Genomic DNA, 56,751 nt, shown 5'->3' with positions numbered 1-56,751 from the left:
GGCGACCTTGGACAGGTCGGCGTCCAGCGCCTGCACGAGGAAGTTGCGGCCTTCGGTGAGACGGCCGACCTGCGTCTGGACCAGGCCGTCGATCTCGGTGCGGGTTTCGGCCAGCTTGTCGAGGTCGGCCTCGAGGGCAAGTTTCAGCGCGTCGCGGCCCTGCGCGAGCTTGTCGAAATGCGAGGAGACGAGTTGGTCGATCTCGCCGCGCGCATCCTGAACCTTGGCCAGATCGTCTTCCAGCGCCTTGGACAGCGAGTTGCGGCCCTCGGTGAACTTCGACACCTGGTCGATGACCAGGCCGTCGATGGTGGCACGGCTCTCGTCGAGCGCGGCGAGGTCGGCCTCCAACGCCCGCCGCAGCAGGTCGCGGCCCTCGGCAAGCTTCTCGACATGGCCGGCGGCGATGCTGTCGATCTCGGAGCGGCTTTCCAGCATCCGGGCGAGGTCGTCCTCCAGCGCGCGCTTGAGCGTCTCGCGGCCCTCGGCCAGCCTCTCGACATGGCTGGCGGCGATGCCTTCGATTTCAGCCCGGCTTTCGGACAGTTTTTCGAGGTCGGCTTCCAGCGCACGTTTCAGCACTTCGCGACCTTCGGCCAGCCGGTCGACATGGGCGGCGGCAATGCCGTCGATCTCGGCGCGGCTCGCTTCGAGCGCCGTGAGGTCGGCAGCCAGCGCGTCGCGCAGTAGCGACCGGCCTTCGCCAAGCTTTGCGACGTGGGCGGCGGCCAGGCCGTCGATCTCCGAGCGGCTCTGCGACAGTTTTACCAGGTCGGCTTCGAGCGCGCGTTTGAGGATGTCCCGTCCTTCGGCCAGCTTCTCGACCTGTGCCGTAACCAGGCCGTCGATGCTGGAGCGGCTTTCGGTGAGCTTGGCGAGATCGGCTTCAAGCGCCTGCTTCAGCACTTCGCGGCCGGCGGCCAGATGCTCGACATGGACCTTCGCCATGTCGTCCAGCTCGATGCGGCGCTGCGACAGCTTCTCCATGTCGGCCTCGTACACACGCGCCAGCGCGTCGCGGCCTTCCGAGAGCCGCTCGACATGCATGGCGGCGATGCCGTCGATCTCGGCACGGCTGTCGGAGAGTTTTGCAAGGTCGGCTTCCAGCGCCCGCTTGAGCAGGTCGCGGCCTTCCGACAGTTTCTCGATCTGGCCCGTCACCAGACTGTCTATGCCGGAACGGCTTTCGGCCAGGCGTGCGAGGTCTGCTTCCAGCGCCTGTTTCAGCACGTCGCGGCCGGCGGCGAGATGCTCGACATGCGCGGCAGCGATGCCGTCGATCTCGGTGCGGCTCTGCGACAGCCGCGCAAGATCGGCCTCCAGGGCACGGGCCAATATTTCGCGGCCTTCCGCGAGCTTGTCGACATGGGTCGCGGCGATGCCGTCGATCTCGGCACGGCTTTCGGATAGTTTCGCCAGGTCGGCTTCGAGCGCGCGTTTCAGAATGTCGCGGCCTTCGGCCAGTTTCTCCACCTGCGCGGAGACGAGCCCGTCTATGCCGGCGCGGCTCTCGGTCAGCTTGGCGAGATCGGCCTCCAGCGACAGGTTCAGGGCCTCGCGGCCCTGCGCAAGCCTTTCGATATGCGCGGCGTTGATGTCCTCGATTTTTGCAAGATCCTGTTCGAGGGAACGCGACAGGACGTTGCGGCCTTCGGCCAGGGTCTCCACGTGTTTCGCGGCGATGCCGTCGATCTCGGTACGGCTCTGCGACAACCGTGCAAGGTCGTCTTCAAGGGCGCGGGCCAGCAAGTCGCGGCCCTCGGCAAGCTTGTCGACATGGGTAGCGGCAATGCCGTCGATCTCGGCGCGGCTCTGCGACAGCCGTGCGAGATCGGCCTCCAGGGCGCGGGCCAGGATTTCGCGGCCCTCGGCGAGTTTGTCGACATGGGTTGCGGCAATGCCGTCGATCTCGGCGCGGCTTTCGGAGAGTTTCGCCAGGTCGGTTTCGAGCGCGCGCTTGAGGAGGTCCCGGCCTTCGGCCAGCTTCTCCACCTGAGCGGCGACGAGGCCGTCTATGCCGGCGCGGCTCTCGGCCAGCTTGGCGAGATCGGCCTCCAGCGACAGGTTGAGCGCCTCTCGGCCCTGCGCGAGCTTTTCGATATGCGCGGCGTTGATATGCTCGATCTTGGCCAGGTCTTCCTGCAGCGACCGCGACAGGACGCTGCGGCCCTCGGCCAGCGTTTCGACATGTTTGACCGCGATGCCATCGATCTCGGCGCGGCTCTCGGAGAGTTTTGCAAGATCGGCTTCGAGCGCGCGCTTGAGGATGTCGCGCCCCTCGGCCAGCTTCTCCACCTGCGCGGAGACGAGGCTGTCTATGCCAGCGCGGTTTTCGGCCAGCCTGGCAAGGTCCGCTTCCAGAGCCTGATTGAGCAGGCCGCGGCCTTCCGCGAGTCTTTCGACATGGGCGGCACTCAGGCTCTCGATCCTGGCAAGGTCTTCCTGCAGCGACCGCGACAGCACGTTGCGGCCCTCCGCGAGCGCCTCGACATGTCTCGCGGCGATGTCGTCCATCTCGGCGCGGCTTTCCGCGATTTTCGCGAGATCGGCCTCCAAGGCCTGGTTGAGGATGTCGCGGCCCTCCGTCAGCTTCGCGACATGCGTGGCGCTGACGCCTTCGATCTTGGCGATGTCTTCCTCAAGCGTGCGGGCCAGAAGGTTGCGTCCCTCGGCGAGCTTTTCGACATGCGTTGCCGCGATGCCGTCGATCTCGGCGCGGCTCTGCGACAGTTTCGCGAGGTCGGCTTCGAGCGCGCGCGCCAGCAGGCTGCGGCCTTCGGCGAGCCTCTCGCCGTGCGTGGCGGCAATGCCGTCGAGCTTGGCGAGGTCGGTCTCCAACTGTCCGGCCAGGAGATTGCGGCCCTCGGCCAGCCTTTCGCCATGGGTCGCGGCGATGCCGTCGAGTTTCGCCAGATCGGCTTCGAGTTGCCCGGCAAGCAGATTGCGGCCTTCGGCAAGCCTTTCGCCATGCGTGGCGGCAATGCTGTCCAGCTTGGCGAGGTCGGTTTCGAGCTGTCCGGCGAGCAGGTTGCGGCCCTCGGCCAGTTTTTCGCCGTGAGCGGCAACGATGCCGTCGAGCCTTGCCAGATCGTTTTCGAGCTGCCCGGCAAGCAGATCCCGGCCTTCGGCCAGTTTCTCGATATGGCCGGCGGCGATGTTGTCGATCTCGGCGCGGCTTTGCGCCAGTTTGGCGAGGTCGGTTTCCAGCGCGCGCGCCAGCAGGCTGCGGCCCTCGGCGAGGCGTTCGCCATGGGTCGTCGCGATACCGTCGAGCTTGGCGAGATCGTCTTCGAGCGCCCGCGCGAGCAGGTTGCGGCCCTCCGCCAGCTTCTCGATATGGCCGGCGGCGATGCCCTCGATCTCGGCGCGGCTTTCGGAAACTTTCGCCAGATCGGCTTCGAGCGCGCGCTTCAGGATATCGCGGCCTTCGGCGAGCTTCTCCACCTGCGCGGCGACCAGTCCGTCGATCGAGGCGCGGCCTTCGGCCAGCGTTGCAAGGTCCGCTTCCAGCGCCTGCTTGAGGATGTCGCGGCCCTCGGCGAGCTTTCCGACATGGGTGGCGGCAAGGCCATCGATTTCCGCGCGGCTTTCCGAGAGGTGCGCAAGGTCGGCTTCCAGCGCGCGCTTGAGGATGTCGCGGCCTTCCGCCAGTTTTTCCACCTGCGCGGCGACCAGTCCGTCGATGCCGTTGCGGCTTTCGTCCAGCCTGGCGAGATCGTCGGCGAGGCGCTTCGACAGAAGGTCACGGCCCTCGGCGAATTTTTGGGCCTGGGTGTCGCCGGCTGCGTGCAACTCGGCGATGTCGGCTTCGAGCGCGACGGTCAGCACGCCGCGTCCCTCGACCAGCTTGTTCACATGGTTGGCGATCATGTCGTCGATGGCCGTCATGTCGGAAGCGAAGGCCTTGCTCAGCGCCTCGCGGCCGTCAGCCAGCCGGCCCGACTGGCCGGCGAGCATGCCCTCGATGTCGGCCATCTCGGTTTCCAGCGCGCGAGACAGGATGCGCCGCCCCTCGGCCAGCCGGTCGAGATGGCCGGAGACCATGGAATCGATGCCGGCCATGTCGGCTTCCAGCGCCTTCGACAGCACGCTGCGGCCGAGCTCGATCTTTTCCACCTGGCTTGAGACCAGCCCGTCGATTGTGCCCACGTCAGCCTGCAACGCGCTGGTCAGCGCCGACCGGCTCTCCGCGATGCGCCCGACCTGGCCGTCGACCAGCGCCTCGACCCCTTCGAACTCGCCGCGCAGCGACTGCGACAGGGCGCGGCTGCTGGCGGCGATCTTGTCGATCTGGCCGGCGACGACGGCCTCGATGCCGCCAAGGTCGGTCTGCAGCGAATCCATCAGCGCGCGGCGGCCGTTTTCGATCTTCTCGACCTGGGTCGCGACGATCGTGTCGAGGCTGCCCATATCGTCGTCGAGCGCCCGGCTCAGCGCGCCGCGGGTCTCGGCGATGCGCGCCGTCTGGCCCGTGACGATGGATTCGAGACGCTCGATGTCCTTTTCGAAGGCCTGGGAGAGGGAGGTCAGGCCCTCGGTGAACTTTTCGGCCTGCGTCGCCACCATGCCGTCAATGACCGATGCGTCGGCTTCCAGCGCGCGCGACAGGATGTTGCGGCCCTCGCTCAGCTTGGCGACGTGCGAGGTGACCATGTCGTCGATGCTGATGCGGCTCTGGGCGAGTTTCACCGCATCTTCCTGCAGCGCCCGGTCGAGATTTTCGCGGCCCTCTGCGATCTTGCGGAGCTGTTCGCCGAGCGACAGGTCGATCAGCGTGCGCGACTCGTCGATGCGGCGCAGATCGTCCTCGACCGCCTTGGCGAGCGTCTCGCGGCCCTCGGCCAGCTTGCGGACCTGCGCATCCACGGTCTGCTCGAGTTCACCGCGGTTGACGGTGAAACGCTCCAGATCGGCGCGCAGCACATTGGTCATGCGCTCGCCACTCTCGGTGATATGGCGGGCATGCAGGTCGATGACTTCGTCGAGGCCCTTGCGCTGGTCGGCAAGCTTGATGAGATCGGTATCGAACGCCTTCGACGCGGCATGACGGGCTTCTTCCAGCCGGCCGGCGAAATCAGAGACGCGCGCCTCCAGCACGGAAGCCGTCGATGTGACCATGTCGGTCATATCGGCGTTGAGCTTCAGCTTGCTCTCGTCGAAGAGTGTCGCGAGCTGGTCGCGGCCGCCGGTGAAGGTCGCGGCGATCTCGCTGGCGCGTTCGACGAGGTTGTCGTTGATCTGGCGGGCGCGTGCTTCGAGCGCGGCGTTCAGCTTCTCCGTGCCGGTATCCAGCGCCTCGGCGCGGGTCTGGAACTCGCCGATCAGGCTTTGGCCGCGTTCGGCCAGGGTGCGCTCGATTGCCTTGAGACTGGTGTCGAATTCATCGTTGAGCGAACGCGCGGCGCCGCCGAGCAGCGAGACCATCCCCGAGGTGCGCTCGTCCAGCATGTCGGTCAGCGAGCGGGTGACGTCGTCGGACGTCTGCTTGAGGGTGGCGATGCGGGTGTCGAGCAGGCTGGCGAAGGCCTCGCCCGAGGTGGTGATGCGGTCGCTGAGGCTGTCCAGGCGGCTGCCGATGGAATCGAAGATCGAGTTGCCGCTGTCGTTGATCCGGTCGATCAGCGCGTCGCCGGAATTGGTGATGGTCATCGTCAGCTTGGTCGACGCGCCGAGGATGCTGTCGCGGATGACGTCGCTGGCCGAACTCAATTGATCCTTCAGCGTCTCGTTGGCGCCCGTGATCGAGGCGCGGACGCGCTCGGCGTGGGTGACGACGGCTTCGCGCTCGCTGCCAAGGCCGTCGACCAGCGCGCGGATGCGCGCCTGGTTCTCGGTGTAGGAGCGTTCGAGCTGGTTGACTTCGGTATGGACCAGCGTCTCCAGTTCGACGGCGCGCGCCAGCGTGCGCTCGATGCCTTCGCCCATGGCGGCGACTTCGCGGCGCACGGCCTGGCCGACGGTGAGGATACGGTTCTGCGCCATGCTTTCGGGTTCGGCGAGCCGCGCGGCGACTTCGGCGATGCCTTGCGCCGCCAGCCGCATGTCCTGCGCGCGGCGGATCATCACCGCGAAAGCCCAGAACAGGATGAGGGGCGTGAGCGTGATGATGGCGACCAGCAGCACCAGCGGCTGGTCGAGGACGGTGCTCGCGGTGAATTCTTCCAGGATTTCCGGGCCGACCAGAAGGTAGCCCAGCATCAGCCCGCCGGCGATCCACAGCAGGGAAAGCGCGGCAACCGCCCAGTAGATGCCCGAAGAGGAGCGGCGGTTCAGGCTTTGCAGGGCAAGACGGGAATCCCGGACGGTATCGTCGTTTGCCGGCGCGAACGACGCGGCCGGCGGATCAGCAGGGCGCAAGCCGAGCGAGGATGCCGGCTTGATGTCCGTGTCGACGAGGAAATCGTCGTCTTCCTCGATCTGGGCGGCGGGCGTTTCCTGAACAGCCTGGGTGCTGCGCGTCTCTCGCGAAAGCTCTTCGGCGGCGCGTGAAATCTGCGCCTCCAGATCTTCCATGGATGCCGCTATGTCGAGATCGTCGCCTTGGCTGACGAGGTCGCGATCCAGCGCTTTCTCCAGCTCCTTCGCGACATCGCTGTCCAGGTTTTTCGATGTCGTCGGTGCTTTCGCCATGCCGCTACTACCCTGCACGAATGCTGCAATGCCGGTCGAATGTCGCGAGGGAAACCTCGCACGAAAGGCCTATTCTAAACCCGCCGTATCGTATCCAGCAGGGTCCGTAAAGAAAACCGCAATCCCGCCAAATGCGTAAAACTTTAAACATAGGGTTAACGTCACAACATGTTGAGACGGCAAATTGAGCCAATTTTTGGCCTTTTTTGCGTTTAACGGGTTGTCCACATGATATGCGATACGATGCGCGACTGCGCCGAAGTTTGCCGGGGTCCTACCAAGCATGTTTGATAACAAGGAAAATGCCGTGGCATTCTCGATGCCCGGCGGCGAGGCGTCGGTCCCGGCGCGTGGGAGGCCGATCGATCTGGTGCATCTGGCGCGGCAGACCATGGGCGACCGGGCGTTGGAACAGGAAGTGCTCGGCCTGTTCGTGCACCAGACCCAACAGGTGCGCGAACGCATAGCCCACGCCGAGCCGGAGGAATGCCGGCAGCTCGCCCATGGCCTGCGCGGCGCGGCGAGCGGTGTCGGCGCTTTCGCGATTGCAGAATGTGCAGCGGCAATCGAGGCGGAGCCCAACGATCCGCAGGCCAAGCGCAAGCTGACCAAGCTCATCGACGAGGCGCGCGACTTCGTGGCGGCGATCTGCCGCTAGGCCGCTCCCGGATCGTTCCAGACTGCGCGAAAACGCCGCTCTGTTGACTCGGGCGCAACAGTGATTATGTCGGCTGTTCAGGCAGCCGGAACAGATCATGACAAAGCTGACATATTTAGCCTTCGACGGCACCCGCTTCGAGGTCGATGCCGAAAACGGCTCGACGGTGATGGAAAACGCCATCCGCAACGCCGTGCCGGGCATCGAGGCGGAATGCGGCGGCGCCTGCGCCTGCGCGACCTGCCATGTCTATGTGGACGAGGCCTGGACCGATATCGTCGGCGAGCCGGAATCCATGGAAGAGGACATGCTGGACTTCGCCTATGACGTCCGCCCGAATTCGCGGCTTTCCTGCCAGATCAAGGTGCGCAGCGAACTGGACGGGCTTGTGGTGAGCGTTCCCGAGAGGCAAGGTTAGGCTCCGTTAGCCGCGGCCTGTCACCAGGCCGCGACGACGGGTTCGACAGGGCCGCAAGCCGGGAGCCAGCCAATGCCAGAGCCGACGCGCACCGACATTCTGATCATCGGGGCAGGGCCGGTCGGGCTGTTCGCCGTCTTCGAACTCGGCCTCTTCGACATGAAGTGCCACCTGATCGACATCCTCGACCGGCCGGGCGGCCAATGTGCCGAGCTTTATCCGGAAAAACCGATCTACGACATTCCCGGCTATCCGATCGTCTCCGCGCAGGGGCTGGTCGACAGGTTGATGGAGCAGATCGCGCCGTTCAAGCCCGGCTTCAGCTTCAACCGCATGGTGACGGGGCTGGAAAAGCTCGACGGCGGCGGTTTTCGCGTCACCACCGATGAGAACGAGGTGTTCGAGGCCAAGGTCGTGGTGATAGCCGCCGGCGGCGGCTCGTTCCAACCGAAGCGCCCGCCGATCCCCGGCATCGAGGCCTACGAACAGGAAAGCGTGTTCTATTCGGTACGCCGGATGGAGGAGTTCCGCGGCCATGACGTGATGATCGTCGGAGGCGGGGATTCCGCGCTGGATTGGACGCTGAACCTGCAGCCGCTGGCAAGAAGCGTGACGCTGGTGCATCGCCGGCCCGAATTCCGGGCCGCACCGGACAACGTCAACAAGATGTATGCGCTTCAGGAGATGAAGCAGCTCGAATTCCTCGTCGGCCAGGTGACCGGATTGAAGGGCGCGGACGGCAAACTCTCATCGGCGACCGTCAAGGGACTGGACGGCGACGTCGAGGTGCCGTGCACACGCCTGCTGCCGTTCTTCGGCCTGACGATGAAACTCGGGCCGATCGCCGAATGGGGCCTCAATCTCCATGAGAACCTGATCCCGGTCGATACGGAGAAATTCGAGACGTCGGTGCCCGGCATATTCGCCATCGGCGACATCAACACCTATCCGGGCAAGTTGAAGCTCATCCTCTCCGGTTTCCACGAGGCAGCGCTGATGACGCAAGCGGCCAAGCGCATCGTCAGCCCGGGCGAGCGCGTCGTCTTCCAGTACACGACGTCTTCGACCAGCCTGCAGAAGAAGCTGGGCGTGGCCTGATCGCGCCTCCCGCTCAGTTTCCTTTCGCCTTCTGATACGCCTCGATGCGCTGCAGGCGATAGATCAGCAGGCGCAGCAGGCGGCGTTCGAAGTTGGCGGCCTCAACCTTGTCGAAATAGTTCTGCGCCTTCTCGAGTTTGACGAGCACCTTTGCCATCATCGCCTTGGCTTCGGCGGCGGCTTCCGCGCAGTTCGGGGCAACGATGGAGGGCAGTCCGTCTTCCAGTTCCCGGGCGTGGTTCTTCGCGATGATGACGTGGCTTTCCTCGTGGCGCTTGATGTCGGCGCTCAGTGTGTCCCATATCAGCCGCACGTCGCTGTCCACGCGCTTCGGTCGGCGCCACTTGGGCAGGATGACGTTGGCCTTGACGCTGACATTCGCCTTGACGATGCGGCACCGCTTTTCGTCCTCGGCATAGCTGACGCGCATCGAAAACTTCATCTGCGTCGCGCCGGGATGCCTCTGGCCGGAGCTTTCGACATGCGGTCCGTATTTCCCAAGCTCTGCCTCTATCTCGTCGAGCGTACCGCCGCCGATCGAGAAATAGCTGTAGGTCCTGGAAACGGTGGCCGCGTTTGCCGCGGAGACGCAGAGGGCCAGCGCTGTTATCGGTGCCAGGATTCGTTTCGGCATCTTGCCATTGATCCCGCCCCGAGTCGGGCGGCCGCGAAGAACGCCGAAGAGCGAGCATAGGATAAAGGCCAATATGTGCTCTTCCTTCCATGTGGTTAGATGCCGAAGCGTGCGATACGCCGCCTGACCTGTCGTAATCGAAGCATCTCGGCGCCGCCAGCAACGTTATGCCGACGCATCTTTTGACCACATAGAGGTGAGGCTTGTCAGCCACACAGAGCGATCATGTTTTCCTGAGCTTGGGCGGCAATCTTGGCGACCCGGCGGATGCCATGGGCGAAGCGTTGCGCCTGCTCGACGCGGATGCCGGCACCGAGGTCGTCGCCGTCTCGTCGCTTTACCGCACGCCCCCCTGGGGCAAGCTCGACCAACCCGATTTCCTCAATAGCGCCGCCGAGATCCGCACGGACAGGGCGCCGCGCGCCTTCCTCGACCTCTGCCTCGACGCGGAGCGCCGGCTCAAGCGGGAGCGCCGCGAGCGCTGGGGGCCGCGGCTGATCGACATCGACGTCCTGCTGTTCGGAAAGCTCAGCCTGCACGAACCCGGCCTCGACATCCCGCATCCGCGCATGACCGAGCGCGCCTTCGTGCTGGTGCCGCTGGCGGAGATCGCGCCCAACCTCGAGATCGGCGGCAAGCCGATCGCCTTCCATCTCGACGCGCTCGACCGTGCCGGGATCGAACGCCTGCCGTCCGGCCGGGACTGGTGGAAAGAAGTGCCGGAAGGCTGATCCCGCGTCAGCCGGCGAAGCCGCCTTGATCCAGAAACGCCTGCTCCTCCGGCGTCGTGTCGCGGCCGAGAATGGAATTGCGGTGCGGGAAACGGCCGAACTTTTCGATGATGTCGCGGTGACCCCGCGCATGTTTGGCGAACTCCTCGCCCATCAGCGTGTTTAGCCGGACTGCTTCTTGCTGGTCGGCGATATTCTCCGAGTGGGCGAAAGGCAGATAGAAGAAGACCCGGATCGGCCCTTCGAAAGTACGGTCGTAGCCGGCGGCCATCGCATCGCGGGCGATGCGTCGCGCATGTGGATCGGTCGCGTACATGCGCCGGGTCTTGCGGAAGCAATTGCGCGGAAACTGGTCGAGCAGGATCAGCAGCGCCAATGATCCTTCGGCGCTATCCGCCCAGCTATCCAGATCGCCCCGCGCCGCCGCCTCATGGGTATCGATGAAGCGCTCGCGGAAGGCGACGTCGAAGGCGTCGTTCTTTTCGAACCATTTTTCCGGCCCGGCCTCGCGCCAGAAATTCACGACTTCGCGCGCCGTCGCTATCATCGCTGGTTCCTCAAAGTTTCTGGCCGGCGGTCTGGGCAAGAATGTCGGCGGTCTCCGGGTTCATGGCCTGGCCCGGCCGCTTCGGCGGCGCCAGCGGAGCCGGCACCGGCGCGTTGCCCTTCATCAGGCCGCGCCCTGCCTGCAGCCCGCCGGCAAGTTGCAGTTCCAGCCGCTCGGCATCGCGGCGTCGCACGTCGGCCAGGACCTCCGCGACATCCTCGTCCTCGGCGCCCAGCGTTTGCAGCGCCTCGCCGCCGAGCAGCAGCGCCGACTCGAAAGTCTCGCGAAGCTGGAAATCCACGCCGGCCTTGATCAGCGAGATCGTCGTGCCGCGGTCGTAGGCGCGCGCCAGCACCGGCACCATCGGGAATTCCGACTTGAGCAGTTCGGCGATGCGGATCGCCGTGTCGCCCTTGTCGACGCAGACGAGCACGGCCCGCGCCTGATGCGCGCCGGCCGCATGCAATATGTCGAGCCGCGTGCCGTCGCCATAATAGACCTTGAAGCCGAAATCGGCCGCCGCCTGGATCATCTCGACGTCGTTGTCGATGATCGACACCTCCATGCCGCGTAGCAGCAGCGGCTGGCTGGCGATCTGGCCGAAGCGGCCGAAGCCGATGATCAACACGCTGCCGGTCAGCCCGTCGGCTATGTCGACGCCTTCCAGCGACTGGGTCTCGCGCGGCGTCAGCCGGCGCATCGCGATGATCACCAGCGGCGTCAGCACCATGGAGACTATGATGATCGCCGTCAGCACCGCGCTTTCATTGACGCTGATGATGCCTTCCGAAAAGGCCGCCGCATAAAGCACGAAGGCGAACTCGCCGCCCTGCGCCATCACCACGGCGCGTTCCAGACCTTCGCGGTGGCCGGCCCCGAGCAGCCGCGCCACGACGTAGATGCCGACCGCCTTCATAATCATGTAGGCGATGACGTAGAAGGCGACCAGGCGCCAGTCCGCCCACACGACGGCGAGGTTCAGCGACATGCCGACGGCCATGAAGAACAGGCCGAGCAGGATGCCGCGGAACGGCTCGATGTCGGCTTCGAGCTGGTGCTTGAAGGTCGATTCCGACAGCATGACGCCGGCGAGGAACGCGCCCATCGCCATCGACAGCCCGCCGAGCTGCAGCGCGAGCGCCGATCCCAGCACCACCAGCAGCGCGGCGGCCGTCATCACCTCGCGGGCGCGGGATTCGGCAAGGATGCGGAAGAACGGATTGAGCAGGTAGCGTCCGGCAACGATCAGGCCGACGATCGAGCCCATGCCGATGGCGATGCCGGCAAGCCGCTCCGTCCAGCCCATATGCTCGCCGCCCGGCGCCAGGAAGGCGACCAGCGCCAGCAGCGGCACGATCGCAAGATCCTCCAGCAGCAGCACAGAGATGATGCGCTGGCCCTTCGGCGTCGCGATGTCGCCGCGCTCTTCCAGAAGCTGCATGACGATTGCGGTGGACGTCAGCACGAAACCCGCGCCGGCGACGAAGGAGGCGGCGACCGGAAAACCCGTCACGATGCCGACCATTGTGAGCAGGGCGGCGCAGAGCCCGACCTGGAAGACGCCGAGGCCAAAAATCTCGCGCCGCAGGCTCCAGAGCCGCGACGGCTCCATCTCTAGTCCGATGATGAACAGGAACATCACCACGCCGAGTTCGGCGACGTGGAGGATCGCTTCCGATTCGTAGAAAATGCCGAGGCCGAACGGGCCTATGACCACGCCAGCCGCGAGATAACCGAGGATCGACCCCAGCCCGATGCGCTTGAAGATCGGCACGGCGACAACACCCGCCGCCAGCAGCGCCACAACTTGAATGAGGTCGCTGCCAGAGTTCTCAACCGCCATGTGCTTTCCCGTACGCGCTCGCACAGGACCGGCTGGCCCCGTCAGCCGCTACGATAGGGATTTGGGTTGCGCTGTGCCAGTGCCGGATGGACGCGGACGGCGATCCGCCGATCCATAAAATCAGTCGATCGAGCCGACGGCGGTGGTGTCCAGGCGCTTCAGGCTGACGCCGATAACCGGCACGAGCTGCTTCTCGACACGCACCGAAATGGTGACGTTCATGGTGTTGTCGCTGGCGAGCCGGGCCTGCATGATGCCGTTGAGCTGCTTGCGGTTGATCGCCAGCACGACCTTCTGGCCACTCTCGACGACGTTTCCGGAAATGATGTCGAGCCCCTTGCCCTCCGCCCCGTCGAGGAAGGTGCCCTGGTAGCGACCGGCCTTGTGCTCGATGGACGCCGTCATCTTCTGCGTGAAAACGCCGACGCGGCAACTGCCGTCCAGCACCATGCCGGGCTTGTTGCCGGGCGTCTTGCCGGCGAAGGTGCAGTTGAATTTTGTGCCCTTGTATTTGCCGGCGACGATCTCGCCCGGCCCAGCCCAGTTTCCCTCCACCGATTCGAAGAACTTCTTGTCGCGGTCGGCGGCGGAGGCGCCGGTTGCGGGCAGGGTGACGGCGGCCGCTGCGAGGATCATCGAAACGGCGGAAAAAGACACGAACTTCATCGAGGACTGTCCACGCACAAGAGGCTGCTTTGCTATGTGCGACCATGACCAAGATTGGTTAATGCTTTCCTTCACAGGCGGGTTTTCGACCGATCGGAGGGCCGACGAGGCGGCGTCGCCTCACTTGCCGGACATGTCTTTTCCGGCTGCCTTGCTGTTGGTGAAGGAAGCGAGCGCGGCAAGAAAATCCGTCAGCTTCGGACGTTTCAGAGCTGTGAAGGGCAGGGGCCGCACCGTCTCCATGGCGGCGATGCCGATTCGCGCCGTCATCGTGCCGTTGACCACGCCTTCGCCGAGTTTCGCGGAAAGCCGCGCGGCCAGCCCCTGGCCGACGATCTGGTGGACGAAATCGTCGCCGGCGGCGATGGCGCCAGTGACGGCCAGATGCGCGAGCACGCTGCGCGCCAGCCGGAAAAAGCCCAGCGTGCCCGGCCGTCCGCCATAAAGTTCCGAAAGGCGGCGAATCAGCCGGCCCGCTTCGAACACGACATAGGCGAGGTCGACCAGCGCGCGCGGGCTGACGGCGGTGACAATCGACACCCGCTTGGCGGCGTCGAGGATCATGGAGCGGGCTCGCGCATCGAGCGGGCCCAGGATCTCCGCTTCGGCGAGCCGGATCAGATTTGCGCCGTCGATGATCTCGCCTTTCAGGTCGGCCAGCGCCCTACGGCCGGCGGCGGTCTCGGCGTTGGCGGCGACCAGCGTGGTGAGTTCGGCGACGACTTTTCGGGCAGCCGTGGCATCGTCCTGCCGTATCGCTTCCGTCGCGGCATCGCGCAGATGCCCGATCGTCGAAAGCCGCGACAGTGCGAGCATTTCGCGGGCGAAGATGACGATCAGCGCGAGCAGAGCCACCGCCGCCGCCGCAGCCGCCACCCACCCCAGCCATTCGGCGCGCTCGAACAGGTCGCGGATCAACTGGTCCGTCCACAGGCCGATGGCGAGCGAGACCAGAATGCCGAAGGCGGTGCCGAAGATCGTCGCCGGCCATGAGCGTTTCTTTGGCGCCGTGGCAGGCGGCGGGTCGCCGGCGGCGGCTTCCGGTTCGGAGAAGAAATCGGTCTCGGCCGGCAGCACGAACGCCTCCTCGGCTTTCAGCGCGCGCGGCGGTCTCGGCCGGGCTGGTTGTTCGGTGGTGGCCGGTCTCACAGCGGAAGCCGGTTGCGGGGCGGCAGCCGGCGGATCGGACGGTTCGCTGGACAGGCGGAACGATGCGGGCTTTCGGGTCATGCGAGACGATCCCCCAGCAGGAATTGCATGGCGCGATCGAGCCGGATGTGCGGCAGCGACAAGGTCATTCCGTCAGCCGTCCGCTCCAGCTTCGGCGGGCGAAAGCGGACGAAGCGGATGGCATTCTCGTTGGGGTTTCCGGAAGCCGTCTCGAACGCCGAATCGATTCTGACCGGCAGGTCACCTGGAAAGACCGCCGTCTCGGTTTTGCCGTCGAAAACCTCGTCGCCGATGGTCTCGCCCTTCAGCGGCGTGCCGATGATCACCGGCAGTTCCTCGCGTCCCTGTTTCACCGTACCCTCGTGGGTCGCCCGGACCGCCGCCATGGCAAGCACGTCGACCTCCGCACCCGTCAGGTCGGCCCGCTTCACCGCGCGGTCGGCGATGCGCTTGACGATCGCCTGCAATCGGTCGTGGCTCTCGTGGTGCAGATGGTCGGCCTTGGTCGCGGCGACAAGGATGCGGTCGATGCGGTGCGAGAAGAAATCGGTCAGGAACCCGCCGCGCCCGATGCGGAAGCAGGCGAGGATTTCACCCAGCGCGCGCTCCAGGTCCGCCATCGCCCAGGGCCCGGCGTTGAGGGCCTGCAAGGCGTCGACCAGCACGATCTGCCGGTCCAGCCGCGCGACATGCTCGCGGAAGAACGGTTTCACCACATGCGTCTTGTAGGCTTCGTAGCGGCGTTCCATCATCGCCAGCAGCGACCCTGGCCGCGCGGCCCTTGCATCGCCGAGAACCAGCGGCGAAAAGGTAAGCGCCGGCGAGCCGTCGAGGTCGCCGGGCATCAGGAAGCGGCCGGGCGGCAGGGTCGACAAGGCACGTTCGTCGAGCTTGCAGGCTTTCAGATAGCCGGCAAAGGCTTTGGCCAGGCGACGCGCCGTCATTTCATCCGCCTCGGCATCCGGATCGGCGGCCGCTGCCAATTCCCGCCATTGGGCGGCGAGGTCGGCGCGCACGGGCAGGGCCGCGAGATCGACGGCTTCTTTCGAGAATTCGCGAAAATCCTTGCCCAGCAGCGGCAGGTCGAGCAGCCATTCGCCGGGATAATCGACGATGTCGATGGCGAGCCGCCCGCTGGAAAACATGCGATTCCAGCCGGATGCGGACTCGTATTCCACCGTCAGGCGAAGCTCCGAAATGGCCCGTGTCGAGTCCGGCCAGATGCGGGCATTCACCAGCGCCTCGACGTGGTCTTCATACTGGAAGCGCGGCACCGCGTCGTCGGGCTGCTCTTCGAGCCTGGCGCGGGAAATGCGGCCGGATTTGCGCGCCTCGAACAGCGGCAGCCGCCCGCCATGGATCAGATTGTGGACCAGGGCGGTGATGAACACTGTCTTGCCGGCGCGCGACAGGCCGGTGACGCCGAGGCGCAGCGAAGGAGACGAGAACATGGCAGTCGCGCGGCCGGCGAATGTGTCCAGCGCAATCCGCGCCTCGTCGGTGAAACTGGTGAGTGACGCCAAGCCGGATGCCCCGCTGCGAACCGTTCCGGCGATATAGGCGAGCGAGGCGGCAATTGAAATGCCGGCACCCGATTCGCGGAACCGGCTAGCTGTCCGCCGGCGTCACGAACGCCTCGACATGGCCCTGGCCGGGACGCGCCTCCGAAAGCGGCGCCTGAAAACCGATCACCGCCAGACCGGACGTCGGAAAGCCGGAGCGCAGCAGGTGGAGCGCCGGTGCTTCGCCCGCGCCGGCGACGGCGATCGCGAGATCCTCCATCATCGGGTTGTGGCCGATGATCAGCAGCGATCCATGCCCGCCCTGCTTGTGGACGATCGAAAGATAGCCCGCCGCGTCCTCGGAGTAGAGCGCCTCGATAAACACCGCGCGTCCGATGTCGGCATGGCCGGCCACGCCCTCCAGCGTCTGGCGCGCGCGTAGCGCGGTCGAGCACAGCGTCAGGTCCGGCACGTAGGCCCGGCCCCGCATGATCGAGCCGATCTTCTCGGCGTCCCTGACGCCGGCAGCGTCGAGCGGGCGGTCGAAATCGCGCATTCCGGGCTGCGCCCAGCCGGCCTTGGCATGCCTGAGAAGATAGAGCGTGCTCATCCGGCGTTCCCTTGCGGAACTCGGCAATAGCCGTCAAGGCGGCGCGACGCAATGGCCGGCTTCGATCGTCATTACCTTATCAAATCAATGTCATGCAGGCCGTGGTAAGCCGACGCGAACCCGCTTGCGAGCGCACCTAACAATTGCGTGACGGCCAAGAGGATTGATCTTGTGCCCTATCGGGGCGGCGAATATATAGGCGCCAAAAAACTAGGGGTAATGGGATGAGTCGAATGAGCGTTCTCGTTAATGCCGACTACGTGCCCTCGGAAGATGAGCCCTTCATGAATGAACGGCAAAAAGCCTACTTCCGGGCAAAACTCATAACTTGGAAGAACGACATACTTAAGGAAGCCCGCGAAACACTCGAAATTCTTCAGCAGGAAAACGCCAACCACCCCGATCTCGCCGACCGAGCCTCATCCGAGACCGACCGCGCCATCGAACTCAGGGCACGCGACCGCCAGCGCAAACTCATCTCCAAGATCGATTCGGCGCTGATGCGCATCGACGAGGGGACCTACGGGTTCTGCGAGGAGACCGGCGAGCCGATCTCGCTGAAGCGCCTGGACGCCCGTCCCATCGCGACCCTGTCGATCGAAGCGCAGGAACGCCATGAGCGCCGCGAAAAGGTCTACCGCGACGACTGACATGGTCTGAAACCGGGACGTATAGAGCGAAAAAGCGGCGTGGAGCCGCTTTTTCTGTTTGTGAGGCGAGATCGAGGGTTACCGGCGCGGGTTCGAAAGCTCGCCGAGCAGTTTTGCCATCTCTTCATCCAGCGACGGTGTCGGCTGCGGCTTGCCGTTCTTCGGCTCGCTGCTGCGTGTTTCACTGTCGTCCAGCGACACTTCCAGTTCCTTGAGCAGGGCGTCGTCCAGGTCCTCGGCCGGCGCGGGAATGGGATTGCCCCGCAATGTCGGAGCCGGCGGCAGCGTCGGCGTGGCGCGGGCCTCGGGACGCGGCGGGATGGACGGCGGGGCAACCCTGGCCGGTTCCGGACGCTGGACGGGGCGCGGCGGCAACATTTCCGGCGGGCGGGGTGCTGCCTGTGGCGGAATGCGGTTCGGGCTCGGCGCCGGTGCAGGCGGCGGAGCGGCGCGCAACGGCTCTGGCGGCCGTCGTGCCGGAGCGGCGGGCGGCTGTGGCAGCACCGCCGGCTGCGGCGGTGCCGGCGATTCCCTGTTTGGCTCGGTCGGAGCGGCGGGCCGCCGCTGCTGACCGATGCGGATGTCCCGCTCGACCACGATGTCGGTCGTTCCACCGATCAGAAGCAGATGTTCGATGTCATCGCGGCGGACCAGGATCAGGCGCCTGTGGCTATCGACGGCGGTCGCGTCCATCACCGCCAGCCTCGTCTTGCGGTTGCGGCCACCGGCCACGAATGTGCCCGAAAAGGTGCTGCGCAGCAGCCTGATGACGAACAGCAGCAGGATAAGCCCGACCAGCGCGAGCAAGATCACCACGATCGCCTGCGAATATCCTGGACCTGCTACCTCGTCCAACCAGTCCAGCCCCATTTTCCATCCCCGTGTCACAGCCAGCCGCGGCGCGACACTAGAGCAACGGGCGTGCGGATGGAACCTTTCTGTGCGCATGGTTTCCGACTAGGCTTAAAGCCTGGCGATATGTCGCGGATGGCCACTTTTCAGGCCGAAATGAGGCTTTTCGGAGCTTTTTGCCGGGGGGCTTTTCAGGCTAAGGAATAAAATGGCCTTGGCCGATTCGAAAAAGGGCAAACAGCGGAAATGGCGGGGATCGCGCTCTGATGGCGAAGGACACGCGCGGCGATTTTTACCCCGCACCGATCGTCGACCAAGGCACGCGGCCCGGTGCGATTACCCGGCTCATCATCTTCATCGTGGTCTTGACCGGCGCTGCCATCGTCTTCGGCATCTTTCGAGAGAGGCTGGGCGATCCGTTCCTGCTCGGCATGCTCGGCGTGCTCGCCATGACCGGCGTCGGTTTCCTGTTTGCCGCCGCGATCGGCTTCGTGCAGATCGCTTCGAGGTCGACCACCGACGAACTGTCGAAATCCTTCATCGATTCGATGGCGCACGGACTGATCGTCACCGACAGCAAGGCGCGGGTCATCTACGCCAATCGCGCCTATGCCGACATGACCGGCGCGTCGAGCGCCACCGACCTGAAGAATGTCGAGTCGCTGCTTTCGGATGTTCCCGAGGCTGCCGACACCATCTATCGGCTGGCCTCCGGCCTGCGCGACGGCCAGCCGGGAACCGGCGAATTCCGGATGGCTCGGTCGATCAGGCCCGGCGTGGACAGCGGCCCGCGCTGGTATCGGGCGCAGGCGCGGACGTTCAAGGTCCCTGGCGAGCGCCAGCTGCTGTTTGCCTGGCAGCTTGCCGACATTTCGCGCGAGAGGGCCGAGCAGGAGCGCTTCTTCCTCGATCTGCAACAGGCCATAGACCATCTCGATCATGCGCCGGCCGGCTTCTTCGCCGCCGACGCGGAGAACCGAATCACCTATGTCAACGCCACGCTGGCCGAATGGCTGGGTGTCGACCTCACCAGCTTCACGCCAGGCGCGATCACGCTTGCCGGCATCGTCGCGGGCGACGGCATGGCGCTGATCCGCTCGGTCAAGGCCGACCCGGGCACCACCAAGAACGCCGTCATCGATCTCGACCTCGCAATGTCGACCGGACAGGCGCTGCCGGTGCGTTTCCTCCATAGGGTCACCGCCAACCGGGACGGTTCCAGCGGGCCGACCCGCACGATCGTGCTGAACCGGACGCAAGGCGAGGATTCCTCCGGCGATCTAAGGGCTTCCGAGAACCGCTTCACGCGTTTCTTCAACTCCACGCCTATGGCCATCGCCGGGGTTGACCAGCAGGGACGCATCGTGCGCACCAACGCGCCGTTCTTCTCGCTGTTCTCCAGCATCGTCGACCGCGACGCGATCGATCGCCATGTCCGCTTCGATTCGGTGATCCACGAGCGCGATCGCGCCGCCTTCGCGCTGGCGCTGGAGAAAGCGCGCCGCCGGCAGGCCGAGATCGATCCGATCGACACGGTGCTGCCCACCAATGAGGAACGCCACATCCGTCTCTATGTAAACGCCGTGGCGGACGGCCCCGGCATCGAGGAGGCCGAGGAGGCGGCGATCGTCTACGCGGTCGAGATGACCGAGCAGAAGGCGCTGGAAGGCCAGATGGCCCAGAGCCAGAAGATGCAGGCGGTCGGCCAGCTTGCCGGCGGCATCGCCCATGATTTCAACAACGTTCTGACAGCCATTATCATGGCCTCCGACCTGCTGCTCACCAACCACCGGCCGTCCGACCCGTCCTTCCCCGACATCATGAACATCAAGCAGAATGCCAACCGGGCGGCGTCGCTGGTCCGGCAGTTGCTTGCCTTCTCGCGAAAACAGACCTTGCGGCCGGAAGTCCTCAATCTCACCGACGTGCTCGCCGATCTGCGCATGCTCTTGGCCCGGCTGATCGGCAACAGCGTAAAACTCAAGGTCGACCACGGCCGCGACCTCTGGCCGGTCAAGGTCGATATCAGCCAGTTCGAGCAGGTCGTCGTCAATCTGGCCGTCAACGCGCGCGACGCCATGCCCTCCGGCGGCACGCTCACCGTCCGCACGCGCAATGTCACGGCGGAGGAATCGCGCAGGTTCGCTTCCTATCATCGGGAGCTGGAGAAAAGCGATTTCGTGCTGGTCGAGGTCGAGGACACCGGCACCGGCATCCCTCCGGACGTGCTGAAAAAGATCTTCGAGCCGTTTTTCACCACCAAGGAAGTGGGCAAGGGCACCGGGCTCGGCCTGTCGATGGTCTACGGCATCATCAAGCAGACCGGCGGTTTCATCTTCTGCGACTCCGAGGTCGGCAAGGGCTCGGTCTTCCGGATTTTCCTGCCGCGCCATGTTCCCGAAATCCGCGTCGTGCCGGAAGCGGCGAACCAACCTGGATCGCCCGATCAGGCGTCGCCTTCGGCCGCCAATGGAGCCGCTACGCCGGCCAAGCAGCCGGACGCTACGCGCGATCTCTCCGGTTCGGCGACGGTCCTGCTCGTCGAGGACGAGGACGCGGTGCGCATGGGCGGCATGCGGGCACTCACCTCTCGAGGCTACACCGTCCACGAGGCGTCCTCCGGCGTCGAGGCGCTCGACATCTACCGTGAGCTGGAAGGCAAGATCGACATCGTGGTCTCCGACGTGGTCATGCCGGAGATGGACGGGCCGACGCTGCTCGGCGAGTTGCGCAAGATCGACCCGGATATCAAATTCATCTTCGTTTCCGGCTATGCCGAGGACGCCTTCGCCCGCAATCTGCCGGCCGAGGCGAAATTCGGCTTCCTGCCGAAGCCTTTTTCTCTCAAGCAGCTTGCAACCGTCGTAAAGGAAGTGCTGGAAGGCGAGTAGGTTCGCTGGGACGCGCTTTCGCGAGGGAATGCGCAACCCTTTCGAGCCGTTGGTCCCGCGGGGCTATCTATGTGGACGCTGCTGAACCTGGTCGGAGACCCTCATGACGCCGCACAACGAGGCTTCGCCGGGTGACTATGCCGAAACCGTCCTGGTTCCCGGCGATCCCTTGCGCGCCAGATGGATGGCCGAGACGTTTCTCGACGATTGCCGCTGTGTGAACAATGTGCGCGGCGCTCTGGGTTTCACCGGGTTCTATGAGGGAAAGCGCGTCAGCGTGCAGACGACCGGAATGGGCCGGCCCTCCTTCACCATCTACATCCACGAACTCGTCGCATCCTATGGCGTGCGTAACATTATCCGCGTCGGTTCCTGCGGCGCGCTGACCGCGTCGACGCCGTTGCGCGACATATTCATCGCCCAGAGCGCGGTGATGGATTTGGACGTTGCAGCCGGCCAACCGACCGGTCATCCCGATGAGGAACTGGCAAGCCTTGCCGCGGAAGCAGCGCGCGCCGCGAAAATTCCCTTCCATGCCGGGCCGATGGTCTCGAGCGACGTCTTCTACCATCCCGAGCCGGAAACCCGCTTTGATTTGCCGCGGGCAAACGGGATCACCGCCGTGGACATGGAAACGGCGAATCTCTTCGCGCTTTCCGCCTCCCTCGGCTTTCGGGCGGTGTCGATCTGCACCGTGGTCGACAGTCTGTTGACGGGCGAGGAGACGGCGCTGTGCGAACGGCAGGAATTGTTCCGGACGGCGGCGCGGGTCGCATTCGACGTGGCCAAGGCGATCGGCTAAGGCCAGCCGCGAACTGTTCGCGGACGAAGCGACGCGCGCATCGCGCCCTATTGGTAGGCGTTGAAGTAGACGCTCAGGCAGCTTCGCTGTGCAGCGCGGCCTGCTCCATGTCGCTCGGCCGGTGGCCGCGCAGATAGAGCGCGCAGGTGGTGCGCAGCATGGACGCGAAGTTTGGGATCTGGCCGTTGATCTCGATCGCCTCGTCATAGAGCTTCGAGATGAATTTCGGCGTCGTCAGGCCCTGGCCGGCCGCGATCTCGTCGAGCAATTCCCAAAACGTAACTTCGAGCTGGATGCTGGTCGAATGTCCACCGATTCGGATGGAGCGGTTGATCTGCCTGTAACCCTCGGGATCCTGGCCCGCGAATACCCTGCACATGTCGGTCTCCTCCTCGTTCTTGGTCTTGGCCGCGACGGTTGAAGACGGGCGGCGGAGCTTCTCTTCCCGGAACCATATTCCGCGCAAACGATGTCCGCCGCAATCGGACTTTCGTCCGCCGGGCCGAAATCGGCTTCACAATCGTGGTAACCGGCTGCCACCACATGCGGGCCGGGCGGCTCATAATCGTTTCCGACAGCATGACGGAGATCGATTTGGCCAAGGCAGTACACAGCATGATCCGCGTCCTGGACGAGGCGCGTTCCGTATCTTTCTACAAGACCGCTTTCGCGCTCGACATAGCCGACCGTCTGGATTTTGAGACCTTTACGCTCATCTACCTGCGAAACGGGAAGGCCGATTTCGAGGTCGAGTTGACCGTCAACAAGGGGCGCGCCGAGCCCTATGCGCTCGGCGACGGCTACGGGCATATCGCCTTCGTCGTCGACGATCTCGACGCCGAGCATGCCCGCTTTGAGGCAGCCGGATTCAATCCGCGCAAGATCGTCGAGTTCAACAAGGATGGCGGGCTGCTGGCGCGCTTCTTCTTCGTCGAGGATCCGGACGGCTACAAGATCGAGGTTCTGCAGAAGCACGGACGCTTTCGATAGCAGCGCGCGGGAGGGACGCTCGCCAGCCAGCAAGGGCGCCGGACAGCGCCGACAGCAAGCAAGGGAGGTAGGAATGGTCACCATCTACGACAAGCGGCCCGGTATCTCGCGCCGCGAACTGCTCAGGCGGGGAGGGGCGGCCGGCGCCCTGCTCGTCATCAGCGGCACGGCAGTCATCAGCCCGCGGAACGCCTGGGGCCTGGAGACCACCACGCTGAAACCGGAAAGCATGGCGACGCTGATCCAGATGGCGCGCGACGTCTATCCGCACGATCAGGTGCCGGACAAATATTACGCCATCGCCGTCAAGAGCCATGACGAGGCGGCCGCCAAGGATTCTGCCCACAAGGACCTCATCGAGAAGGGCGTCGCCGATCTCGACCAGCGCTCCGGCGCTATCGGTTATCGCGGTCTCGGCTGGGAGGATCAGCGCGTCGCCGTGTTGCGCCAGATCGAGGGTACGCCGTTCTTCCAGGCGATCCGCGGCGGGCTGGTCGTCGGTCTCTACAATCAGCCGGAGATCTGGCCGATTTTCGGCTACGAGGGCGAATCCTATTCCAAGGGCGGTTACATCGCGCGCGGTTTCGACGACATCGAGTGGCTCTGACTGCCAGCCGATCCCGTCGAAACCTGTGAATTCAAAGCCTTTGGGAGGAAACCATGGCTGCAAAGTATGATCTCAACGACGACAGCGTTGTCGTCATCATTGGTTCGGGCGCCGGCGGCGGCACGCTCGGCAACGAACTCGCGCAGAAAGGCATCGACACCGTCATCCTCGAAGCCGGACCGCGGGTCGAGTATGACGAATTCGTCAACAACGAATGGGAGTCTTTCGGCCAATTGGCATGGAAGGACCTGCGCACCACCGGCGGCACCTGGCGGGTGGCGAAGGATTTTCCCAACCTGCCGGCCTGGATCGTCAAGGCGGTCGGCGGCTCGACAACGCACTGGGCGGGCGCCTCGCTGCGTTTCCAGGAGCATGAGTTCAAGACCCTGACCCACTACGGCAAGATCGAGGGCGCAAGCCTCCTCGACTGGCCGATCTCGCTCGCCGACCTGGAGCCTTACTACGCCAAGGCCGAGGACAAGATGGGCGTGACCCGCACCAACGGCATCGAGGGACTGCCAGGCAACAACAACTTCAAGATCCTGAAGGCCGGCGCCGACAAGCTTGGCTACAAGGAATGCCACACCGGCAACATGGCCATCAATTCGGCCGAACGCGACGACCGCAACTCCTGCCAGCAAACCGGATTCTGCTTCCAGGGCTGCAAATGGGGCGCCAAGTGGTCCACGCTTTACACCGAAATCCCGAAGGGCGAGGCGACCGGCAAACTTGAGGTCCGGCCCAATGCGCAGGCGGTCAAGATCGAACACGACGCCACCGGCAAGGTGACCGGCGTTACCTATGCCGACAAGGACGGCAAGCTGCACACGCAGAAGGCGCGCATCGTGTCGGTGGCCGGCAACTCGATCGAAAGCCCGCGCCTGCTGCTGAACTCGTCCTCGACCATGTTCCCGAACGGTTTGGCCAACTCATCCGGCCAGGTCGGCAAGAACTACATGCGCCACACTACCGGCTCGGTCTATGCGATCTTCGACAAGCCGGTGCATTTCTACCGCGGCACGACCATGGCAGGCATCATCCGCGACGAGGCGAAACACGACACGTCGCGCGGCTTCTCCGGAGGTTACGAGATGGAGACGCTGGCGCTCGGCGTGCCGTTCATGGCCGCCTTCCTCGACCCCGGCGCCTGGGGACGTTCGTTCACCACGGCGCTCGACCATTACGACCACATGGCCGGCATGTGGATCGTCGGCGAGGACATGCCGCGCGACATCAACGCGGTGACGCTCGATCCCGAAGCGAAGGATGCGTTCGGCATGCCGGTCGCGCATGTCGCCTTCACCGACCACGAGAACGATGAGGCAATGCGCGCCCATGCCTACCGCCAGGGCACCGCGCTCTACGATGCCGTCGGCGCGACCCGCACCTTCCCGACGCCGCCCTATCCCTCGACCCACAATCTTGGCACCAACCGGATGAGCGAGAAGCCGAGCGATGGCGTCGTCAACAAGTTCGGCCAGACCCACGACATCAAGAACCTGTTCGTCTCCGACGGCAGCCAGTTCACCACCGGCGGAGCGGAGAACCCGACGCTGACCATCGTCACGCTGGCGATCCGCCAAGCCGACTACATCGCGCAGGAGATGAGCGCGAAGAACATCTGACGCCCTCCCAAGGGGCCTTCTGGCCGGCGGGGTTTGCCGATGCGGCGCCCCGCCGGCTTTTTGTCTCCAAATTCAAGGCTTGTACGGTCCGGGCGTTTTTTCGGCTGCCCGGTGTCGGAACCGGTCGGGCGCCAACGTCCTCGTGGCATCGGCCGGCCGCCTTGACGAGCGCGCCGCCGCCATGAGGAGACGAAAATGCTGAAAACGGTCCTGATGACATTGCTTGCCACCGCCACGCTCACCGTTCCTGCCGCTGTGCGTGCGCAGGAAGCCGCGCAACCCAAGGCCGATGCCGCGACCGAAAAGAGCGGTTACGTCGAGGCCGGTGGGATCAACTATTACTACGAAATCCATGGCAGCGGCGATCCGCTGTTGCTGCTCCATGGCGGGCTGGGTTCGACCGGCATGTTCGCGCCGATCCTGCCGCAACTGGCCGCAAATCGCACGGTCATCGGCGTCGATCTGCAGGGTCATGGCCATACCGCGCTGGGTGATCGTCCGATCAGCCTGGAAGCCATCGGTGACGACATGGCGACCGTCGTCAAGGCGCTGGGTTACGACAAGGTGGACGTGCTCGGCTATTCCTTCGGCGGCGGTGTCGGCTTCCGCTTCGCCGTGCAGCATCCCGAGGCCGTTCGCCGCCTGGCGCTGGTTTCGGCCGGCTACGCGCGCGACGGATTTTATGCCGATATTCTCGCCCAGCAGGCTCAGGTCGGCGCGGCCATGGCCGACTTCATGAAAGACACGCCGATGTACAAATCCTACGTCGCGGAGGCGCCCAAGCCGGAGGATTTTCCAAGACTGCTCGATGCTATGGGTAAGCTTATGACCGTGGACTATGACTATTCGGCCGACGTGCAGACACTGAAGATGCCGGTCATGCTGGTGTTCGGCGACAGCGACATGTACCGGCCCGAGCACGTGATAAAATTCTATCAGCTCCTCGGCGGCGGGCTGAAGGATGCCGGCTGGATGCGCGAGAACCTTTCGCGGAACCGGCTGGCGATCATCCCCAACCGCACCCACTACGACATGTTTTTCGCGCCGGAGCTGACGACAACGGTACTGCCGTTCCTGAACGGTCAGACCGCGGTGAAGAACTGGGACGACGTGGTAAACGAATCGCAGTGAGTTTGCGGGTCATCCGAAATCCGGGTTCGGCGGTCGGGGCTTTCGGCGCTTCGTGGCGAACCACCACCTAGAAGACGCACCTTGGTCACCGAGGCTCTGTTGCCCCCCGGCGCTTGCGATTCGTGCATCGTGGCATCCGAAAGCAAGTTGTTGGCAGCGCAGAGCAAGCGCAGGATCATCGAGTGCAACTAGTAATGGCTGGCTTTGACTTCGCGTCAAGGCAAGCGAGCACTTGGGCTTGGGGCGAGTTCTGGGCTGGCGGCAATACTGCTTGGTGCAGCACCATGCTGCCCAACTCGTGGCGGGACGCTTGCGCTCCGGTTTCGCGCGGCGTCTCGCCGCCTTTCGATATTTTGCCCAACAAGCTCATGGCGGAGATTCTCCGCCGTTTGAGGCCGGCGGCGCGAGTAATGCATAACAGGCAACCCGCGCCGCCGCGCGCTCGCCGCGGCAGCCCGAAAAAAACCAACATGCAGGCTAGACGCCCAGAGAACGCCGATAGGCCAACGGGCTCTTGCCGAACCAACGCTGACAGGCATGGGTCATGCCGCTCGGGTGATGAAATCCGAGCAGCCACGCGATCTGCGAAATCTGTATTTCGGGTTCCTCAATGTACCGCACCGCCAGGTCGCGCCGCAACTGGTCGAGGATTTCCACAAAACTCAGTTCCTCGGCCTGCAAACGGCGGGCAAATGTCCGCTCGCTCAGCCCCAGGCGCTTGGCGACGATCTTGGATCTTGCTTCCGCGTGAGGCAGGAGGGGCGCAATGGCATTTTCCACGACAGTGCGAAACGGCTGGGGCTTCGAGGTGCGGGTCGTTTTTGCTTCCTCGCAACTCTTTACCATCAACTCGTTCAGAAACGGATCGTCGCCAACCAATGGCAGCTTGACCACGGCCGCGTCGAAACGCATCTCGTCCGAATACGCGCCGAACTGAACCCCGCAGCCCAGCCTGCGCTCGACTTCACGCAGGTCTCCAGACCGATGGTGAATAAAACTCGCGCCGGTCGGCATTATCCGTTGTCCGACAAACTGCCGGCACATCCGCAAGAGAACGAGGAAGAGAAACTCGAGATGGTGCCGGTCCCTGTGACGCGCTATCCCGGCAAACGAGAGGCTCACGCGGCATGCCGAATCAACCTGGATACGGGCTACCAGCGCCTCGTTGGTTACGCAGACATATCGTTCCACGCGGCGAAGAGCGTCGCCAAGCGTGTGGGAAGAGGCCGCGACATAATAAAACATCCCCATCTCGCGCAGATCGAAAGTCTCGGCAAGGGACAGTCCGAACCACGCGTCGCCGGCCGCTTCCGACGCCAGATCGAGAAAATCAATCTGGGCGGCCGCCGCAACACGCTTGCCCCCCGAAAGCGCGGCGGAAGTGAGGCCGGATTGCGCAAGCAACGGCCTGGGGTCGACCGCCCGCGCCCGCAACGCGGCCAATGCAAGGCGGGCCGCCAGTCCCGCTGTGGTCGGGACTGCGGCCACCTTTCGGAAGGGCGCTTTGGTCAGTTGGTCCAAGTGCGGCCGCCGCGTCAGTCTCTCGCGCTTGTTCATACCGGGTCTGGCAGCCGGGAGCAAATCGCCAGCCGCGGCCGGGCCGCGCCGGCGGGCAGAAGTCCCCGCGCTGTCGATGGAATGGCGATCGCCTGTCGGTGGGAATACATCTTCCGGCGGTGGCTTTCGATTCCTTTTGCCGCGCAGCGTAATGGCCTTGGTCTTCGCTGCGAGGCCTTGGCCTTCGCCGCGAGACCGCCTATCGATGGTGGCGAGGTGTTGCCATGCTGAGAGTCCAGAAAATCCCGATCGACTCGATCTATGTGCCGGCGGCCCGGCGCAAGACGCTGCATCCCGAGACGGTGCGGCTACTGGCAGAGGATATTCTCGAAAACGGCATGAAGCTACCGATACAGGTCCGCCTCGACGGCAACCGGCACGTGCTGGTGGAAGGTCTGCATCGGCTCGAAGCGGCGAAATGGCTCGGCGAGACCACCATCGACGCGTATCTGGTGCATGCGCGCCGGCATTGAGGATTTTGTTCATGACCAGATTTCTGGGCGGCTGCCTATGCGGCGCGGTGCGGTATTGCGCCGAAGCCGAACCGATCAACCAGCGCGTCTGCCATTGCCGACTTTGCCAGCGGGCCATTGGCGCGGCCTTCAATGCACGCATCCTGTTCAGCATCGACGACGTGATTTTCGACGGCATGGTGGCGACCGTGCATTCCTCGCCGGACCTGAAGCGCGGCTTCTGCCCCAACTGCGGCACCACGATCTTCTCGCGCCGCGACGCCGCCGGCATCATGGGCATCACCACCGGATCGCTCGACGACCCGTCAGTGTTTCAACCAGAGATGCACATTTTCACCGCCTCGAAGCAGCCATGGGTGACCATCGACGACGGCCTGCCGCAATACGAGGCCGGGCCTCCGCCGGCGTAAGCGGTCGCAGACACTGCTAGTCCGCCGCAACCCTTCCCCCGATCATCCCCGTAATCTCGGCCGCCGCCTCCCGTATCATCGGCCCCAGTTCGGCAACCCGCTCCGGCGTCACGCGCGCGGTCGGGCCGGACACGGAAATGCCGCCGATCGGCTCGCCGAACTCGTTGAAGATGGCGGATGCCACGCAGCGCATGCCGGGGTGGCGCTCCTCGTCGTCGAGCGACCAGCCGCGCCGCTTGATCGTGCCGAGGTCGCGGATGAGGGCAGGGGCGTCGGCCAGCGTCCTGCCGGTAAACGCTTCCAGCCCGGTGCGGCGGATGATTTGCGTGACCCGCTCCGCCGGCAGGTTCGCCAGCACCGCCTTGCCGATGCCGCTCGCATGAAATGGGCTGCGCGTGCCCGGCCGGAAGAAGGCGCGGATCGCCTGATGAGTCTCGACCTGGCTGATGAAAACCACGCAATCGTCCTCGGCCAGCCCGAGATTGGCGGTCTCGCCAGTCCTTTCCATCAGGTCCTGCATGACGCCGCGCGCCCGGTCCGCCAGTTTGCGCCGCCGCAGGAAGGCCGCGCCCATCCTGTAGGTGGCGACGCCGATCGACCATAGCTGCTCGGTCTTCTCGAACTCGACCATGCCATGCGTCTCCAGCGTGGTCAGCATTCGATAGGCGGTCGACGCCGCGATGCCCGAGCGCTCGGCCACCTCGCTCAGCGACAGTCCGTCGGCTTCCGCGACGATGGCCAGAATCTTCAGGCCGCGGTCGAGCGATTGCACCGCGTTGGCCTCGGGCGTGGCGTTGAAGGCGCGGGGCCGGCCGCGCTGGCGCTTCTCGGGATTTTGCATCGCACAAAAATAAAAAACTTTTCTGGAATTGGGAAGAGCGAATTTCTGGAAAACAGATTGTGCTTTGAAATCAGTGAATAATGTAAATTCATAAGGAATGAAAAAATATTCTGGAAAAATTGAAAAATGCCTGCCGCTCTGGCATTCTCCCCCCAATTCCAATCGCATTCGAAACTAGGAAAGGGCCGGCCATGCCGAAAATGCGCGCTGTCGATGCCGCTGTTCTCGTCCTCGAAAAGGAGGGCATTTCCTGTGCCTTCGGCGTGCCCGGCGCGGCGATCAATCCCTTCTATTCGGCGATGCGGGCGCGCGGCTCGATCCGCCACATCCTGGCGCGCCATGTCGAGGCCGCCTCGCACATGGCGGAGGGTTTTACCCGCGCCAAGGCTGGCAATATCGGCCTGTGCGTCGGCACCTCCGGCCCGGCCGGCACCGACATGATCACCGGCCTCTATTCGGCGTCGGCCGATTCCATTCCCATCCTCTGCATCACCGGCCAGGCGCCGCGCGCCCGACTCACCAAGGAGGATTTCCAGGCCGTCGACATCGCCGCGATTGCCGCGCCTGTCGCCAAATGGGCGGTCACCGTCATGGAGCCCTACCAGGTGCCGATGGCCTTGCAGAAGGCTTTTCATCTCATGCGCTCGGGCCGTCCGGGGCCGGTCCTCGTCGACCTGCCGATCGACGTGCAGCTCGCCGAGATCGAGTTCGACATCGACGCCTATGAGCCTTTCGCCGTCGCAAAACCGGCGATGACGCGAAAACAGGCCGAAAAGGTTCTGGCGATGCTCAACGAAGCTGAGCGCCCGCTGGTCGTCGCCGGCGGCGGCATCATCAACGCCGACGCCTCCGACCTTTTGATCGAGTTCGCCGAGATATCAGGCGTTCCGGTCATCCCGACCCTGATGGGCTGGGGCTCCATCCCCGACGACCACCGCCTGATGGCCGGCATGTGCGGCCTGCAAACTTCGCACCGTTACGGCAACGCCACCATGCTCGCCTCGGATTTTGTCCTTGGCGTCGGCAACCGCTGGGCCAACCGCCACACCGGTTCGGTCGACAAATACCGGGAGGGGCGCAAATTTGTTCACATCGACATCGAGCCGACGCAGATCGGCCGGGTCTTTGCGCCGGATCTCGGTATCGCGTCCGATGCAGGTGCTGCCCTGAAGGCGCTGCTCGACGTCGCCACCGAATGGAAGACGGCAGGCAAACTGCGCGACTGGTCGGGCTGGGCCAAGGAGTGTCAGCAGCGCAAGAAGACGCTGAAGCGCAAAACGCATTTCGACCAGGTGCCGCTGAAGCCGCAGCGCGTCTATGAGGAGATGAACAAGGCGTTCGGCCGCGACACCACCTATGTCACCACCATCGGCCTCAGCCAGATCGCCGGCGCGCAGTTTTTGCATGTCTACAAGCCGCGCAACTGGATCAATTGCGGCCAGGCCGGCCCGCTCGGCTGGACGCTGCCCGCCGCGCTCGGCGTGCGCGCCGCCAATCCCGACGCTGACATCGTCGCTTTGTCTGGCGACTATGATTTCCAGTTCATGATCGAGGAACTGGCGGTCGGCGCGCAGCACAGATTGCCCTACATCCACGTCGTCGTGAACAACGCCTATCTCGGCCTGATCCGCCAGGCGCAGCGCGGCTTCTCCATGGATTTCGAGGTCAGCCTCGCCTTCGAGAACATCAATCGCGGCGAGGGCGCCGAGCCCGGCTACGGCGTCGACCATATCGCGGTCGCCGAGGCGATGGGCTGCAAGGCGATTCGCGTGCGCCGGCCCGAGGATTGCGCGGCTGCCTTCGCGGAAGCCGAGAAACTGATGGCGGAGCATCAGGTTCCGGTGGTCGTCGAGTTCATCCTGGAGCGGGTCACCAACATTTCGATGGGCACCGAGATCGACGCGGTTGTCGAATTCGAGGAACTGGCCGAACGCAACGAGGACGCGCCGACGGCGATTGCGTTGCTGGATTGAGGGTATGACATCGGTGCGTCCTTCGAGGCTCGCCCATTCGAGTTGGCGCCCGGTTTTCGCTGGCGGGGAGGGCTCGCACCTCAGGATGAGGACCGGTGGGGCTGTATCGCTAATCGCCAGCGTTGTTGGTCTGGTGAGTTGTACGCGGAATTGGATCTACAACGAGAGTTGCACACAAGATCGAGAGATGGTGCACCATGTAAGCGGACGGAATTTTAGTGACGGACTTTGAAAATAGGCGAATCGCGCCGCCGGTCCTCATCCTGAGGTGCGAGCCCGCACGACGGACAAAGTCTTGGCACTAAACTCACAAGGGCGAGCCTAGAAGGACGCACCGGAAGCTTCTACATTCGAAGGAAACCCAAATGCCGCGTTTTTCCGCCAACCTGTCGATGCTTTTCACCGAGCATGATTTCCTCGATCGCTTCGACGCCGCCGCCCGCGCCGGCTTCACCGGGGTCGAATATGTCGGCCCGTATGATCATCCGCCCGAGACGGTCGCCGCACGGCTGAACAAGAACGGCCTGACGCAGGTATTGTTCAACCTTCCGCCCGGCAACTGGGCGGCTGGCGAGCGGGGCATCGGCTGCCTGCCCGACCGCATCGACGAGTTCCGCAAAAGCGTGGATACGGCGATCACCTACGCCAAGGCGACCGGCTGCGGCCAGGTCAACTGCCTCGCCGGCATCGCGCCCACCGGTGCCAACCGCGAAGCGCTTGAAAACGTCTTTGTCGAAAACCTGAAATACGCCGCCCCGCGTTTCGAGGCCGCCGGGATCAAACTGCTGGTCGAGGCGATCAACACCAGGGTCGACATCCCCGGCTTCTTCCTGACCAATTCGGCCCAGGCGCTGGCGATCATCGACCGCGTCGGTTCGGACAATCTCTATTTCCAGTACGACATCTACCACATGCAAATCATGGAGGGGGATCTCGCCCGCACCATCGAGGAAAACCTCGGCCGCATCGCGCATATCCAGCTTGCGGACAATCCCGGCCGCCACGAACCGGGGACGGGCGAGATCAATTTTCCCTACCTCTACGAACACCTGGAACGGATCGGCTATGCGGGTTGGATCGGCGCCGAATACAAGCCGCGCGCTGGCACCGAGGCGGGACTGGGGTGGTTCAAGGCGTTGAGCGGAAGGAAGAGCGCGGCGTAACGCCGGTTTCCCTCCCCCTTGAGGGGAGGGTGGCCGCGTAGCGGCCGGGTGGGGTCACCTCCACCGCACCAGCTTCAAGAGAACGTCGAGCACTGCCGCGGCGACCGCACCCGCCTCGCTTCGCTCGGCACCCTCCCTCAGGGGGGAGGGAAGAACCGGAGAACACCATGCAAACAATCGGCTTCATCGGTCTCGGCATCATGGGCGCGCCGATGGCGGGACATCTGCTCGACGCCGGCTATACGGTCCTCACGTCGGACCACAGGAAACCGGCGCCGGCTGATCTTGTGGCCAAAGGGCTGAAGACCGTCTCCGGCCATGCCGCTGTGGCAAAGGCCGCTGACATCGTCATCACCATGGTCCCCGACACGCCGCAAGTCGCGGACGTGCTGTTCGGTGAAAACGGTGTCGCCGAAGGGCTTTCCAAGGGAAAACTCGTCATCGACATGAGCTCGATCTCGCCGATCGAGACGAAAAAATTCGCGGAAAAAATCAACGCACTGGGCTGCGACTATCTCGACGCGCCGGTGTCGGGCGGCGAGGTCGGCGCCAAGGCGGCGTCACTGACCATCATGGTCGGCGGCCCGGAGGCGGCGTTCGAGCGGGCGAAGCCGGTGTTCGAGAAGATGGGAAAAAACATCACGCTGGTCGGCGGCAACGGCGTCGGCCAGACCACCAAGGTCGCCAACCAGATCGTCGTTGCGCTGACCATCGAGGCGGTCGCCGAGGCGCTGGTGTTCGCGTCGAAAGCCGGCGCCGATCCGGCAAAGGTCCGGCAGGCGCTGATGGGCGGGCTGGCCGCGTCGCGCATCCTAGAAGTGCATGGCGAGCGCATGGTCAAGCGCACTTTTGCGCCCGGCTTCCGCATCGAACTGCACCAGAAGGATTTGAATCTCGCGCTGGAAGGCGCCAAGGCTCTCGGCGTGGCGCTGCCGAACACCTCGACGACGCAGCAGCTATTCAATTCCTGCGCGGCCAATGGCGGCGCGAAGGAGGATCACTCGGCGCTGGTGCGGGCGCTGGAGCGCATGGCGGGACACGAGGTGGCATGAATCGTCGTCACCTATCCGCCAGCAACGGGGCGGGATGAGTCGCCGGCTATAAGCTTTCTTTGGCCCCCGGATGCGCTACCGGCCGCCACCGTCGCGCGAGCATGACGAACCAGGAACCGCGCAATTGGCCGGTTGCACACCGGGGACGCCCGCCAGATTCTGGCAGGCCGTCAGCGTCGAGAGCGTAGTGGCGGCCAGGAAAACGATTCCGAAAAATTTTCGCATGTCCGAAAGTCCTCGCGGCGGCCTATGCCCCTGACAACAACCCTTGCGGGCATCAACGGTCCGAAGTCAATTGTTGCAGACGCGGCCTGGGACTGAAAATTCAAATACAAGTGAAGTGGGCTGTCGTGTCTCCGCGGACCGCGAGAAAACGCTGCGCCGCGTAGCGCCCTAAGGCCGCCGCGCTCAAGATGTCGGGCGAGCGGACTGGACTGACATCAGGAACTGCTCCGGTCGAACGGCCGCGCCTGTTCAGCAAGGTTCTGCCCAAAACCTCAGTGTGCGGAGCAGGACGAGCCGACCGATCCGCAATTGGGCGGGACGGAACCGGGCTGGCCGGCGGTGTTCTGGCAGCCCGCCAGCGCGCTCATGACGAAGCCGGCGATGACCAACATTCCGAGAAACCGCCGCATGTCCGAACTCCTCGGTCCAACCCGCGCAATTGCGCGGGATGACATGCCCTCATCCGCCCCGGTCAATACTTATAGGTGAAATGCCTGCCGGCAAGTCCGCGGCAGCGGTCGGCCTGCATACTCCTGTCAACGTACCGCCAAAAACCTTCTCGCTGCGTAAAGCGCCACCGCCGCCGCGTTCGACACATTGAGCGAGCGGATGGCGCCCGGCATGTCGAGCCGGGCCAGCGCGGCGACGGTTTCGCGCGTCTTCTGGCGCAGCCCCTTGCCTTCGGCGCCGAGCACCAGCGCCAGCCGTTCACCGGCAAAGCTTGCCTCCAGTTCCGCGGGTCCCTCCGAATCGAGGCCGATGCTGCGGAAGCCGGCCCCGTGCAGTTCGTCGAGCGCGGCGGCCAGATTCTTCACCTCGATCAGGTCGATATGCTCCAGGGCGCCCGAGGCGGCCTTTCCCAGCACGCCGCTTTCGGTCGGGCTGTGGCGCGACGTGGTGATCAGCGCGCCGGCGCCGAAGGCCACCGCCGAGCGCAGCACCGCGCCGACATTGTGCGGATCGGTCACTTGGTCGAGCACCACGACGAGGTTGGTTTCGCCCAACGCCGACAGCGGTTTTGGCTTCAGCGGCAGCGCATCGATCATCACGCCCTGATGCACGGCCTCGCTGCCGGTCAGCCTGTCGATATCCTTCGGCTCGACCAGGTCCGTCTTGAAGGGCAGGGCGGTTATGTCCGAAATACCCAGCCGCTCCAGCGCGTTGCGGGTCACCAGCATGGTCTTGATCTTGCGGCGCGGATTGTCGAGCGCGGCGCGCACCGTGTGCAGGCCGTAGAGCCGCACCAGCCCGTCAGCCGGGCCGTCGCCGGCCGGGATCGGCGCGCGCGGACGCTGCACCGGGCCGCCGGCCTTCTGGTCGCGATGCGCGCGCCGCAGTTTTGCGTAATGCGTATCTTTGGGGGTGCCGGATTTTTTGTCGTCGCTCATTGTTCGCCTATAGCCGGGATGCCGCGCATTTCACAGGCGGGCCTCTCCGAAATTGCGGTCGAATTCGAGTTTGGCGTGGTTGACAGGATTTTGCCGGCCCTCCATAAGGCGCTTCGCTTTCCGGGCTTACAGTTCCCCCGGACGGCACGCAGCCTCGAAAACAGGCTCCGGACGGTAGGAAGGGTGCCCGAGTGGTTAAAGGGGACGGACTGTAAATCCGTTGGCTCAGCCTACGTTGGTTCGAATCCAACCCCTTCCACCACCTCCGGATATTGCATAAGGTTGCGACGCGACGCGGGTGTAGCTCAATGGTAGAGCAGCAGCCTTCCAAGCTGAATACGAGGGTTCGATTCCCTTCACCCGCTCCAATTGCCCTATGATCGTCCTGCCCTGAGCTGATCGCGCGCCTCCATCAGCGCGAAACCCAGCAAGTTCTCGCCGCGCCACAATAGCGGGTTCTCGGCGCCGGCATCGTCCGCCGCCATGCCAATGCCCCAGATGCGGTCGACCGGGCTTGCCTCGATCAGGATCCGGTTGCCGGTGTTCAGCAGAAAATCCTTCAACGACGGGCTCTGACCAAACTTCGCGACGCTGCCCGCCAGCACGATCCGATACTTTTCCTTGTTCCAGAGATCGTTGTCGAAGCCGGAGACCTTTCGCCCAAGCTCCTTCGCCTGCTTGGGGCTCGTTGCCTCGGCGATTTTCGCGGCGATGGCCGTATCATGGAACAGCAGCGCCTTCTGCCGCATCATCCAGTGCTCGGCGGTCGCGTATTTGTGCCCGCCGACCATGAACGGCGCCGGCCACCACTGGCTGAAACAGGATGAGGAAAGGCTCCCGTCCTTCGCCGCTTGGTGGCCCCAGAAAAACAGGAAGCGCTGCTTCGCCTTTCGCCTGAACTCTTCTTCCAGCCAGGCGCGGTGGTATTTCATGCCGGAAATGTCTCCGTTCCCTGGCCATGCCGATCCTGACCGCCGCCGAGTAAGGCGGCGGGATCAGCAGCGTTTACGCAATGCCGCCGCTGTTTAGCTGAATTTAAACCATGTTGCGACATGATGAGGCCGTTCGAGTAACGAGTGCTTGCCATGTCGCGTGATCACAACAGCCAAGACGCATTGAAGCTGACCCGCCGCACGTTCCTGGTCGCGGCCGGTTCGACGACGCTCGCCGCCTGTTCGCCGTCGCTGGAGGGGGCGGGGCTCGACATGAGTTCCACCGGCTCGATCCGGCCGAAGATCAGCGTCGACGCGGCCGTCACCAATCCGGCGACCATGTACGCCTCGGTCACCGAAGGACCGTTCGTCCTGCCGGCGATCCCCTACGAAAAAATCCCGCGCGAGTTCCGCCGCCAGATCGTGCAGGATCCGACCGGCGAGGCGCCCGGCACCATCGTCGTCGATCTCAGGAACCATTTTCTCTATCTCGTGCAGAGCGGCGGCGATGCGCTGCGCTACGGCGTCGGTATCGGCAAGGCAGGGTTCGAGTGGTCGGGCCGCGCCAACATCCAGTACAAGCGCGAATGGCCGACCTGGAAGCCGCCTTCAGAGATGATCGCCCGCAAGCCGGAACTGGTGAAATGGGCGAACGGCCAGCCCGGCGGCATCGACAATCCGCTCGGCGCGCGTGCGCTCTACATCTTCAAGGACGGCGTCGACACCGGCTACCGCATCCACGGCTCGCCCGAATGGTGGACGATCGGCCAGAACATGTCCTCCGGCTGCGTGCGCATGATCAACCAGGACGTCATCGACCTTTACAACCGCGTTCCGGGCAAGACGACCGTCGTCGTCCACTGAGGTTTTGAGCCGTTTGCCGTGGCGGCTCGTCCTGCCTCGGCGCGTCCCGCCGGAGGTCGCGAGCCATGTCGATCGGGCTCGCTTTTTCAACGCTTTTTCCTCGGCTTTTTCCGGCTCCGTCCGCCGCCTTGCGCGTGCGGCCAAAAATCCTATCTAACGGACTTCCCGTGGGATAGCCGGAATGCACGACCTCGCAGGGCAGGGTGGGTGAAAACCCCTTGTCTTTTCGCGCTGTTGTCGCTAATCGGCGCCACTAAAGCAGACCTCAGAGAGCTGACGCCAAGGAAAGAGCAGAATGGCCAAGAGCAAATTCGAGCGGACGAAGCCGCATGTGAACATTGGCACGATCGGCCATGTCGACCATGGCAAGACGTCGCTGACGGCGGCGATCACCAAGTATTTCGGTGAATACAAGGCCTATGACCAGATCGACGCCGCTCCCGAGGAGAAGGCGCGCGGCATCACGATCTCGACCGCCCACGTCGAATACGAGACGGCCAAGCGCCACTATGCTCACGTCGACTGCCCCGGCCACGCCGACTATGTGAAGAACATGATCACCGGCGCGGCGCAGATGGACGGCGCGATCCTGGTGGTTTCGGCCGCCGATGGCCCGATGCCGCAGACCCGCGAGCACATTCTTCTGGCCCGCCAGGTCGGCGTGCCGTCGATCGTCGTGTTTCTCAACAAGGTCGACCAGGTTGACGACGCCGAGCTGCTTGAGCTGGTCGAGCTCGAGGTTCGCGAGCTTCTGTCGAAGAACGAGTTTCCGGGCGACGACATTCCGATCGTTCCGGGCTCGGCGCTGGCAGCCCTCGAAGACTCCAACAAGGAGATCGGCGAGAACGCGATCCGCAAGCTGATGGAAGCCGTCGACGCCTACATCCCGACGCCGGAGCGTCCGATCGACCAGCCGTTCCTGATGCCGATCGAGGACGTGTTCTCGATCTCGGGCCGCGGCACGGTGGTGACGGGGCGCGTCGAGCGCGGCATCGTCAAGGTCGGCGAGGAGCTTGAGATCGTCGGCATCCGTCCGACCCAGAAGACGACCTGCACGGGCGTCGAGATGTTCCGCAAGCTGCTCGACCAGGGCCAGGCGGGCGACAACATTGGCGCGCTGCTGCGCGGCATCGACCGCGAGGGCGTCGAGCGCGGCCAGGTTCTGGCCAAGCCCGGTTCGGTGAAGCCGCACAAGAAGTTCAAGGCGGAAGCCTACATCCTGACGAAGGAGGAGGGTGGCCGTCACACGCCGTTCTTCACCAACTACCGTCCGCAGTTCTACTTCCGCACGACCGACGTGACCGGCATCGTGACGCTGGCCGAGGGCACCGAGATGGTGATGCCGGGCGACAATGTGACGGTCGACGTCGAGCTGATCGTGCCGATCGCCATGGAGGAGAAGCTGCGCTTCGCCATCCGCGAAGGCGGCCGCACCGTCGGCGCCGGCGTCGTCGTCAGCATCAAAGAGTAGAAATCGACTTATTGGTCTACTGCGCAGGGCGGCCCTTCGGCCGCCCTGTCGCTTTTGAGGTTTCGGTGACGGCTTGCCTTGCAGCGAGTCATTCACCATCTTAAAGCTATGATCATTCCGCAGGCCTTGAACCTGCTGCGAGTGGAGAGTTTTTCGAATGGGACGTTTCGCCGTCATATCCCTGACCGACAAGGCCGCCATCCGCGTGCGCGAGATCGTCGATACGCGCGACAGCGCCAAGGGCATCCGCCTTGGCATCAAGAAGGGCGGCTGCGCCGGCATGGAATACACGATCGATCTCGTCACCGAGCCGAAGCCCGGCGACGACCATGTCGAGCGCGATGGCGCGCATGTCTATGTCGCGCCGGAGGCCGCGCTCTTCCTGCTCGGCACCGAGATGGATTTCGAGACGACGACGCTGCGCACCGGCTTCACCTTCCGCAACCCGAACCAGAGCTCGGCCTGCGGCTGCGGCGAGTCGGTCGAGTTGAAGCCCGCCGACCTCAAGGCCCTGGCCGAGGCGCGCGCGTCGGCTTAAGCGGGTTGGGCGGACGACGGCGGCACGGTTTGCCTTGATCTTGCGCGCCGCCCCTCACTGTCCTGCCGGACATCTCTCCCCGCATACGGGGAGAGAGACTCTGTTTGCTCTGATTTCGCCAATCGCCCACGTTGGAGATTAGCGAAACCGGCCTCCACAGCGTCCTTCTCCCGTTCTTGCGGGGAGAAGTGCCCGGCAGGGCGATGAGGGGCAGCGCAAACCGTCAAGATGAGCCGATCTCGGCATCACGCTGAAAACGAAAGAGAAATCGTGCCGATTCTCCCCTCGGACCATCCCTCTGCAAGCGCCCCGGCAGCGTTATTTTCTTGGCATTCATCCCCGCTCGCTCGATCCAAGCGATAATCCCGATGCCTGTGCTGGAGGCGGGCGGCGATGGACGGGACCTGGGCAATCGAACGAAACCTGGAAGCCTTGAAGCGCATCCTCGTCATGCTCGTCGCCATGGCCGGGATGGGCGTCAGGGGGCATAGCGCTGGCGACCTTGGCACTGGGGACCTTGGCACTAGGGACCTTGGCACTGGGGACCCTGGTACTGGGAGCGTTGGCGCTGGCGACCTTGGCGCTGGGGGACAGTTTACTTTCTTTCCGCGGAAAGGCGCTGCCGCTTCAAGGCAGGTGCTGGCGGAAAAAAGTAAACTGTCCCCGGCACTTACCCTCCCGCGCCATCTCTACCTCGCCATCCTGCGGCTGCTGCGTCCGGCCGAAGCGGCCGCGCGGCGGCTGATCATCGCGGCGGCGCGCGGGATCGTGGTAAAGCTTCCGCCGCTGCGCCCGCGCAAACCGAAGCCCGAGATGCTGCGGGGTCCCCGCGCCTTCATGCCAAAGGGCCCAAAGAAACGTCGCCGGCCCACCCGGCGCATCCTCTCGCTATCGCTGCTCGATCCGCCGCGTCGGCTGTTCCGCGTCTCCCGCCGCCCTGTGCCCGCCCACGCTGCCCCGCGCATCTTGGGCCTCGATTTCAACGCGACCTACCGCCCTCTGCCGCCACTGCCATCGGCGGACGATCCGATAGACGCCGCCCGTCTCGGCCAGCGCCTTGCCGCGCTCGGCGCGGCACTCGAAGACCTGCCGGGCCAGGCCAAACGCTTCGCCCGCTGGAAGGCGCGGCGCGACGCCGCGATTGCGCGGGACGGCCCCATCTCCGTCAAACGCCTCTCGCCGCTGCGGCGCGGACGTCCGCCCGGCGGCCGGCTGTCCCGCTACGATCCATCGGCGACCAATCCGCGCAACATCCGCGAGGTCGACGAGATCCTCGCCCACGCCCACGCGCTGGCCGTCTACGCGCTGGATCGCCCCGATACGTCATGACGGCGACAACGGACCAGAAAAGTTGGGTATCTGGGCCGGCGCGGATTTTTCGCGGTCTGGCAAGCATGAGGCGCGCCTTTAGAAGGCAGTCGGCAGCAGGCAATAGGCAGCCGGATCGTTTTGGGGAGTCGATCCTGGCGGCGCTGTCCGTTTCAAGTATCAAGTTGGACGGTCCGACTGCCTATTGCCTACTGCCGACTGCCTTACTACCCAGATCAAAATTCCCGCCGCGCTTGCATTTCCAAGAATCCCCCTCTATATGCCGCGCCATTCCACACACGGACTTTGGTGTCTGCCCGGGAGAAATCCGGCTGAAACCTCCGGTGGCGCGAGGAAATCATTCCGACCGCCTGTGTCCGTGGAGGCCAACCGGAAAGGAACTTTGAATGGCCCTGCCTGATTTCAGCATGCGTCAGCTTTTGGAAGCCGGCGTTCACTTCGGACACCAGACCCACCGCTGGAACCCGAAAATGGCGCCCTACATCTTCGGCGCCCGCAACAACATCCATGTCATCGACCTCTCGCAGACCGTGCCGCTGCTGCACCAGGCACTGAAGCAGGTTTCGGACGTCGTGTCGCGCGGCGGCCGCGTGCTGTTCGTCGGCACCAAGCGCCAGGCGGCCGACATCGTCGCCGATGCGGCACAGCGTTCGGCGCAGTACTATGTCAACTCCCGTTGGCTCGGCGGCATGCTGACCAACTGGAAGACGATCTCGAATTCGATCCAGCGCCTGCGCAAGCTTGACGAACTGCTTTCGGGCGAGGGCCAGGGCTTCACCAAGAAGGAGCTGCTCAACCTGCAGCGCGAGCGCGAAAAGCTCGACAAGGCGCTGGGCGGCATCAAGGACATGGGTTCGACGCCGGACCTGATGTTCGTGATCGACACCAACAAGGAGGCGATTGCCATTTTGGAGGCCAAGCGCCTCGGCATTCCGGTCGTGGCCGTCATCGATTCGAACTGCGATCCGGAGAAGATCGACTTCCCGATCCCCGGCAATGACGACGCGGCGCGCGCCATCCAGCTCTATTGCGACCTCATCGCCAAGGCGGCGATCGACGGGATCGCACGCCAGCAGGGCTCCTACGGCGTAGACCTCGGCGCTGCCGAAGAAGCTCCGGTCGAGCCGGCTCTGGAAGAGCTTCCGGCCGAGCAGACCGCTGCGGATGACTCGGCCGCCCAGGCCTGAGGTCTTTCGGGCTCGAAAGGGCCCGTCTCCATTAAATTGGGCACGCTTGTCGTGCCGGCGTCAGGCGCATCGTCGATAATCCGATGGTGCGCCAGCGCATTTTAAGAAGCAAAGAGGCGAAGATGAGCATTACTGCAGCACAGGTAAAAGAGCTCCGCGAGATCACCGGCGCGGGCATGATGGATTGCAAGGCAGCCCTTGCCGAGACCAATGGCGACATGCAGGCCGCCGTCGACTGGCTGCGCGCCAAGGGCATTTCGAAGGCCGACAAGAAGGCCGGCCGCACCGCGGCCGAGGGCCTGATCGGCGTCGATTCGGGGCTGCGCGAGGCGGTCGTCGTCGAGGTCAATTCGGAGACCGATTTCGTCGCCCGCAACGCCGCCTTCCAGGAGATCGTCAGCAACGTCGCCAAGGTCGCGCTGGCTTTCGGCCCGAACCATGACGCCATCTCCAACGCGAACTATCCGCATTCCGACAAGTCGGTCGCCGACACGATCAAGGACGCGGTCGGCACCATCGGCGAGAACATGAGCTTTCGCCGCGCGGCAAAACTGTCGGTCGAGCAGGGCACCGTCGCGACCTACGTTCACAACGCGGTCGCCGACGGCCTCGGCAAGCTCGGCGTGCTGGTGGCGATCGAGACCGCCGGCAATGCGGACGCGGCGCGCGCCTTCGGCCGCCAGGTCGCCATGCATGTCGCCGCCACCAGCCCGCTGGCGCTGACGGCGGAGGAAGTCGACCCGGCCGCGGTCGCCCGCGAGAAGGCGATCTTCACCGAGCAGGCCCGCGAATCCGGCAAGCCGGACAACGTCATCGAGAAGATGATCGAGGGCCGCCTGCGCAAATTCTACGAGGAGGTGGTGCTCCTCAAGCAGGCCTTCGTCATCAATCCCGACCTGACGGTCGAGAAGGCGCTGAAGGAAGCCGAGAAAGAGATCGGCGCGCCGGCCAAGATCACCGGCTTCGTGCGCTTCGCGCTCGGCGAGGGCATCGAGAAGGACAAGTCCGACTTTGCCGCCGAGGTCGCGGCCGCCGTCAAGAAGTAAGCCTTCGAAAACGATCGGCTTTCAGCCAAGGGCGTCGCGTGACATCGCGGCGCCCTTCGTGTATCGGGACTCCGCATCGGCCAGTCGGCATGCCGACGGCGGAATTGCGAGACATTTCGAGGAGTTCGATGGCCAAGCCCCACTATAAGCGCGTCCTGCTGAAGGCTTCCGGCGAGGCGCTGATGGGCGAGCAGCATTTCGGCATCGACGTTTCCGTCGTCGACCGCATCGCGTCCGACATCGCCGAGGCCCGCGCGCTGGGCGTCGAGGTCGGCGTCGTGATTGGCGGCGGCAACATCTTCCGCGGCGTCGCGGTGGCGTCCAAGGGCGGCGACCGCGTCACCGGCGACCATATGGGCATGCTCGCCACCGTCATCAATTCGCTGGCGCTCCGCACCTCGCTGGTCAAGATCGGCGTCGACGCGGTGGTGCTTTCGGCCATCGCCATGCCCGAACTTTGCGAGAGCTTTTCCCAGCGCCAGGCGACCGCCTACATGGACGCCGGCAAGGTGGTGATCTTCGCCGGCGGCACCGGCAATCCGTTCTTCACCACCGATTCGGCAGCCGCGCTCCGCGCCGCCGAGATCGGCGCCGACGCGCTGTTCAAGGGCACGCAGGTCGACGGCGTCTATTCCGCCGACCCGAAGAAGGATCCGACCGCCACGCGGTACGACCGCATCAGCCACGCGGACGTCATCCGCAAGAACCTGGCGATCATGGATACCGCGGCGATTGCGCTTGCGCGTGAAAACAACATCCCGATAATTGTGTATTCGATCCACGAAAAAGGCGGGTTCGGCGAAATTCTCAATGGCGCAGGCCATTGCACGGTCGTCGCCGATTGACCGGGAAGCCTGCGTGTCGAGTGTGGATTAAGGAGTGAGACGATGACGAACGGGGCAAATTTCGACGACATCCAGCGCCGCATGGATGGGGCGATCTCCGCATTCAAGCATGACCTGGCATCGCTGCGCACGGGTCGCGCATCGGCGAACCTGCTCGACCCGATCAATGTGTCCGCCTATGGCACGACCATGCCCGTGTCTCAGGTGGCGACGGTCTCGGTTCCCGAACCGCGCATGATCTCGGTGTCGGTCTGGGACAAGTCGATGGTCAATGCCGTCGACCGCGCCATCCGCGAATCCAACCTCGGCTTCAACCCGATCATGGACGGCACCACGCTGCGCATCCCGTTGCCGGAACTCAACGAGCAGCGCCGCAAGGAACTGGTCAAGAAGGCGCATGAATATGCGGAGAATGCGAAGGTCGCTGCCCGGCATGTCCGCCGCGACGGCATGGATCATCTGAAGAAGGCGGAGAAGGACGGCGACATCGGCGAGGACGAGCACCGAAAGCAGTCGGATCGCGTCCAGAAGATGACCGACGACACGATCTCGACCATCGACAGCCTGCTTTCCGGCAAGGAAGCCGAAATCATGCACGTCTGAGGCGCCGAGCCCATGACCACGCCCGCGCATGTCGCGATCATCATGGACGGCAATGGCCGCTGGGCAAAGGCGAGGGGCCTGCCCAGGCTCGCCGGACATCGGGCGGGGGTGGAGGCGCTGCGGCAGTCGGTCAAGACGGCGTCGAGGCTCGGCATCGAATGGCTCACCGTCTATGCCTTTTCCTCGGAGAACTGGTCGCGGCCGCCGTCGGAGGTCAGCGATCTGCTCGGCCTGCTCAAACTGTTCATCCGCCGCGATCTGGCGGAACTGCACCGCTCCGGCGTGCGGGTGCGGGTCATCGGCGAGCGGGACGACCTTCAGCCCGACATCAGGTTGCTGCTTGAGGAGGCAGAATCGTTGACCGCCGGCAACGGCGCGCTCAATCTCGTCATCGCCTTCAATTATGGCGGCCGCGACGAGATCGTGCGGGCGATGCGCAAGATTGCCGCCGATGTCGAGGCCGGGCGGACCAGTTCCGCGTCGATCACGCCGCAGACTGTTTCCGAGGCGCTCGACACCAACGGCATTCCCGACCCTGACCTGGTGATCCGCACCAGCGGCGAGATGCGCCTTTCCAATTTTCTGCTCTGGCAAGCGGCTTACAGCGAGTTGATCTTCCTTCCTTGTCTGTGGCCGGATTTTACGCCCGAGCAGTTCGAGGAGGCGTTGCGGCAGTTCAGCGTGCGGGAGCGGCGGTTCGGCGGACGCAACGAGCGCGACGTCGTCTCGTCCAGCGCCTGAGCAGAGCGCGCATGAGCAATCTCCAGATGAGAATCGTGTCGGCGGTGATTCTTGCCGCCGTCGTGCTGGTCATCACCTGGCTGGGCGGCTTGCCGTTTCGCTTGCTTGCGGCGCTTATCGCGGCGGCGATCTTCTACGAGTGGTCGCGGATGGCGCGGCCGGCGACCGGCGGCGAATTGGCGCGGGGCGGCTTCGGCTTCCTGCCGGATGCTCTGATTCTGATTTTCGCCGTGGCGATCATAATCGGCCTGCCGGCGCTGGTGCTGCTCGGCATGGCCGTGGCGGTTGTCATCCTGCTCGCGGCGTTGTCGGCAAGCCGCGGGCATGACCAGTGGTCCGCCGCGGGGTTCGGCTACGCTTCGCTGTCCGGCATGTCTCTCGCGATGCTGCGCGGGGACGATGCGGCCGGGCTCATCGCCATCCTGTTCCTGTTCGCCGTCGTCTGGGCCACCGACATTTTTGCCTACTTCGTCGGACGCGCCGTCGGCGGCCCGAAACTCGCGCCGGCGATATCGCCGGGCAAGACTCAGAGCGGGGCGCTAGGAGGGATGGTCGCCGGCGTGATTGCCGGCGTGGTCCTCGGTGTCGTCGCGGGGCTGTCGGACCTTTGGCTGCTGGCCCTCGTGGCCGCGCTGCTGTCCGCCGTCTCCCAGGCGGGCGATCTGTTCGAATCCTGGGTCAAGCGCCGGCATGGGGTAAAGGATTCGGGCTGGATCATTCCCGGTCACGGCGGCGTGATGGACCGTGTCGACGGTCTTGTGGCGGCGGCGTTCACCCTCTACCTCATCGGTTGGGCGCTTGGTGACGGCGATCGGCCGGCGCTTGGCCTGTTTGCCGGATGACGAGCGCCGGGCTATCCGACGCGAAATGGAAGAGCCTTCGATTCGCCGCCATCGCGCCATAGCGCTAGCTGGTGCGGCGGTATCGTCCGCAAGAAGGGTGTGACTTGAACGAGATTCTGTCGGCCGTCTTTGGCACGCAAGGGCTCCTCCTCGGCACCATCGTGCCGTTCCTTTTCGTGCTGACCGTGGTCGTGTTCGTGCACGAGATGGGCCACTATCTCGTCGGCCGCTGGTGCGGCATCGGCGTCCAGGCATTCTCGATCGGCTTCGGCCCCGAACTTATCGGCTTCAACGACCGCCACGGCACGCGCTGGAAGCTCTGCGCGATCCCGCTCGGCGGCTACGTCAAATTCGTAGGCGACATGAGCGTCACGAGCACGCCCGACCCGGAGGCCGAGAAGAGCCTGTCGGCGGAAGAACGCAGGATAGCCTTCCACACTCAGCCGGTGTGGAAACGCGCGCTGACGGTGTTCGCCGGGCCGGCCTTCAACTTCCTGCTGACGATTGCCGTCTTCGCGGTGCTGTTCACCGCTTATGGCCGCTATGTCGTCGAGCCGATGGTTGCCGAGGTCCGCGCCGACAGCCCTGCGCAGAAGGCTGGCTTCATGCCTGGCGACCGCTTCGTTTCCGTCGACGGAACACCGGTGACGACCTTTGCCGATGTGCAGCGCCTGGTGTCAGGCCGGGCAGGGGATTCGATCGTCTTCACGATTCTTCGCGACGGGGTGGAAAAGACGCTGACGGCGACACCGGAACTGCTGGAACAAAAGGACGCACTGGGCAATGTCGTGAAGATCGGTGCGATCGGCGTGATCAACAATGAGGAGCTTGGGCAGCCGCGACATATCGCCTACAGCCCGGGCGGCGCCCTGGTCGAAGCGGTGACCGAGACCGGGCACATCATTGTCCGCACGGGTCAATTTTTAAAACGATTTGTCGTTGGCCGTGAAGACAAATGCCAGCTCGGAGGGCCGGTAAGGATCGCCGAGATGGCCGGAAAAGCTGCCAAGGCCGGCTTCGAATGGCTGGTGCAGCTCGTTGCGCTGTTGTCGGTCGGCATCGGCATCCTGAACCTCCTGCCGATTCCGCCTCTGGACGGCGGTCACCTTGTCTTCTACGCCTACGAGGCCGCTTTCCGCCGCCCGGCGTCGGAGCGGATGATGGAGGCTGTCTACCGAACGGGAATGTTCATTGTTCTGGGTTTCATGGTGTTCGTGTTCTGGAATGACCTGTTCGGCTGCTGATTTCTCAATGAAATTGGGCTCGCCGTCCACCTTGTTACAGCATCGTTTACCATGACGACCAAATGGCGTGACACCAATGTCACGTGGGACTGCGAAGTAAACGGTGGTTAACCAGAAGCCTTGCGTATAGGGAAAATCCGGTTAATACCGTACGTGAAAATGTCCGCGACGTCCGGTTTTCTCGCCGTGGGGACTACGAGAAAAAGGTAATTTGAGCCCGATGAAGGCAGTTTCGAAGTTTCTGGGCGCCGCGTCGGCGATTGCCCTTTCAGCGGCGGTCGCCGCTCCAAGTGCTGTCGTGATGCAGTTCGCTGCGATCTCGGCCGCCGAAGCGGCTGTCGTCAGCCGTGTCGAAGTGCGCGGCAATCAGCGTGTCGAGGCGGACACGATCCGCAGCCAGGCGGGAATTGTGCCGGGCAAATCTTTCTCCAGCGCCGACATCGATGAGGCCGTGAAGCGGCTCTTCGGAACGGGGCTGTTCTCCGACGTCAAGATCAACCAGGTCGGGTCGACGCTGGTCATCGATGTTTCCGAATACCGCGTCGTCAATCAGGTGCTCTTCCAGGGCAACAAGAAAATCAAGGACGCGCCCCTTGCCGGCGCCGTCCAATTGAAGCCTCGTGGAACGTTTTCGGACGCCGCGATGGAGGCCGATGCGGAGACGATTCGCGAGGCCTATCGCCGGGTAGGCCGCGACGATGCCACGGTGACGACGCAGGTCATCGACCTGGGTGACAACCGCGTGAACGTCGTCTTCAACATCCAGGAGGGCGATCGCACCAAGATCGCGGCGATCAATTTCGTCGGCAACAATGCGTTCGGTGATCGCCGTCTCTCTGATGTGATTGCGACGAAGCGTTCGAACTTCCTGTCGTTCCTGCTGCGCGACGACATCTATGACGAAGACCGTCTGCGCGCGGACGAAGAATTGCTGCGCCGCTTCTATTTCAATCGCGGCTACGCGGATTTCCGCGTCGTGTCGGCCTTCGGCGAACTCGACGAGGCGTCGAACCAATATACGATCACCATCACGGTCGAAGAGGGTGAGCGCTACACCTTCGGCGACATCACGGTCGACAGCACCATCCCGGACGTGAACACCGAGGAGTTGCAGTCGGCGATCGAAACGCATGCCGGCGACGTCTACAATGCCAAGAACGTCGAGGACACGATCATCGCGCTGACCGAGCGGGTTGCCGGCCAGGGCTATGCATTCGCCCAGGTCACGCCGCGCGGCGATCGGAATTTCGAGAACCACACGATTTCCGTCACCTACGCGATCGACCAGGGTCCCCGTACCTACATCGAGCGCATCGAAATCCGCGGCAATGCGCGCACACGCGACTTCGTCATCCGTCGCGAGTTCGATCTGAGCGAAGGCGATGCGTTCAATCAGGTTCTGGTCCAGCGCGCCAAGCGGCGGCTGGAAGCGTTGAATTTCTTCGAGCGCGTCGATATTTCCACCGCTCCCGGCTCCGAGCCGGACCAGGTCGTCCTGGTGGTCGATGTGGTCGAGAAGTCGACGGGCGAACTGTCGATCGGCGCCGGTTACACGACGGGCGGCGACTCTCCCGGACCGTCGATCGAAGGTTCGATCACCGAGCGGAATTTCCTCGGCCGCGGCCAGTTCATCCGGTTTGCCGCGGGTGTGGGCAAGAACTCGAACGACTTCACCTTCTCGTTTACCGAGCCTTATTTCCTCGGGCGTCGTATCGCGGCCGGTTTCGACATCTTCCGCAATACCCGCAACTACGACGACTATGATACCGAGACGACCGGCGCGACCGTTCGCTTCGGCTTGCCGATCACACAGGCCCTGACCACCCAGACGGCTTATACTTTCCAGCAGGAGAAGTATGAACTCGACGATGGTTGCGACGACGACAATGGAGACGGAGTCTCGGATTGCGGTTTGTCTCAAGCGATTGTCCAAGGCGCGGAAGATAGCCCGTGGTACAAGTCGTCGATCTCGCAGTCGTTGATTTACAACACCATCGACGACATGAAGGCGCCGCATTCCGGTATCTACGCGACCATGACTGGCGAGTTTGCGGGCATCGGCGGTGACGCCAAATACGTAAAGTTCACCGCTCGGGGCTCGTACTATAAAACGCTTTCGGAAGAATACGATATCGTTGGAATGGCGCTGGCTGGCGGCGGCTACGTCGCCGGTTACGGAAGCGAATCCAACCTTCGCATCTTCGATCAGTTCCAGAGCAACGATCGTATGATCCGCGGCTTCGAGTACAATGGCATCGGTCCCTACGATGATGGGACCAGAGACAAGGATCATATCGGCGGCACGACGTATTTGAACGCCACTCTCGAGGCGCAGTTCCCGATGCCGGTCATTCCCGAGAGCTTTGGCCTGCGCGGCGCTGTCTTTGCGGACGCTGCGACGCTTTTCGGCAACAGCATTTCCAGCAGCGTCGTTTCGGACGTCGCAGGCGATGGAATGGACTGGCGTGCCTCGGTCGGCGCGAGCCTGATCTGGGCCTCGCCGTTCGGTCCGCTGCGCGTCGACTATGCCCTCCCTGTGGTCAAGCAAGACAACGACCAGGAGCAGAATTTCAACTTCGGCATGTCCACCCGCTGGTAGGCGAAATGACTGTTCCGGGCTGTAGCCCGGATCTGAAGGCCCGCATGTCCGATACTGAATTCTTCGTGCCGGCCCGGCGCTACTCGGCTGCGGACATCGCGGCGCTGACTGGTGCCGAGATAGGCACGGCTGATCTCGCGAGTATCCAGATAGGCTCCATCGCCGCCGCGTCCGTCGGCGGCGATGGGACTCTGGTTTTCGTCGAGGGAAAACGCAACGCGGCGTTGATGGACGGCCTGTCGGCCGCGGCCGTGTTGTGCACGCAGGATATTGCCGACCGTGTGCCGGCCGGTGTCGCGGTCCTGATCACGCCACGGCCGCAATATGCCTTCGCGATGATCGGCCGGCTGCTTTTTCCCGATGCAGCTTCGCCGGGACCGATGACCGGCGAAACTGGAATTTCGGCGGGGGCACATGTCGATCCCTCGGCCCGCCTTGAACCGGGCGTCGTGGTCGAGGCGGGGGCGGTCGTTTCTGCAAACGTCGAGATCGGTGCGGGGACCATCGTCGCACCGAACGCCGTTGTCGGCCGAAACTGCAAGATCGGCCGCAACGCCTATGTCGGCCCGAACGCCGTTGTCCAATATGCGCTGCTCGGCGACCGCGTAGTCATCCATGCCGGCGCCAAGATCGGCCAGGATGGATTCGGTTTTGTCTTCGGAAAATCCGGTCCCGAGCGGATCCCGCAGATCGGCCGGGTCGTCATCCAGGACAATGTCGAGGTCGGCGCCAATTCGACGGTCGATCGCGGCGCGCTCGGCGATACGGTGATCGGCGAGAATACCAAGATCGACAACCTCGTGCAGATTGCGCACAACGTTCGCATCGGCCGCAACTGCGTGATCGCCGGACTGTCCGGCATATCCGGCTCGGTAACGGTCGGCGACAACGTCATGGTGGCGGGCGGGGTCGGCATCGCCGATCATCTCAGCATCGGCAGCGGCGCACAGCTTGCGGCCCGCAGCGGCTTCATGCATGACGTTCCCGCGCGCGAAATCTGGGCGGGTTATCCTGCCAAGCCGATCGGCCAGGCGATGCGCGAGGTGGCTGTTCTGGCGAAGCTCGCGAAGCCCAAGGGGAGGAAGCAGGACGATGGCTGACGTGGCTCCAGCGGCGATGGAAGCGATCGACATCATCGGCGTCATGAAGCTTCTGCCGCATCGCTATCCGTTCCTTCTCGTGGACAGGATCGTCGACATCGACGGCGACAATTCCGCGGTCGGCATCAAGAACGTCTCGATCAACGAGCCGCATTTTCAGGGCCATTTTCCCGGCCAGCCGGTGATGCCGGGCGTTCTCATCGTCGAGGCGATGGCGCAGACGGCGGGCGCCATCTGCATCCGCAACCGTGGTTCGCACATACCGTCGATCGTCTATTTCATGACCATCGACAATGCGAAATTCCGCAGGCCGGTCGTGCCGGGAGACCGGCTCGAAATCCATGTGAAGAAACTGAAGCAGCGCGGCACCATCTGGCGTTTCGCCTGTGAGGCGCTGGTCGACGGGGCGAAGGCGGCGGAGGCAGAGATCTCCGCCATGATCGCAACGTCGGCCGCTTGAACCGGAAGATCATGCAAGACGACACATTCATTCATCCGCTGGCACTCGTCGAACCGGGCGCCAGCATCGGCGCCGGTGCGCATATCGGGCCTTTCTGTCATGTCGGACCCGACGTGGTGCTGGGCGAGCGCACGCGGCTGATCAGCCATGTCGTCATAACAGGCGCGACGACGATCGGCAGCGACTGCACCGTTCATCCGCAAGCCGTCCTCGGCGGTCCGCCGCAGAGCACCGGTCACAAGGGCGGACGCACAACGCTTACGATCGGCGACAAATGCATCATCCGCGAATATGTCAGCATCAACACCGGCACCGATTTCGGACGCGGCGCAACGACGGTCGGCAATAACGGCCATTTCCTCGCTTATGTCCACATCGCCCATGACTGCGCCATCGGCAACAATGTGACGATGACCAACGGGGCGACGCTTGCCGGCCATATCGAAGTCGGCGACTTCGTCGGCATCGGCGGGCTGAGTGCCATCCACCAGTACACGCGCATCGGCCACAACTCCTTTATCGCTGGTGGCTCGATGATCCTCGGCGACGTCATTCCCTATGCGATGGTTGGCGGCAACCGGGCTACGCTGCGCGGCATGAATGTCGTCGGCATGAAGCGCTCCGGTGTTCCGAAGGCCGAAATCCTCAAGCTGCGGCAGGCCTACAGGCTGCTCTTCGACCGTACGCACCCGCTTGCCGAGAACATCGAATCGGCCCGGGAAAGGTTCGCGGACTCCGTCTACGCGATGAAGGTCATCGACTTCCTGGTTGCGCGCGGCAAAAGGCAATTCACGCTTCCGCCGCTGAAAGGGGCGGACGATGACGACGCCGACGACCAGGACTAGCCGGCCGCTGGTCGAGCTTGGTCCGGCCGACAAGGTCGCAGTCGTTGCCGGCAGTGGGCGTCTGCCCGTGAATATAGCCGAAAGCCTGGCCCTGCATGGGCATCCGCCACTGGTGTTACGGGTGCGGGGCGAGGCTGACGACGGTTCGGCGTTCGATGCCTTCGAAACCGAGGAGATCAGCCTCGGCGAGTTCGCCGAACTGGCCCCGCGGCTGAAGCGCCGCGGCGTGACCCACGTCGTCTTGGCGGGCGGCATAAGCCGGCGGCCCGCCTGGCGGGAGATCCGCATCAGTTTCTCGCTATTTCGCCATCTGGCGAGAGCAGTGACGGCTCTGGCGCGCGGCGATGACGGGCTGTTGCGCATCCTTGTGAAGGGGATTGAGAGCGAAGGTTTCCGTGTCGTCGGCGCGCATGAGATCGTGCCGGATCTGCTCGCCGTTGAAGGCCCGATGACCCGCGCAAGACCCCTCAAATCCGACAAGTCCGATCTCGACGCCGCTTACGCGGCCGCGCGGGCGATCGGCGCGCTCGACATCGGACAGGGAACGGTATCGATCGGCGGCCGGGTGATTGCGGTCGAGGGCGTCGAGGGCACGGACGGCCTGCTGCAGCGGGTGCGCGATCTGCGCGGACACGGCCGCCTGGCGGGCAAGGGCCGTGGCGTTCTGGTGAAATGCGCCAAGCCAGGGCAGGAAATGCGCGCCGATCTGCCTTCGATCGGCCCCTTGACGGTCGAGGCCGCGCACGCGGCGGGCCTTGCCGGCATCGGCGTCGAGGCCGGCCGTTCGCTTGTGCTCGACAGCGCCGAACTGGTGGCGCGCGCCGACGCGCTGGGCCTGTTCGTCGTCGGCCTGCCGCAGGGCGGTCCCACATGAACTCCGGGCTGCTGAAGATCGCTGTGATTGCCGGCGAGGAGTCGGGGGACCTTCTTGGCCACGATCTGATCGAAGCGCTGCGACGTACCTCGGGGCGCGACGTGGAACTGATCGGAACCGGCGGGCGACACCTGGAGTCGGTCGGTTTGCATTCGCTGTTCGACGCTTCCGAGATCGCGCTGATGGGAGTGGGGGCGATCCTGCGCGACCTGCCGAGGCTGATCCGCCGCATTGGCCAAACGGCGCGCGCCATCGTTGCAGCCAAGCCGGATTGCCTTGTTACCATCGACAGTCCGGAGTTTTCGCTGCGGGTAGCCCGCAAGGTCCGCGCCGCCGATCCGTCCATCCCGATCGTCCACTATGTCTGCCCGTCAGTCTGGGCCTGGCGCCCCGGCCGCGCGCCGGCGATGCGTCCGCATGTCGATCACATCCTTTGCCTGCTGCCGTTCGAGCCCGCCGAACTCGAAAGGCTGGGAGGTCCGCCCGGAACCTTTGTCGGCCACCGGCTGACCACCGATCCGGGCATCGCGGTCGCCGCACGCATGCAGAAGGAACGGCAAGTTTCGCCCCCGGGAGATCCGCGCAACCTGCTCGTCCTGCCGGGATCGCGGCGCAGCGAGGTCAATGCGTTGCTCGGTCCGTTCGGGGAGACGCTGGCACGGCTAAGAACTCGCGGGCACCGGCTGAACCTGTCGTTGCCGACCGTGCCGCATGTCGCCGAGACTGTGCGCAAGGCCACGTCCGACTGGCCGGACAGGCCTGAAATCATCCTCGACCCGGAACGCAAGTGGCAGGCTTTCGGCGAGGCCGATGCCGCGCTAATAGCGTCCGGAACGGTCTCGCTCGAACTTGCGCTGGCCGGCGTGCCGTTCGTTTCCTGCTACAAGGTCGACGCCGTCGGCCGGATGTTCCAGTACCTGGTCACGGTCTGGTCGGCGCTGCTGCCCAACATCATCGCCGACCGTTCGATCGTGCCGGAGTTCTACAATTTCTACGTCCGCCCCGAGCATCTGGCGCGCGATCTGGAAGCGCTGTTCGCCGACACCGGAATGCGTGTTTGGCAGAAGGACGGATTCGCCGAAGTGGCGCGGCGCATGCGGACGGAAAAACCGTCGGGGGAACTGGCGGCGGAAGTGGTGTTGAAGGCAGTAGGCAGTAGGCAGTAGGCAGTATCTTTCGCTACTGCCGACTTCCTGTCCCCGACTGCCCCCATCTCTTCGCAATCGGCATAAAATCGCGGATGGTCGGGCCGGTGTAGAGTTGGCGCGGCCGGCCGGGCATCAAGAGCACCCAACTATTCCGACTGGCACCGATGCTGTCTTCGTCAGAGATCGGAGGTCTCGCTCCGAATGAAACACTCGACAGAAGGTTCTTTTACCCGCATTATGTTCTTTTTTCAGGAAGCGTTGAGGGCACCGAATATAACTGACTGGGGAGGGCGGCGAAATGCAAATAGTATTCTGGTTCGGGTTCGCTGTCTGTCTTTTGGCTGCCGCAGTAGCAAAGGCAGCAGGAAGCCTTGAAATCCCTCAGCATCTACGATCTACACCACTCCGTTCCTCGAACATATACGACGAAGGTAGGGCCGGGCGTGAAGTAATAGCCAGAATAAGGTCTGGAATATACGAGGGATATCCGACGCAATTATGTGTAGACGACCTATATCGATGCGATAATGGAATATTTCTACCATATAAGACTGAAGAAGATGGAAAAGTCAGCTACGCCATTACCATTTCTACCCAAAATTGGGATAATTATCCTAGCGAAATCCAGTATGAAATAATACAAGGAATATTAGGATTCTTATGGGGAGTCAGTAAACAGTCTCATCAACCTTTGCTATCATATTTTGCCACGACACCCGCTTCTTCTCCGCTGGACTTCTTATCTCCTTCTTCCGTTTCAATGTTTGCGAAGTTCGGGCTTTCGGGATATTTGGAAGGCGGTAAGGGAAGGCACTCCTACGGACCAAACTGTTGGTACAATGCTGTCGCATCCATCGCTGACACGCGATCGAAGTATGCGGCCTCCAGGAAACTGACTGGCGGATCGTGGGACAAGCCACGCTTTATGGGTCCAACGGAGTTCCGCTGCCATATGAGGCAGTTTACCGCGGTGGAAACGCCCGCCTTTGGTGATATTATTCGCTATTATCGAGCTGAACCCGTCTACCAGGGAGATGCGTTTGGTGGAGAGATTCACGGCGCTGTCTTTGTCGGCGACGACGATTCATTTCGAGGAGATTCTTCGAGCGCCGATAAGGTCTTTCTTACCAAGAATGGCCGCAGCGATCTCAACTTTCTGATATTCCATGACATGCAGGGTCTAGACGACTTATACAAAGGAGGCCCGGAGAATCTGAAGCATTTCTTCAGGGTGAATGAAGGTGCCGCTATCGTGGACCCTGCTGTAACGGAGGGCACTTCAGCTTGCTCAGGAGCTTATCTCATCGATCGCAAGAACTACAAAGAGAGACTCGATTGCCTTGCAGGAAGAATCGATCCTCCACCCGGGGAAGGCAAGTCTTGCTATAGTTATCCCGAGAATTGGCTAGGGGACACAGATGAGACTGCGCCGCAGCCTGAGATGAAGCCCTTTATGTTGCAGGCGCCACCTAAGGCTCGCGTACCGGCTTATAACGTAAGTGGATAGATTGGCCACAAACAGGTGGGGAAGCCTGGCCCTTCGACGCATCTCGCCGACGTTGCTATCCTCGCTCACGATTGACCGTTTGCGATGTTAGAGCGTCGGGCGGGAAGAGTGAATCGCGGGTTTCGCAGTCGTTGCAAGTCTGATTCCATGGTGGCAGGAGGTGTTTGCCATGGGAAAGCCGATTTCGTCAGACTTGCGGGAACGGATCGTGCGCGGGGTCGACGCCGGCCAATCGCGGCGTGCGATGGCGGCGCGGTTCGAGGTTGCGCCGTCGACGGCGGTGCGTCTTCAGGCACGGTATGTGGCGACCGGGTCTGTCGCGCCGGCCAGGCAGGGCCGCCCGGCGGGCTCGGGCAAGCTTGCTCCGCACCGGGATGCGATCGTCGGCAAGGTCAAGGCCAAGCCCGACATTACCATGCCGGACCTGGCTCTCTGGCTGGAGGCCGAGCACGGTGTCAGCGTCGACCCGTCAAACCTGTCGAAGTTCCTGTGCCGGGAAGGCTTCACATATAAAAAAACAGCTGCTGGCGTCGGAGAAAGAACGCAGTGACGTGAAGGCGGCGCGTCGCGAATGGCTGGATCGCCGCCAGCCCTTCATGCGGGCCCAACCGGCACGGCTTGTCTTTATCGATGAAACCAGCGTCAAGACCAACATGACGCCGCTGCGGGGACGCAGCCCTTGCGGCGAACGGTTGCCGGCCGATGCTCCGTTCGGCAAGTGGCAGACCCAGACCTTCATCGCAGGCTTGCGATGCGATGAACTCATCGCCCCGTGGGTCATCGAAGGAGCGATGGATGGTGCGGCTTTCGATACCTATGTCGAGACCCAGTTGGCGCCGCATCTGGGGCGGGGCGACGCGGTGATCCTCGACAACCTCACCGTTCACAAGAGCCCGCGCGCCGCAAAGACCCTCGCCGAGCATGGCGCCTGGTTCCTGTTCCTGCCCAAATACTCTCCCGACCTCAACCCCTGTATGGATGGCTCCTGCGGGTCAAGGTGTCGGATCGGATTTGGTGAACAGGTCGGTTGCGGCCATGGATACGGCGTCTGAATGTGCAACGAGGTCGTTGCGCGCCCTGATGAATCTCCGCTTGGAGAACAGGTCCCACTCAATCGAGCGCGCTCGAGGCGCTTCGGATTGATCGGGGTGTCCTGGTTCTTCGTCTCCGTCTGTTCGCCATCACCTCACTTTGCCCTGACCATTCCGAGAGCCCGTCAGGCGGCCTGCGGCTCGTAACGCGATCCGTCCCTGAGAACGGCGAAGATGGTTCTTGCCATGCGATGTGCCAGGGCGACGGCGACGATCTTTGTCTTCTTGCGCATCAGCATGTTCGACAGCCAGTCCGATCCCGACTCGCGCTTGAGCCTGCATCTGAGCATGATCTGCGCCATGGCGCCCAGATAGAGCAAACGCCGGATATATCGATTGCCCATCTTC

Annotated in this window: 51 protein-coding genes, 2 tRNA genes and 1 pseudogene (1 of these 54 only partly in view); 38 read left to right on the top strand and 16 right to left on the bottom strand. The window is 63.8% G+C overall.

Going from position 1 to position 56,751, the window contains the following annotated elements; translation table 11 throughout:
- A protein-coding gene (locus ABMA59_RS13670) for a hypothetical protein (RefSeq protein ID WP_349005917.1) crosses the window boundary here: on the bottom strand, window positions 1-6,630 show its 5' portion. The gene continues 4,356 nt to the left of window position 1, outside the view; 6,630 of the gene's 10,986 nt are visible here — the first part of the coding sequence; the start codon lies at window positions 6,628-6,630; its stop codon lies beyond the left edge, outside the window.
- A gap of 307 nt (window positions 6,631-6,937) precedes the next feature.
- Here ABMA59_RS13670 and ABMA59_RS13665 point away from each other — a divergent pair, with 307 nt between their 5' ends.
- From ABMA59_RS13665 to ABMA59_RS13655, 3 genes are all read left to right on the top strand, one after another.
- On the top strand, window positions 6,938-7,288 hold the full coding sequence (locus ABMA59_RS13665; protein ID WP_425475914.1) for an Hpt domain-containing protein: 351 nt from the start codon (window positions 6,938-6,940) through the stop codon (window positions 7,286-7,288).
- 97 nt (window positions 7,289-7,385) lie between these two features.
- On the top strand, window positions 7,386-7,706 hold the full coding sequence (locus tag ABMA59_RS13660; protein WP_349005915.1) for a 2Fe-2S iron-sulfur cluster-binding protein: 321 nt from the start codon (window positions 7,386-7,388) through the stop codon (window positions 7,704-7,706).
- Between the two features lie 72 nt (window positions 7,707-7,778).
- On the top strand, window positions 7,779-8,804 hold the full coding sequence (locus tag ABMA59_RS13655; RefSeq protein ID WP_349005914.1) for an NAD(P)/FAD-dependent oxidoreductase: 1,026 nt from the start codon (window positions 7,779-7,781) through the stop codon (window positions 8,802-8,804).
- Between the two features lie 13 nt (window positions 8,805-8,817).
- Here the strand turns inward: ABMA59_RS13655 and ABMA59_RS13650 are convergent, their stop codons facing one another.
- A complete protein-coding gene (locus ABMA59_RS13650; RefSeq protein ID WP_349005913.1) occupies window positions 8,818-9,438 on the bottom strand; it encodes a DUF922 domain-containing Zn-dependent protease in 621 nt (206 codons plus the stop codon).
- A gap of 203 nt (window positions 9,439-9,641) precedes the next feature.
- Between ABMA59_RS13650 and folK the strand changes: the two genes are divergently transcribed.
- Entirely contained in the window at window positions 9,642-10,169 is a 528-nt protein-coding gene (folK, locus tag ABMA59_RS13645; protein WP_349005912.1) for a 2-amino-4-hydroxy-6-hydroxymethyldihydropteridine diphosphokinase, read from the top strand.
- A gap of 7 nt (window positions 10,170-10,176) precedes the next feature.
- Here the strand turns inward: folK and ABMA59_RS13640 are convergent, their stop codons facing one another.
- From ABMA59_RS13640 to ABMA59_RS13615, 6 genes are all read right to left on the bottom strand, one after another.
- Window positions 10,177-10,716, bottom strand: coding sequence for a DUF924 family protein (locus tag ABMA59_RS13640; protein WP_349005911.1), 540 nt, complete (start codon window positions 10,714-10,716; stop codon window positions 10,177-10,179).
- Between the two features lie 10 nt (window positions 10,717-10,726).
- On the bottom strand, window positions 10,727-12,559 hold the full coding sequence (locus ABMA59_RS13635; RefSeq protein WP_349005910.1) for a monovalent cation:proton antiporter-2 (CPA2) family protein: 1,833 nt from the start codon (window positions 12,557-12,559) through the stop codon (window positions 10,727-10,729).
- Between the two features lie 120 nt (window positions 12,560-12,679).
- Window positions 12,680-13,225 (bottom strand): hypothetical protein, encoded by a 546-nt coding sequence (locus tag ABMA59_RS13630; protein ID WP_425475913.1) that lies wholly within the window; start codon window positions 13,223-13,225, stop codon window positions 12,680-12,682.
- A 120-nt stretch (window positions 13,226-13,345) separates the two neighbouring features.
- Window positions 13,346-14,455 carry a YcjF family protein gene (locus ABMA59_RS13625; protein WP_349005909.1) on the bottom strand — a complete coding sequence of 370 codons (1,110 nt, stop codon included), beginning with the start codon at window positions 14,453-14,455 and terminating at the stop codon, window positions 13,346-13,348.
- Window positions 14,452-15,918 carry a YcjX family GTP-binding protein gene (locus ABMA59_RS13620; RefSeq protein ID WP_349005908.1) on the bottom strand — a complete coding sequence of 489 codons (1,467 nt, stop codon included), beginning with the start codon at window positions 15,916-15,918 and terminating at the stop codon, window positions 14,452-14,454. Before ABMA59_RS13620 ends, ABMA59_RS13625 begins: the two co-directional genes overlap by 4 nt.
- 85 nt (window positions 15,919-16,003) lie before the next feature.
- The gene (locus tag ABMA59_RS13615) at window positions 16,004-16,507 is read right to left on the bottom strand and encodes a SixA phosphatase family protein (RefSeq protein WP_349005907.1); all 504 of its coding nucleotides are present in this window, start codon (window positions 16,505-16,507) and stop codon (window positions 16,004-16,006) included.
- A 233-nt stretch (window positions 16,508-16,740) separates the two neighbouring features.
- Here ABMA59_RS13615 and dksA point away from each other — a divergent pair, with 233 nt between their 5' ends.
- Window positions 16,741-17,157 (top strand): RNA polymerase-binding protein DksA, encoded by a 417-nt coding sequence (gene dksA / locus ABMA59_RS13610; RefSeq protein ID WP_349005906.1) that lies wholly within the window; start codon window positions 16,741-16,743, stop codon window positions 17,155-17,157.
- 78 nt (window positions 17,158-17,235) lie between these two features.
- Here the strand turns inward: dksA and ABMA59_RS13605 are convergent, their stop codons facing one another.
- Entirely contained in the window at window positions 17,236-18,027 is a 792-nt protein-coding gene (locus ABMA59_RS13605) for a hypothetical protein (protein ID WP_349005905.1), read from the bottom strand.
- Window positions 18,028-18,275: 248 nt separating this feature from the next.
- On the opposite strand from ABMA59_RS13605, the gene cckA reads away from it, so the two are divergent.
- Window positions 18,276-20,900: a cell cycle histidine kinase CckA gene (cckA, locus tag ABMA59_RS13600; RefSeq protein WP_349005904.1), complete on the top strand. Its 2,625-nt coding sequence runs from the start codon at window positions 18,276-18,278 to the stop codon at window positions 20,898-20,900.
- A 103-nt stretch (window positions 20,901-21,003) separates the two neighbouring features.
- Entirely contained in the window at window positions 21,004-21,702 is a 699-nt protein-coding gene (locus ABMA59_RS13595) for a purine-nucleoside phosphorylase (protein ID WP_349005903.1), read from the top strand.
- Between the two features lie 73 nt (window positions 21,703-21,775).
- Here ABMA59_RS13595 and ABMA59_RS13590 read toward each other — a convergent pair whose 3' ends face one another.
- A complete protein-coding gene (locus ABMA59_RS13590) occupies window positions 21,776-22,081 on the bottom strand; it encodes a ribbon-helix-helix domain-containing protein (RefSeq protein ID WP_349005902.1) in 306 nt (101 codons plus the stop codon).
- 215 nt (window positions 22,082-22,296) lie between these two features.
- Here ABMA59_RS13590 and ABMA59_RS13585 point away from each other — a divergent pair, with 215 nt between their 5' ends.
- The 4 genes from ABMA59_RS13585 to ABMA59_RS13570 all read left to right on the top strand — a co-directional run bounded on the left by ABMA59_RS13585 (window position 22,297) and on the right by ABMA59_RS13570 (window position 26,055).
- The gene (locus ABMA59_RS13585; RefSeq protein ID WP_349005901.1) at window positions 22,297-22,692 is read left to right on the top strand and encodes a VOC family protein; all 396 of its coding nucleotides are present in this window, start codon (window positions 22,297-22,299) and stop codon (window positions 22,690-22,692) included.
- Window positions 22,693-22,765: 73 nt separating this feature from the next.
- Window positions 22,766-23,299, top strand: a complete 534-nt coding sequence (locus ABMA59_RS13580) for a gluconate 2-dehydrogenase subunit 3 family protein (protein WP_349005900.1) — start codon at window positions 22,766-22,768, stop codon at window positions 23,297-23,299.
- A gap of 53 nt (window positions 23,300-23,352) precedes the next feature.
- Window positions 23,353-24,924, top strand: a complete 1,572-nt coding sequence (locus ABMA59_RS13575) for a GMC family oxidoreductase (protein ID WP_349005899.1) — start codon at window positions 23,353-23,355, stop codon at window positions 24,922-24,924.
- A 195-nt stretch (window positions 24,925-25,119) separates the two neighbouring features.
- Complete coding sequence (locus ABMA59_RS13570; protein ID WP_349005898.1) at window positions 25,120-26,055, top strand: alpha/beta fold hydrolase; 936 nt, start codon at window positions 25,120-25,122, stop codon at window positions 26,053-26,055.
- Window positions 26,056-26,532: 477 nt separating this feature from the next.
- Here the strand turns inward: ABMA59_RS13570 and ABMA59_RS13565 are convergent, their stop codons facing one another.
- A complete protein-coding gene (locus tag ABMA59_RS13565) occupies window positions 26,533-27,576 on the bottom strand; it encodes an AraC family transcriptional regulator (RefSeq protein ID WP_349005897.1) in 1,044 nt (347 codons plus the stop codon).
- A gap of 260 nt (window positions 27,577-27,836) precedes the next feature.
- Between ABMA59_RS13565 and ABMA59_RS13560 the strand changes: the two genes are divergently transcribed.
- Window positions 27,837-28,085 (top strand): ParB N-terminal domain-containing protein, encoded by a 249-nt coding sequence (locus tag ABMA59_RS13560; protein WP_349005896.1) that lies wholly within the window; start codon window positions 27,837-27,839, stop codon window positions 28,083-28,085.
- 11 nt (window positions 28,086-28,096) lie between these two features.
- Complete coding sequence (locus ABMA59_RS13555) at window positions 28,097-28,495, top strand: GFA family protein (RefSeq protein ID WP_349005895.1); 399 nt, start codon at window positions 28,097-28,099, stop codon at window positions 28,493-28,495.
- Window positions 28,496-28,511: 16 nt separating this feature from the next.
- Here the strand turns inward: ABMA59_RS13555 and bhcR are convergent, their stop codons facing one another.
- The gene (bhcR, locus tag ABMA59_RS13550) at window positions 28,512-29,336 is read right to left on the bottom strand and encodes an HTH-type transcriptional regulator BhcR (RefSeq protein WP_349005894.1); all 825 of its coding nucleotides are present in this window, start codon (window positions 29,334-29,336) and stop codon (window positions 28,512-28,514) included.
- 191 nt (window positions 29,337-29,527) lie between these two features.
- On the opposite strand from bhcR, the gene gcl reads away from it, so the two are divergent.
- From gcl to ABMA59_RS13535, 3 genes are all read left to right on the top strand, one after another.
- Window positions 29,528-31,309: a glyoxylate carboligase gene (gene gcl / locus ABMA59_RS13545; protein WP_349005893.1), complete on the top strand. Its 1,782-nt coding sequence runs from the start codon at window positions 29,528-29,530 to the stop codon at window positions 31,307-31,309.
- 365 nt (window positions 31,310-31,674) lie between these two features.
- On the top strand, window positions 31,675-32,472 hold the full coding sequence (gene otnI, locus ABMA59_RS13540) for a 2-oxo-tetronate isomerase (RefSeq protein ID WP_349005892.1): 798 nt from the start codon (window positions 31,675-31,677) through the stop codon (window positions 32,470-32,472).
- A 167-nt stretch (window positions 32,473-32,639) separates the two neighbouring features.
- On the top strand, window positions 32,640-33,524 hold the full coding sequence (locus ABMA59_RS13535; RefSeq protein WP_349005891.1) for a 2-hydroxy-3-oxopropionate reductase: 885 nt from the start codon (window positions 32,640-32,642) through the stop codon (window positions 33,522-33,524).
- A 497-nt stretch (window positions 33,525-34,021) separates the two neighbouring features.
- Here the strand turns inward: ABMA59_RS13535 and ABMA59_RS13530 are convergent, their stop codons facing one another.
- Together ABMA59_RS13530 and ABMA59_RS13525 are read right to left on the bottom strand one after the other, a co-directional pair.
- Window positions 34,022-34,159, bottom strand: a complete 138-nt coding sequence (locus tag ABMA59_RS13530; RefSeq protein ID WP_349005890.1) for a hypothetical protein — start codon at window positions 34,157-34,159, stop codon at window positions 34,022-34,024.
- 126 nt (window positions 34,160-34,285) lie between these two features.
- Window positions 34,286-35,137, bottom strand: a complete 852-nt coding sequence (locus tag ABMA59_RS13525; protein ID WP_349005889.1) for a TrmH family RNA methyltransferase — start codon at window positions 35,135-35,137, stop codon at window positions 34,286-34,288.
- A 177-nt stretch (window positions 35,138-35,314) separates the two neighbouring features.
- Between ABMA59_RS13525 and ABMA59_RS13520 the strand changes: the two genes are divergently transcribed.
- Together ABMA59_RS13520 and ABMA59_RS13515 are read left to right on the top strand one after the other, a co-directional pair.
- Window positions 35,315-35,399 (top strand) — tRNA-Tyr (locus tag ABMA59_RS13520).
- A 32-nt stretch (window positions 35,400-35,431) separates the two neighbouring features.
- Window positions 35,432-35,505, top strand: a tRNA-Gly gene (locus ABMA59_RS13515).
- 6 nt (window positions 35,506-35,511) lie between these two features.
- On the opposite strand, the gene ybiA is transcribed toward ABMA59_RS13515, so the two are convergent.
- Window positions 35,512-36,069: a riboflavin biosynthesis intermediates N-glycosidase gene (ybiA, locus tag ABMA59_RS13510; RefSeq protein WP_349005888.1), complete on the bottom strand. Its 558-nt coding sequence runs from the start codon at window positions 36,067-36,069 to the stop codon at window positions 35,512-35,514.
- A gap of 153 nt (window positions 36,070-36,222) precedes the next feature.
- On the opposite strand from ybiA, the gene ABMA59_RS13505 reads away from it, so the two are divergent.
- The 20 genes from ABMA59_RS13505 (at window position 36,223) to ABMA59_RS13410 (ending at window position 56,364) form a co-directional block, all read left to right on the top strand.
- Window positions 36,223-36,933 (top strand): L,D-transpeptidase, encoded by a 711-nt coding sequence (locus ABMA59_RS13505; RefSeq protein ID WP_349005887.1) that lies wholly within the window; start codon window positions 36,223-36,225, stop codon window positions 36,931-36,933.
- A 295-nt stretch (window positions 36,934-37,228) separates the two neighbouring features.
- Complete coding sequence (tuf, locus tag ABMA59_RS13500; RefSeq protein WP_349005886.1) at window positions 37,229-38,404, top strand: elongation factor Tu; 1,176 nt, start codon at window positions 37,229-37,231, stop codon at window positions 38,402-38,404.
- A gap of 157 nt (window positions 38,405-38,561) precedes the next feature.
- Entirely contained in the window at window positions 38,562-38,942 is a 381-nt protein-coding gene (gene sufA, locus ABMA59_RS13495; RefSeq protein ID WP_349005885.1) for a Fe-S cluster assembly scaffold SufA, read from the top strand.
- 393 nt (window positions 38,943-39,335) lie between these two features.
- A complete protein-coding gene (locus ABMA59_RS13490) occupies window positions 39,336-40,271 on the top strand; it encodes a hypothetical protein (protein ID WP_349005884.1) in 936 nt (311 codons plus the stop codon).
- A gap of 386 nt (window positions 40,272-40,657) precedes the next feature.
- A complete protein-coding gene (rpsB, locus tag ABMA59_RS13485; RefSeq protein WP_349005883.1) occupies window positions 40,658-41,458 on the top strand; it encodes a 30S ribosomal protein S2 in 801 nt (266 codons plus the stop codon).
- Between the two features lie 122 nt (window positions 41,459-41,580).
- On the top strand, window positions 41,581-42,504 hold the full coding sequence (tsf, locus tag ABMA59_RS13480) for a translation elongation factor Ts (protein WP_349005882.1): 924 nt from the start codon (window positions 41,581-41,583) through the stop codon (window positions 42,502-42,504).
- A gap of 128 nt (window positions 42,505-42,632) precedes the next feature.
- Entirely contained in the window at window positions 42,633-43,349 is a 717-nt protein-coding gene (gene pyrH, locus ABMA59_RS13475) for a UMP kinase (RefSeq protein WP_349005881.1), read from the top strand.
- A gap of 42 nt (window positions 43,350-43,391) precedes the next feature.
- Window positions 43,392-43,952 (top strand): ribosome recycling factor, encoded by a 561-nt coding sequence (gene frr / locus ABMA59_RS13470; RefSeq protein WP_349005880.1) that lies wholly within the window; start codon window positions 43,392-43,394, stop codon window positions 43,950-43,952.
- 12 nt (window positions 43,953-43,964) lie between these two features.
- Complete coding sequence (locus ABMA59_RS13465; protein WP_349005879.1) at window positions 43,965-44,693, top strand: isoprenyl transferase; 729 nt, start codon at window positions 43,965-43,967, stop codon at window positions 44,691-44,693.
- A gap of 11 nt (window positions 44,694-44,704) precedes the next feature.
- Window positions 44,705-45,535, top strand: coding sequence for a phosphatidate cytidylyltransferase (locus tag ABMA59_RS13460; RefSeq protein WP_349005878.1), 831 nt, complete (start codon window positions 44,705-44,707; stop codon window positions 45,533-45,535).
- Window positions 45,536-45,639: 104 nt separating this feature from the next.
- Window positions 45,640-46,779, top strand: a complete 1,140-nt coding sequence (rseP, locus tag ABMA59_RS13455) for an RIP metalloprotease RseP (RefSeq protein ID WP_349005877.1) — start codon at window positions 45,640-45,642, stop codon at window positions 46,777-46,779.
- Window positions 46,780-46,999: 220 nt separating this feature from the next.
- Window positions 47,000-49,378 (top strand): outer membrane protein assembly factor BamA, encoded by a 2,379-nt coding sequence (gene bamA / locus ABMA59_RS13450; protein ID WP_349005876.1) that lies wholly within the window; start codon window positions 47,000-47,002, stop codon window positions 49,376-49,378.
- A gap of 44 nt (window positions 49,379-49,422) precedes the next feature.
- Entirely contained in the window at window positions 49,423-50,478 is a 1,056-nt protein-coding gene (gene lpxD / locus ABMA59_RS13445; RefSeq protein WP_349005875.1) for a UDP-3-O-(3-hydroxymyristoyl)glucosamine N-acyltransferase, read from the top strand.
- Entirely contained in the window at window positions 50,471-50,938 is a 468-nt protein-coding gene (gene fabZ, locus ABMA59_RS13440) for a 3-hydroxyacyl-ACP dehydratase FabZ (RefSeq protein WP_349005874.1), read from the top strand. Before lpxD ends, fabZ begins: the two co-directional genes overlap by 8 nt.
- 11 nt (window positions 50,939-50,949) lie before the next feature.
- The gene (gene lpxA / locus ABMA59_RS13435; RefSeq protein WP_349005873.1) at window positions 50,950-51,783 is read left to right on the top strand and encodes an acyl-ACP--UDP-N-acetylglucosamine O-acyltransferase; all 834 of its coding nucleotides are present in this window, start codon (window positions 50,950-50,952) and stop codon (window positions 51,781-51,783) included.
- The gene (locus tag ABMA59_RS13430) at window positions 51,758-52,657 is read left to right on the top strand and encodes an LpxI family protein (protein WP_349005872.1); all 900 of its coding nucleotides are present in this window, start codon (window positions 51,758-51,760) and stop codon (window positions 52,655-52,657) included. Before lpxA ends, ABMA59_RS13430 begins: the two co-directional genes overlap by 26 nt.
- Window positions 52,654-53,823, top strand: coding sequence for a lipid-A-disaccharide synthase (locus ABMA59_RS13425; protein ID WP_349005871.1), 1,170 nt, complete (start codon window positions 52,654-52,656; stop codon window positions 53,821-53,823). Before ABMA59_RS13430 ends, ABMA59_RS13425 begins: the two co-directional genes overlap by 4 nt.
- A 934-nt stretch (window positions 53,824-54,757) precedes the next feature.
- Complete coding sequence (locus ABMA59_RS13420) at window positions 54,758-55,312, top strand: hypothetical protein (protein ID WP_349005870.1); 555 nt, start codon at window positions 54,758-54,760, stop codon at window positions 55,310-55,312.
- Between the two features lie 169 nt (window positions 55,313-55,481).
- A complete protein-coding gene (locus ABMA59_RS13415; protein ID WP_349005869.1) occupies window positions 55,482-55,862 on the top strand; it encodes a helix-turn-helix domain-containing protein in 381 nt (126 codons plus the stop codon).
- Window positions 55,765-56,364: a transposase gene (locus ABMA59_RS13410; RefSeq protein ID WP_349005868.1), complete on the top strand. Its 600-nt coding sequence runs from the start codon at window positions 55,765-55,767 to the stop codon at window positions 56,362-56,364. Before ABMA59_RS13415 ends, ABMA59_RS13410 begins: the two co-directional genes overlap by 98 nt.
- Before the next feature lie 164 nt (window positions 56,365-56,528).
- Here the strand turns inward: ABMA59_RS13410 and ABMA59_RS13405 are convergent.
- Window positions 56,529-56,751: pseudogene (locus ABMA59_RS13405) on the bottom strand (IS110 family transposase); the annotation flags it as partial.

Origin of the sequence: Mesorhizobium yinganensis (genome assembly GCF_040081985.1) — a bacterium.
GTDB lineage: Bacteria > Pseudomonadota > Alphaproteobacteria > Rhizobiales > Rhizobiaceae > Kumtagia > Kumtagia yinganensis.
The sequence above is the reverse complement of the archived record's forward strand: the minus strand, read 5'-3'. Positions and strand labels throughout refer to the sequence as shown.

What these genes read in the sequence shown, in the direction of transcription:
- ABMA59_RS13595 (WP_349005903.1), top strand. Translation starts at nt 21,004, where the DNA reads ATGACGCCGCACAACGAGGCTTCGCCGGGTGACTATGCCGAAACCGTC.
- dksA (WP_349005906.1), top strand. Translation starts at nt 16,741, where the DNA reads ATGAGCGTTCTCGTTAATGCCGACTACGTGCCCTCGGAAGATGAGCCC.
- bamA (WP_349005876.1), top strand. Translation starts at nt 47,000, where the DNA reads ATGAAGGCAGTTTCGAAGTTTCTGGGCGCCGCGTCGGCGATTGCCCTT.
- ABMA59_RS13525 (WP_349005889.1), bottom strand. Translation starts at nt 35,137, where the DNA reads ATGAGCGACGACAAAAAATCCGGCACCCCCAAAGATACGCATTACGCA.
- rpsB (WP_349005883.1), top strand. Translation starts at nt 40,658, where the DNA reads ATGGCCCTGCCTGATTTCAGCATGCGTCAGCTTTTGGAAGCCGGCGTT.
- ABMA59_RS13465 (WP_349005879.1), top strand. Translation starts at nt 43,965, where the DNA reads ATGACCACGCCCGCGCATGTCGCGATCATCATGGACGGCAATGGCCGC.
- ABMA59_RS13640 (WP_349005911.1), bottom strand. Translation starts at nt 10,716, where the DNA reads ATGATAGCGACGGCGCGCGAAGTCGTGAATTTCTGGCGCGAGGCCGGG.
- bhcR (WP_349005894.1), bottom strand. Translation starts at nt 29,336, where the DNA reads ATGCAAAATCCCGAGAAGCGCCAGCGCGGCCGGCCCCGCGCCTTCAAC.
- ybiA (WP_349005888.1), bottom strand. Translation starts at nt 36,069, where the DNA reads ATGAAATACCACCGCGCCTGGCTGGAAGAAGAGTTCAGGCGAAAGGCG.
- ABMA59_RS13635 (WP_349005910.1), bottom strand. Translation starts at nt 12,559, where the DNA reads ATGGCGGTTGAGAACTCTGGCAGCGACCTCATTCAAGTTGTGGCGCTG.
- lpxD (WP_349005875.1), top strand. Translation starts at nt 49,423, where the DNA reads ATGTCCGATACTGAATTCTTCGTGCCGGCCCGGCGCTACTCGGCTGCG.
- tuf (WP_349005886.1), top strand. Translation starts at nt 37,229, where the DNA reads ATGGCCAAGAGCAAATTCGAGCGGACGAAGCCGCATGTGAACATTGGC.
- frr (WP_349005880.1), top strand. Translation starts at nt 43,392, where the DNA reads ATGACGAACGGGGCAAATTTCGACGACATCCAGCGCCGCATGGATGGG.
- ABMA59_RS13535 (WP_349005891.1), top strand. Translation starts at nt 32,640, where the DNA reads ATGCAAACAATCGGCTTCATCGGTCTCGGCATCATGGGCGCGCCGATG.
- ABMA59_RS13615 (WP_349005907.1), bottom strand. Translation starts at nt 16,507, where the DNA reads ATGAGCACGCTCTATCTTCTCAGGCATGCCAAGGCCGGCTGGGCGCAG.
- ABMA59_RS13490 (WP_349005884.1), top strand. Translation starts at nt 39,336, where the DNA reads ATGGACGGGACCTGGGCAATCGAACGAAACCTGGAAGCCTTGAAGCGC.
- ABMA59_RS13570 (WP_349005898.1), top strand. Translation starts at nt 25,120, where the DNA reads ATGCTGAAAACGGTCCTGATGACATTGCTTGCCACCGCCACGCTCACC.
- ABMA59_RS13460 (WP_349005878.1), top strand. Translation starts at nt 44,705, where the DNA reads ATGAGCAATCTCCAGATGAGAATCGTGTCGGCGGTGATTCTTGCCGCC.
- ABMA59_RS13605 (WP_349005905.1), bottom strand. Translation starts at nt 18,027, where the DNA reads ATGGGGCTGGACTGGTTGGACGAGGTAGCAGGTCCAGGATATTCGCAG.
- ABMA59_RS13630 (WP_425475913.1), bottom strand. Translation starts at nt 13,225, where the DNA reads ATGAAGTTCGTGTCTTTTTCCGCCGTTTCGATGATCCTCGCAGCGGCC.
- ABMA59_RS13625 (WP_349005909.1), bottom strand. Translation starts at nt 14,455, where the DNA reads ATGACCCGAAAGCCCGCATCGTTCCGCCTGTCCAGCGAACCGTCCGAT.
- sufA (WP_349005885.1), top strand. Translation starts at nt 38,562, where the DNA reads ATGGGACGTTTCGCCGTCATATCCCTGACCGACAAGGCCGCCATCCGC.
- ABMA59_RS13655 (WP_349005914.1), top strand. Translation starts at nt 7,779, where the DNA reads ATGCCAGAGCCGACGCGCACCGACATTCTGATCATCGGGGCAGGGCCG.
- lpxA (WP_349005873.1), top strand. Translation starts at nt 50,950, where the DNA reads ATGCAAGACGACACATTCATTCATCCGCTGGCACTCGTCGAACCGGGC.
- ABMA59_RS13575 (WP_349005899.1), top strand. Translation starts at nt 23,353, where the DNA reads ATGGCTGCAAAGTATGATCTCAACGACGACAGCGTTGTCGTCATCATT.
- ABMA59_RS13590 (WP_349005902.1), bottom strand. Translation starts at nt 22,081, where the DNA reads ATGTGCAGGGTATTCGCGGGCCAGGATCCCGAGGGTTACAGGCAGATC.
- ABMA59_RS13425 (WP_349005871.1), top strand. Translation starts at nt 52,654, where the DNA reads ATGAACTCCGGGCTGCTGAAGATCGCTGTGATTGCCGGCGAGGAGTCG.
- ABMA59_RS13650 (WP_349005913.1), bottom strand. Translation starts at nt 9,438, where the DNA reads ATGCCGAAACGAATCCTGGCACCGATAACAGCGCTGGCCCTCTGCGTC.
- otnI (WP_349005892.1), top strand. Translation starts at nt 31,675, where the DNA reads ATGCCGCGTTTTTCCGCCAACCTGTCGATGCTTTTCACCGAGCATGAT.
- ABMA59_RS13560 (WP_349005896.1), top strand. Translation starts at nt 27,837, where the DNA reads ATGCTGAGAGTCCAGAAAATCCCGATCGACTCGATCTATGTGCCGGCG.
- ABMA59_RS13505 (WP_349005887.1), top strand. Translation starts at nt 36,223, where the DNA reads ATGTCGCGTGATCACAACAGCCAAGACGCATTGAAGCTGACCCGCCGC.
- ABMA59_RS13555 (WP_349005895.1), top strand. Translation starts at nt 28,097, where the DNA reads ATGACCAGATTTCTGGGCGGCTGCCTATGCGGCGCGGTGCGGTATTGC.
- ABMA59_RS13420 (WP_349005870.1), top strand. Translation starts at nt 54,758, where the DNA reads ATGAGGCAGTTTACCGCGGTGGAAACGCCCGCCTTTGGTGATATTATT.
- ABMA59_RS13530 (WP_349005890.1), bottom strand. Translation starts at nt 34,159, where the DNA reads ATGCGGCGGTTTCTCGGAATGTTGGTCATCGCCGGCTTCGTCATGAGC.
- tsf (WP_349005882.1), top strand. Translation starts at nt 41,581, where the DNA reads ATGAGCATTACTGCAGCACAGGTAAAAGAGCTCCGCGAGATCACCGGC.
- ABMA59_RS13430 (WP_349005872.1), top strand. Translation starts at nt 51,758, where the DNA reads ATGACGACGCCGACGACCAGGACTAGCCGGCCGCTGGTCGAGCTTGGT.
- ABMA59_RS13415 (WP_349005869.1), top strand. Translation starts at nt 55,482, where the DNA reads ATGGGAAAGCCGATTTCGTCAGACTTGCGGGAACGGATCGTGCGCGGG.
- cckA (WP_349005904.1), top strand. Translation starts at nt 18,276, where the DNA reads ATGGCGAAGGACACGCGCGGCGATTTTTACCCCGCACCGATCGTCGAC.
- pyrH (WP_349005881.1), top strand. Translation starts at nt 42,633, where the DNA reads ATGGCCAAGCCCCACTATAAGCGCGTCCTGCTGAAGGCTTCCGGCGAG.
- fabZ (WP_349005874.1), top strand. Translation starts at nt 50,471, where the DNA reads ATGGCTGACGTGGCTCCAGCGGCGATGGAAGCGATCGACATCATCGGC.
- ABMA59_RS13580 (WP_349005900.1), top strand. Translation starts at nt 22,766, where the DNA reads ATGGTCACCATCTACGACAAGCGGCCCGGTATCTCGCGCCGCGAACTG.
- gcl (WP_349005893.1), top strand. Translation starts at nt 29,528, where the DNA reads ATGCCGAAAATGCGCGCTGTCGATGCCGCTGTTCTCGTCCTCGAAAAG.
- ABMA59_RS13660 (WP_349005915.1), top strand. Translation starts at nt 7,386, where the DNA reads ATGACAAAGCTGACATATTTAGCCTTCGACGGCACCCGCTTCGAGGTC.